This is a genomic window from Niabella sp. (genome assembly GCF_030150205.1).
Classification (GTDB): Bacteria; Bacteroidota; Bacteroidia; order Chitinophagales; family Chitinophagaceae; genus Niabella.
In genome coordinates, this window is record NZ_JASLGT010000026.1 from 57,672 (window position 1) to 113,359 (window position 55,688).

Annotated in this window: 64 protein-coding genes (2 of these 64 cut by a window edge); 46 read left to right on the plus strand and 18 right to left on the minus strand. The window is 46.6% G+C overall.

Features of this window, described 5'->3' with window-relative positions; genetic code table 11:
* The 6 genes from Q1V85_RS19575 to mnmA all read right to left on the minus strand — a co-directional run.
* On the minus strand, positions 1 to 637 hold the 5' portion of the coding sequence (locus Q1V85_RS19575) for a glycosyl hydrolase family 18 protein (protein WP_300602258.1). It extends 437 nt beyond the left edge of the window; 637 of the gene's 1,074 nt are visible here — the first part of the coding sequence; it begins with the start codon at positions 635 to 637; the stop codon falls past the left edge of the window.
* Positions 638 to 656: 19 nt separating this feature from the next.
* Positions 657 to 1,091: an NUDIX domain-containing protein gene (locus Q1V85_RS19580; protein WP_300602259.1), complete on the minus strand. Its 435-nt coding sequence runs from the start codon at positions 1,089 to 1,091 to the stop codon at positions 657 to 659.
* 106 nt (positions 1,092 to 1,197) lie between these two features.
* Positions 1,198 to 2,295 carry an MBL fold metallo-hydrolase gene (locus Q1V85_RS19585; RefSeq protein ID WP_300602260.1) on the minus strand — a complete coding sequence of 366 codons (1,098 nt, stop codon included), beginning with the start codon at positions 2,293 to 2,295 and terminating at the stop codon, positions 1,198 to 1,200.
* A gap of 105 nt (positions 2,296 to 2,400) precedes the next feature.
* A complete protein-coding gene (locus Q1V85_RS19590) occupies positions 2,401 to 2,730 on the minus strand; it encodes a multidrug efflux SMR transporter (RefSeq protein ID WP_300602261.1) in 330 nt (109 codons plus the stop codon).
* 34 nt (positions 2,731 to 2,764) lie between these two features.
* Positions 2,765 to 3,535 carry a hypothetical protein gene (locus Q1V85_RS19595; protein ID WP_300602262.1) on the minus strand — a complete coding sequence of 257 codons (771 nt, stop codon included), beginning with the start codon at positions 3,533 to 3,535 and terminating at the stop codon, positions 2,765 to 2,767.
* A gap of 17 nt (positions 3,536 to 3,552) precedes the next feature.
* Positions 3,553 to 4,671, minus strand: coding sequence for a tRNA 2-thiouridine(34) synthase MnmA (mnmA, locus tag Q1V85_RS19600; protein WP_300602263.1), 1,119 nt, complete (start codon positions 4,669 to 4,671; stop codon positions 3,553 to 3,555).
* A gap of 212 nt (positions 4,672 to 4,883) precedes the next feature.
* Between mnmA and ssb the strand changes: the two genes are divergently transcribed.
* From ssb to Q1V85_RS19625, 5 genes are all read left to right on the plus strand, one after another.
* Entirely contained in the window at positions 4,884 to 5,306 is a 423-nt protein-coding gene (gene ssb, locus Q1V85_RS19605) for a single-stranded DNA-binding protein (protein WP_300602264.1), read from the plus strand.
* Between the two features lie 69 nt (positions 5,307 to 5,375).
* Positions 5,376 to 6,227, plus strand: a complete 852-nt coding sequence (locus Q1V85_RS19610; protein WP_300602265.1) for a hypothetical protein — start codon at positions 5,376 to 5,378, stop codon at positions 6,225 to 6,227.
* Between the two features lie 174 nt (positions 6,228 to 6,401).
* Positions 6,402 to 7,481, plus strand: a complete 1,080-nt coding sequence (locus Q1V85_RS19615) for an Ldh family oxidoreductase (protein ID WP_300602266.1) — start codon at positions 6,402 to 6,404, stop codon at positions 7,479 to 7,481.
* Positions 7,482 to 7,689: 208 nt separating this feature from the next.
* Positions 7,690 to 9,012: an aspartate kinase gene (locus Q1V85_RS19620; protein WP_300602267.1), complete on the plus strand. Its 1,323-nt coding sequence runs from the start codon at positions 7,690 to 7,692 to the stop codon at positions 9,010 to 9,012.
* Positions 9,013 to 9,163: 151 nt separating this feature from the next.
* Complete coding sequence (locus Q1V85_RS19625; RefSeq protein ID WP_300602268.1) at positions 9,164 to 9,811, plus strand: alpha/beta hydrolase; 648 nt, start codon at positions 9,164 to 9,166, stop codon at positions 9,809 to 9,811.
* Positions 9,812 to 9,847: 36 nt separating this feature from the next.
* Here the strand turns inward: Q1V85_RS19625 and Q1V85_RS19630 are convergent, their stop codons facing one another.
* The 3 genes from Q1V85_RS19630 to Q1V85_RS19640 form a co-directional block, all read right to left on the minus strand.
* On the minus strand, positions 9,848 to 10,714 hold the full coding sequence (locus Q1V85_RS19630) for a universal stress protein (RefSeq protein WP_300602269.1): 867 nt from the start codon (positions 10,712 to 10,714) through the stop codon (positions 9,848 to 9,850).
* 342 nt (positions 10,715 to 11,056) lie between these two features.
* Positions 11,057 to 12,619, minus strand: a complete 1,563-nt coding sequence (locus tag Q1V85_RS19635) for a trypsin-like peptidase domain-containing protein (RefSeq protein WP_300602270.1) — start codon at positions 12,617 to 12,619, stop codon at positions 11,057 to 11,059.
* 187 nt (positions 12,620 to 12,806) lie between these two features.
* Complete coding sequence (locus Q1V85_RS19640; protein ID WP_300602271.1) at positions 12,807 to 13,814, minus strand: acyl-CoA reductase; 1,008 nt, start codon at positions 13,812 to 13,814, stop codon at positions 12,807 to 12,809.
* Positions 13,815 to 13,885: 71 nt separating this feature from the next.
* Here Q1V85_RS19640 and Q1V85_RS19645 point away from each other — a divergent pair, with 71 nt between their 5' ends.
* The 4 genes from Q1V85_RS19645 (at position 13,886) to Q1V85_RS19660 (ending at position 16,625) form a co-directional block, all read left to right on the plus strand.
* Entirely contained in the window at positions 13,886 to 14,233 is a 348-nt protein-coding gene (locus tag Q1V85_RS19645) for a 4Fe-4S dicluster domain-containing protein (protein WP_300602272.1), read from the plus strand.
* 62 nt (positions 14,234 to 14,295) lie between these two features.
* Positions 14,296 to 15,279: a D-alanine--D-alanine ligase gene (locus Q1V85_RS19650; RefSeq protein ID WP_300602273.1), complete on the plus strand. Its 984-nt coding sequence runs from the start codon at positions 14,296 to 14,298 to the stop codon at positions 15,277 to 15,279.
* A gap of 174 nt (positions 15,280 to 15,453) precedes the next feature.
* Positions 15,454 to 16,293, plus strand: a complete 840-nt coding sequence (locus tag Q1V85_RS19655; protein WP_300602274.1) for a PASTA domain-containing protein — start codon at positions 15,454 to 15,456, stop codon at positions 16,291 to 16,293.
* A 23-nt stretch (positions 16,294 to 16,316) separates the two neighbouring features.
* Positions 16,317 to 16,625, plus strand: coding sequence for a rhodanese-like domain-containing protein (locus Q1V85_RS19660; protein ID WP_300602275.1), 309 nt, complete (start codon positions 16,317 to 16,319; stop codon positions 16,623 to 16,625).
* Positions 16,626 to 16,686: 61 nt separating this feature from the next.
* Here Q1V85_RS19660 and Q1V85_RS19665 read toward each other — a convergent pair whose 3' ends face one another.
* Complete coding sequence (locus tag Q1V85_RS19665) at positions 16,687 to 17,334, minus strand: hypothetical protein (protein WP_300602276.1); 648 nt, start codon at positions 17,332 to 17,334, stop codon at positions 16,687 to 16,689.
* A 202-nt stretch (positions 17,335 to 17,536) separates the two neighbouring features.
* On the opposite strand from Q1V85_RS19665, the gene Q1V85_RS19670 reads away from it, so the two are divergent.
* The 4 genes from Q1V85_RS19670 (at position 17,537) to Q1V85_RS19685 (ending at position 21,367) form a co-directional block, all read left to right on the plus strand.
* Positions 17,537 to 19,177 carry a pyruvate dehydrogenase complex dihydrolipoamide acetyltransferase gene (locus Q1V85_RS19670; RefSeq protein ID WP_300602277.1) on the plus strand — a complete coding sequence of 547 codons (1,641 nt, stop codon included), beginning with the start codon at positions 17,537 to 17,539 and terminating at the stop codon, positions 19,175 to 19,177.
* Between the two features lie 84 nt (positions 19,178 to 19,261).
* A complete protein-coding gene (locus Q1V85_RS19675) occupies positions 19,262 to 19,624 on the plus strand; it encodes a CoA-binding protein (protein ID WP_300602278.1) in 363 nt (120 codons plus the stop codon).
* Positions 19,625 to 19,642: 18 nt separating this feature from the next.
* A complete protein-coding gene (locus Q1V85_RS19680; protein ID WP_300602279.1) occupies positions 19,643 to 20,182 on the plus strand; it encodes a YceI family protein in 540 nt (179 codons plus the stop codon).
* 9 nt (positions 20,183 to 20,191) lie between these two features.
* Positions 20,192 to 21,367: a DUF4105 domain-containing protein gene (locus Q1V85_RS19685; RefSeq protein WP_300602280.1), complete on the plus strand. Its 1,176-nt coding sequence runs from the start codon at positions 20,192 to 20,194 to the stop codon at positions 21,365 to 21,367.
* Positions 21,368 to 21,517: 150 nt separating this feature from the next.
* Here Q1V85_RS19685 and Q1V85_RS19690 read toward each other — a convergent pair whose 3' ends face one another.
* The gene (locus tag Q1V85_RS19690; RefSeq protein WP_300602281.1) at positions 21,518 to 22,525 is read right to left on the minus strand and encodes a beta-ketoacyl-ACP synthase III; all 1,008 of its coding nucleotides are present in this window, start codon (positions 22,523 to 22,525) and stop codon (positions 21,518 to 21,520) included.
* 100 nt (positions 22,526 to 22,625) lie between these two features.
* Here Q1V85_RS19690 and ruvA point away from each other — a divergent pair, with 100 nt between their 5' ends.
* On the plus strand, positions 22,626 to 23,213 hold the full coding sequence (gene ruvA, locus Q1V85_RS19695; RefSeq protein WP_300602282.1) for a Holliday junction branch migration protein RuvA: 588 nt from the start codon (positions 22,626 to 22,628) through the stop codon (positions 23,211 to 23,213).
* A 593-nt stretch (positions 23,214 to 23,806) separates the two neighbouring features.
* Here the strand turns inward: ruvA and Q1V85_RS19700 are convergent.
* From Q1V85_RS19700 to mutS, 6 genes are all read right to left on the minus strand, one after another.
* Entirely contained in the window at positions 23,807 to 24,277 is a 471-nt protein-coding gene (locus tag Q1V85_RS19700; RefSeq protein WP_300602283.1) for a VOC family protein, read from the minus strand.
* A gap of 197 nt (positions 24,278 to 24,474) precedes the next feature.
* Entirely contained in the window at positions 24,475 to 25,557 is a 1,083-nt protein-coding gene (locus Q1V85_RS19705; RefSeq protein ID WP_300602284.1) for an acyl-CoA desaturase, read from the minus strand.
* A 100-nt stretch (positions 25,558 to 25,657) separates the two neighbouring features.
* A complete protein-coding gene (gene bshB1, locus Q1V85_RS19710) occupies positions 25,658 to 26,401 on the minus strand; it encodes a bacillithiol biosynthesis deacetylase BshB1 (RefSeq protein WP_300602285.1) in 744 nt (247 codons plus the stop codon).
* Positions 26,402 to 26,730: 329 nt separating this feature from the next.
* Complete coding sequence (locus tag Q1V85_RS19715) at positions 26,731 to 27,504, minus strand: hypothetical protein (protein ID WP_300602286.1); 774 nt, start codon at positions 27,502 to 27,504, stop codon at positions 26,731 to 26,733.
* Between the two features lie 11 nt (positions 27,505 to 27,515).
* On the minus strand, positions 27,516 to 28,385 hold the full coding sequence (locus Q1V85_RS19720) for a beta-1,6-N-acetylglucosaminyltransferase (RefSeq protein ID WP_300602287.1): 870 nt from the start codon (positions 28,383 to 28,385) through the stop codon (positions 27,516 to 27,518).
* 95 nt (positions 28,386 to 28,480) lie between these two features.
* Positions 28,481 to 31,105, minus strand: coding sequence for a DNA mismatch repair protein MutS (gene mutS, locus Q1V85_RS19725; protein WP_300602288.1), 2,625 nt, complete (start codon positions 31,103 to 31,105; stop codon positions 28,481 to 28,483).
* 158 nt (positions 31,106 to 31,263) lie between these two features.
* Here mutS and Q1V85_RS19730 point away from each other — a divergent pair, with 158 nt between their 5' ends.
* From Q1V85_RS19730 to Q1V85_RS19875, 30 genes are all read left to right on the plus strand, one after another.
* Positions 31,264 to 31,833, plus strand: coding sequence for a hypothetical protein (locus Q1V85_RS19730; RefSeq protein WP_300602289.1), 570 nt, complete (start codon positions 31,264 to 31,266; stop codon positions 31,831 to 31,833).
* Positions 31,834 to 31,970: 137 nt separating this feature from the next.
* Positions 31,971 to 32,501 (plus strand): RNA methyltransferase, encoded by a 531-nt coding sequence (locus Q1V85_RS19735; protein WP_300602290.1) that lies wholly within the window; start codon positions 31,971 to 31,973, stop codon positions 32,499 to 32,501.
* A gap of 547 nt (positions 32,502 to 33,048) precedes the next feature.
* Positions 33,049 to 33,975, plus strand: a complete 927-nt coding sequence (locus tag Q1V85_RS19740) for a UbiA-like polyprenyltransferase (RefSeq protein ID WP_300602291.1) — start codon at positions 33,049 to 33,051, stop codon at positions 33,973 to 33,975.
* A gap of 78 nt (positions 33,976 to 34,053) precedes the next feature.
* Entirely contained in the window at positions 34,054 to 34,467 is a 414-nt protein-coding gene (gene ruvX / locus Q1V85_RS19745; RefSeq protein WP_300602292.1) for a Holliday junction resolvase RuvX, read from the plus strand.
* A 484-nt stretch (positions 34,468 to 34,951) separates the two neighbouring features.
* Positions 34,952 to 35,566, plus strand: a complete 615-nt coding sequence (gene def, locus Q1V85_RS19750; protein ID WP_366914019.1) for a peptide deformylase — start codon at positions 34,952 to 34,954, stop codon at positions 35,564 to 35,566.
* Between the two features lie 39 nt (positions 35,567 to 35,605).
* Positions 35,606 to 36,367 carry a phosphatidylinositol-specific phospholipase C/glycerophosphodiester phosphodiesterase family protein gene (locus tag Q1V85_RS19755; protein ID WP_300602293.1) on the plus strand — a complete coding sequence of 254 codons (762 nt, stop codon included), beginning with the start codon at positions 35,606 to 35,608 and terminating at the stop codon, positions 36,365 to 36,367.
* Between the two features lie 232 nt (positions 36,368 to 36,599).
* Positions 36,600 to 36,905 carry a 30S ribosomal protein S10 gene (gene rpsJ / locus Q1V85_RS19760; RefSeq protein ID WP_008584585.1) on the plus strand — a complete coding sequence of 102 codons (306 nt, stop codon included), beginning with the start codon at positions 36,600 to 36,602 and terminating at the stop codon, positions 36,903 to 36,905.
* A 289-nt stretch (positions 36,906 to 37,194) separates the two neighbouring features.
* The gene (gene rplC, locus Q1V85_RS19765; RefSeq protein WP_300602294.1) at positions 37,195 to 37,812 is read left to right on the plus strand and encodes a 50S ribosomal protein L3; all 618 of its coding nucleotides are present in this window, start codon (positions 37,195 to 37,197) and stop codon (positions 37,810 to 37,812) included.
* A gap of 36 nt (positions 37,813 to 37,848) precedes the next feature.
* On the plus strand, positions 37,849 to 38,490 hold the full coding sequence (gene rplD / locus Q1V85_RS19770) for a 50S ribosomal protein L4 (RefSeq protein ID WP_300602295.1): 642 nt from the start codon (positions 37,849 to 37,851) through the stop codon (positions 38,488 to 38,490).
* 113 nt (positions 38,491 to 38,603) lie between these two features.
* Positions 38,604 to 38,903: a 50S ribosomal protein L23 gene (rplW, locus tag Q1V85_RS19775; RefSeq protein ID WP_235553355.1), complete on the plus strand. Its 300-nt coding sequence runs from the start codon at positions 38,604 to 38,606 to the stop codon at positions 38,901 to 38,903.
* A gap of 132 nt (positions 38,904 to 39,035) precedes the next feature.
* Complete coding sequence (gene rplB / locus Q1V85_RS19780) at positions 39,036 to 39,875, plus strand: 50S ribosomal protein L2 (protein WP_300602296.1); 840 nt, start codon at positions 39,036 to 39,038, stop codon at positions 39,873 to 39,875.
* Between the two features lie 42 nt (positions 39,876 to 39,917).
* Positions 39,918 to 40,187 carry a 30S ribosomal protein S19 gene (gene rpsS, locus Q1V85_RS19785; protein WP_300602297.1) on the plus strand — a complete coding sequence of 90 codons (270 nt, stop codon included), beginning with the start codon at positions 39,918 to 39,920 and terminating at the stop codon, positions 40,185 to 40,187.
* Between the two features lie 38 nt (positions 40,188 to 40,225).
* Positions 40,226 to 40,702 (plus strand): 50S ribosomal protein L22, encoded by a 477-nt coding sequence (rplV, locus tag Q1V85_RS19790; protein ID WP_300602298.1) that lies wholly within the window; start codon positions 40,226 to 40,228, stop codon positions 40,700 to 40,702.
* A 9-nt stretch (positions 40,703 to 40,711) separates the two neighbouring features.
* Positions 40,712 to 41,470, plus strand: a complete 759-nt coding sequence (gene rpsC, locus Q1V85_RS19795) for a 30S ribosomal protein S3 (protein WP_231004149.1) — start codon at positions 40,712 to 40,714, stop codon at positions 41,468 to 41,470.
* Positions 41,471 to 41,601: 131 nt separating this feature from the next.
* On the plus strand, positions 41,602 to 42,024 hold the full coding sequence (gene rplP, locus Q1V85_RS19800) for a 50S ribosomal protein L16 (RefSeq protein WP_300602299.1): 423 nt from the start codon (positions 41,602 to 41,604) through the stop codon (positions 42,022 to 42,024).
* Between the two features lie 14 nt (positions 42,025 to 42,038).
* A complete protein-coding gene (gene rpmC / locus Q1V85_RS19805) occupies positions 42,039 to 42,260 on the plus strand; it encodes a 50S ribosomal protein L29 (RefSeq protein WP_300602300.1) in 222 nt (73 codons plus the stop codon).
* Positions 42,261 to 42,294: 34 nt separating this feature from the next.
* Positions 42,295 to 42,552, plus strand: a complete 258-nt coding sequence (gene rpsQ, locus Q1V85_RS19810; RefSeq protein WP_231004146.1) for a 30S ribosomal protein S17 — start codon at positions 42,295 to 42,297, stop codon at positions 42,550 to 42,552.
* Between the two features lie 118 nt (positions 42,553 to 42,670).
* A complete protein-coding gene (rplN, locus tag Q1V85_RS19815) occupies positions 42,671 to 43,039 on the plus strand; it encodes a 50S ribosomal protein L14 (RefSeq protein WP_231004145.1) in 369 nt (122 codons plus the stop codon).
* Between the two features lie 100 nt (positions 43,040 to 43,139).
* Positions 43,140 to 43,499, plus strand: a complete 360-nt coding sequence (rplX, locus tag Q1V85_RS19820) for a 50S ribosomal protein L24 (RefSeq protein WP_300602301.1) — start codon at positions 43,140 to 43,142, stop codon at positions 43,497 to 43,499.
* A gap of 51 nt (positions 43,500 to 43,550) precedes the next feature.
* Positions 43,551 to 44,099: a 50S ribosomal protein L5 gene (rplE, locus tag Q1V85_RS19825; protein ID WP_366914022.1), complete on the plus strand. Its 549-nt coding sequence runs from the start codon at positions 43,551 to 43,553 to the stop codon at positions 44,097 to 44,099.
* A gap of 88 nt (positions 44,100 to 44,187) precedes the next feature.
* Positions 44,188 to 44,457, plus strand: a complete 270-nt coding sequence (gene rpsN / locus Q1V85_RS19830) for a 30S ribosomal protein S14 (RefSeq protein ID WP_090388156.1) — start codon at positions 44,188 to 44,190, stop codon at positions 44,455 to 44,457.
* A gap of 88 nt (positions 44,458 to 44,545) precedes the next feature.
* Positions 44,546 to 44,944: a 30S ribosomal protein S8 gene (gene rpsH, locus Q1V85_RS19835; RefSeq protein WP_235553350.1), complete on the plus strand. Its 399-nt coding sequence runs from the start codon at positions 44,546 to 44,548 to the stop codon at positions 44,942 to 44,944.
* A gap of 101 nt (positions 44,945 to 45,045) precedes the next feature.
* Positions 45,046 to 45,600: a 50S ribosomal protein L6 gene (rplF, locus tag Q1V85_RS19840; protein ID WP_300602303.1), complete on the plus strand. Its 555-nt coding sequence runs from the start codon at positions 45,046 to 45,048 to the stop codon at positions 45,598 to 45,600.
* Between the two features lie 121 nt (positions 45,601 to 45,721).
* A complete protein-coding gene (rplR, locus tag Q1V85_RS19845; protein ID WP_300602304.1) occupies positions 45,722 to 46,078 on the plus strand; it encodes a 50S ribosomal protein L18 in 357 nt (118 codons plus the stop codon).
* Between the two features lie 26 nt (positions 46,079 to 46,104).
* Positions 46,105 to 46,623: a 30S ribosomal protein S5 gene (gene rpsE / locus Q1V85_RS19850; RefSeq protein ID WP_300602305.1), complete on the plus strand. Its 519-nt coding sequence runs from the start codon at positions 46,105 to 46,107 to the stop codon at positions 46,621 to 46,623.
* Between the two features lie 81 nt (positions 46,624 to 46,704).
* Positions 46,705 to 46,884, plus strand: coding sequence for a 50S ribosomal protein L30 (gene rpmD, locus Q1V85_RS19855; RefSeq protein WP_067752876.1), 180 nt, complete (start codon positions 46,705 to 46,707; stop codon positions 46,882 to 46,884).
* Positions 46,885 to 47,000: 116 nt separating this feature from the next.
* A complete protein-coding gene (gene rplO / locus Q1V85_RS19860; protein WP_300602306.1) occupies positions 47,001 to 47,450 on the plus strand; it encodes a 50S ribosomal protein L15 in 450 nt (149 codons plus the stop codon).
* Positions 47,451 to 47,527: 77 nt separating this feature from the next.
* Positions 47,528 to 48,868, plus strand: a complete 1,341-nt coding sequence (gene secY / locus Q1V85_RS19865; RefSeq protein ID WP_300602307.1) for a preprotein translocase subunit SecY — start codon at positions 47,528 to 47,530, stop codon at positions 48,866 to 48,868.
* 69 nt (positions 48,869 to 48,937) lie between these two features.
* Complete coding sequence (gene map, locus Q1V85_RS19870; RefSeq protein ID WP_300602308.1) at positions 48,938 to 49,747, plus strand: type I methionyl aminopeptidase; 810 nt, start codon at positions 48,938 to 48,940, stop codon at positions 49,745 to 49,747.
* A 49-nt stretch (positions 49,748 to 49,796) separates the two neighbouring features.
* Positions 49,797 to 51,110 carry a UDP-glucose/GDP-mannose dehydrogenase family protein gene (locus Q1V85_RS19875; protein ID WP_300602309.1) on the plus strand — a complete coding sequence of 438 codons (1,314 nt, stop codon included), beginning with the start codon at positions 49,797 to 49,799 and terminating at the stop codon, positions 51,108 to 51,110.
* 362 nt (positions 51,111 to 51,472) lie between these two features.
* On the opposite strand, the gene Q1V85_RS19880 is transcribed toward Q1V85_RS19875, so the two are convergent.
* Positions 51,473 to 52,678 carry an FAD-dependent oxidoreductase gene (locus Q1V85_RS19880; RefSeq protein ID WP_300602310.1) on the minus strand — a complete coding sequence of 402 codons (1,206 nt, stop codon included), beginning with the start codon at positions 52,676 to 52,678 and terminating at the stop codon, positions 51,473 to 51,475.
* A 164-nt stretch (positions 52,679 to 52,842) separates the two neighbouring features.
* On the opposite strand from Q1V85_RS19880, the gene Q1V85_RS19885 reads away from it, so the two are divergent.
* Together Q1V85_RS19885 and pdeM are read left to right on the plus strand one after the other, a co-directional pair.
* On the plus strand, positions 52,843 to 55,314 hold the full coding sequence (locus Q1V85_RS19885) for a ligase-associated DNA damage response DEXH box helicase (RefSeq protein WP_300602311.1): 2,472 nt from the start codon (positions 52,843 to 52,845) through the stop codon (positions 55,312 to 55,314).
* On the plus strand, positions 55,298 to 55,688 hold the 5' portion of the coding sequence (gene pdeM, locus Q1V85_RS19890) for a ligase-associated DNA damage response endonuclease PdeM (RefSeq protein WP_300602312.1). 269 nt of this gene lie beyond the right edge of the window; the window shows 391 of its 660 coding nt (coding positions 1–391); its start codon is at positions 55,298 to 55,300; its stop codon lies beyond the right edge, outside the window. The genes Q1V85_RS19885 and pdeM overlap by 17 nt, the downstream gene beginning before the upstream one ends.

Sequence of the window (55,688 nt, forward strand, 5' to 3'; positions counted from 1 at the left end):
TTTTTTCGGAATACCCATGCACAAGATCATAGGTCATCAGGTTTACGAAGTCAACGGTTTTTTCAATCTTCGTCCATTCCACCGATTGATCCAGGTATTGCTGAAAGCCCCCGGCGGCAAAAGTGATCAGCTTTTTCGTTCCCAGCTTTTTCCGGAGACTAAGGAGCAGCCGGGTAAAATTAGACCGGTCTGCAGCTGTAAAAGGATGATCCGGAACGCCCGGAAGCGCAGGGTACTCCCAATCCAGATCAATACCATCCAGGCTGAAAGTATGGAGGAATGTTTTTACAGAAGTGGCAAATGCATCGGTGCTATCCGGGTGGCTGAAGGTACCGGAACAAGGCTTACAACCGCCCCAGCCTCCAAGTGCAATGAGGGTACGGAGCTGCGGGTATTGTTTCCGTACAAGGGCAAAGGCTTTAAGCACAGCGGTGTCTTTAGCCCGGAATACGGCCAGGTGCCCCAGGCTGTCTAAATGAGCAAAGCCATAAATGAGGTGGGTAATGTGCTTAAAATCGTATTGCAGCAGGCTGGCACTGTCTCCTGAATAGTAAGCAACAACTTTATAATTGCTTTGCTGGGCATTGGTACGTACAAATGCCAGGATCAGCAGCAGGAAGAGTACCCGATGTTTCAAATTGAATGGATTGTTTTCTCTAAGTTAACGATTCCCCTCCGGAATGAATGAGCGCGTCTTGTTTTAACCGTTCAAACAATTGCAATACACCCGGAACCTGTGCCGGCTGCTGTTTGTATGCAGCTTCATCAAAATAAGCAACAGCACCAATTTCATTGCCCGGACGGATGGGCGCAGCAATTGCATAAAGAAAACATTCCTGTTCCATAAGTACATGCGGGGCTTCGCCATAGGCTGGTGCTGTAATATGCCCGTAGTAGGTAAGCTCGTGGGGTTCAATATCCAGGTTCAGCTCTTCTTTTATTTCCCGTATCAACGAATGAAGCGCGGTTTCGCCGGCCTCTGTTTTACCACCGGGTAGGTACCAGGCATTTTTATTTTTACTATAGGCCAGCAGCAGCTTCCCGTCGTTGATAACGACTAAACCAGCTGTGGGCAATTGCTTTGTATCCATATTGCTTGTTCAGGGTGCGGTCAAAAATACGGTATCGCGCGGAGTGCAGCAGGTATTTTTGCAGCAGCACCTAAGTACATACACCGGTAGTACAGGCTGATGTTGGCTACCGCACTTTTTCCCACCAGGGATTAAAGGAAGAGGAGGGGTGGTTAAGATCAACCAGTTCACCAATAACGGGGGTAATGAGCGGTATGGGATTTTCTTTATTCAGGCGGGTGATCTCTTTCAGCGGTTCATCCCAGGGATGCTGGGCCAGCATAAACTTGGAAGAATGTACCGGAAGTATGCGGCGCGCCTTCAGATCTTTTCCGGCTTGCAGCACTTCGGGTGGCAACATATGAATGGCCTGCCAGGCCTTGTTGTACTGGCCATTTTCAAGGATGGCCAGATCAATGGAATCGAACTTGTTTCCGATCCCGGCAAAATGCGTATCGTACCCGCTGTCTCCGCCCAAATAAATGGTTTGGGAAGGTGTCTGAAGTATATACGACAGCCACAAGGTATTATTGCGCCGGAATCCTCTTCCTGAAAAATGCCGGGTAGAAGCTGTATGTAACCGGAAGCCACTGTCGAGCGGCAGGGTTTCATCCCAATCCATTTCCGTAATAGCGGCAGGATCAAAGCCCCAGTGTTCAAAATGGGCACCCACCCCTAACCCGCAGATCACCGATTTTACCTTGCTGCGCAGCGCGATGATGGTTTCATAATCGAGGTGATCATAATGATCGTGTGTGATCAGCAGGTAATCAACGGGAGGTAGGTCGTTTGCAGTATATACATCACTTCCCTTAAATGCGGTATTGGTACCCGGGATGGGAGAGGCATTGCCACTAAAAACAGGGTCAATGAGCAGCCGCTTTCCGTCGATCTGGATCCAGTAAGAAGAATGTCCAAACCAAACCAGTACATTGCTGTCGGCCGGCAATTGCAGCAGGTTGGTCTTTACCGAGGGGATCGGATCCACGGGTCTTCTACGGGGTAATTTCTTAAAGAACTGGTCTTTGAGAATGCCTGGCATACTGTATCCTTCAGTAAGGGTGGGGGTGAAATGACGGTTCTGGAATTGGCCGTCTTTATAATGGGGCGATTTCCGGAGGCGCTCCAGGCGGGCCCCCGAAGGCGCTTTCCCGAATTTAGGGAGCCGCATATAAAAATAGATGCTAACAATCAGCAGCAGCAAAAAGCTCAGGAAGAAGATCATAATCCGTTTAATTATTTTGAAGAAAGACCGCATCACGTTGAAATGGACTTTGTAGTGTATGGTGATGAACGCGTTCTGGAATACAGGGGGGCGGCATTGGCGCTGTTACGCAGCTGTTTTTGAAAAAACATTGATGATCACCACCCCGGCAATGATCAGCAGGATACCGATGATGGCCGGAAGATCGGGTACCTGTTTAAATACCAGGATGCCCACCAGTGTAATTAATACAATGCCCACGGCCGACCAGAGGGCATAGGCAATGCCTACCGGTATGGTTTTTAAAGTGAGACTAAGAAAATAAAATGCACCGGCATAACAGGCAATGGTAATGATGCTGGGCACCGGCCTGGTAAATTGCTGCGAGGTCTTAAGCATCGATGTGGCAACGGTTTCGAAGATAATGGCCAGGAACAGGAATATATAATTTTTCATTGCGAACAGTTTGCTGAACAAACCCCGGCATTTTCTAATTATGATCGATCATCCACATGGTAATGCCAAAGCCGGCATAGGTGGGCTGATAGCCATTATCAACGTACCCGGGTTGAAAATCGTAGATCTGGTAATTGCGGTAAACCAGGCCGATCCCTTTTGAATATTTTTCGGAAGATACTTCCATGGAGCCGTAGCCGGGATTGGTTGCCGGCGGTGGAAGGTTGCGGATATTATTAGCCTGCTCAATGGTCCACACATTTGTATATTGCTGCCCCTGGATGGTTTCATTGCCCAGGCCCTTGTGCGTAAATACCCAGGTATTCATTTCCTTACCGGCCTGCGTTCCAAATGCCGCATCATAAGGCGATAACGGCAGGTAGGTATTCCCTTTCCAGGTATCGCCTGCCAGCATTGGATTGGCAATGGTTATTACGCGAAGATTGTTTTCCACCACTTCCACGCTGTTTTCCAGGGGCGTAATATAATACCGGCCATTGTCGGTCCAGTTTCCGCTGCCATCCGCATTGCGCATACTGCGCTGTACGACATAGGTCAATCGCTGCTGATTATCCCGCACGGTATCTGTAATGCTGTGCTTTACCTGGTACGGGTGTATTTCCATAACAGTTCCGCTCTTGGTAAATACGGTTGAATCGATACGGTATGTAATAAACTTACCTGTTTGCACCGGAAAATAATCTTTTACCTGGGCTGCCGGCGTAAAATCAGCTTCTCTTCTGCCACAGGAAAACAGCAGCAGCAAGGCCAGGAGCAAGGTGCATTGATTAAACAGTTTGTTCATGGAATGGTTGCGTTATATTAGGTAAGGGATAAGGGATGCTTTCTTCCAGACCGGATGATGCCGCCTCCGATCACATCATCTCCTTCGTAAAATACGGCACTCTGTCCGGGGGCAATCCCCTTGGCATCCTGGTAAAAGGATACTTTTACATCATTGCCCTCCATGTAAAGATTCGACAGGGTTCCACTGTCCTTATAGCGGATTTTTGTAACGGCTTCCATGCCGGGAGTGATGGTATCGTATTTTATATAATTGATCCGGCTTACCAGCATTTCATTTTTTTCCAGGTCTTCTTCATCACCCAGCACCACGGTATTATTGTCCGGATTGATCTCCGTTACAAATACCGGCCGCCCCAGGGCAATGTCAAGCCCTTTCCGTTGTCCGATCGTATAAAATGGATAGCCTTTATGTTTGCCCAGCACGGTTCCGTTTTTGTCGATGAAGTTACCACCGTCTACGCGTGCTTCCAAACCATCAACCCTTCTTTTTAAAAAGCCGCGGTAATCATTGTCCGGAACGAAGCAGATCTCATAGCTTTCGCTCTTTTTGGCCAGTTCGGGGTACCCGTAATCCATGGCCATTTGCCGGATCTCTGTTTTATGATAGCCGCCCAATGGTAAAATGGTACGGGCCAGCAATGCCTGGTCTACCCCCCAAAGTACATAGCTTTGGTCCTTGGTATGGTCCACCGCTTTACTGATCACAAACCGGTCGTTATCATGACGGCGCACTTTGGCATAATGCCCGGTAGCAATAAAATCACAACCCAGGGCATCGGCCCGCTTTAGTAATGCCTTCCATTTTATATGAGTATTGCAAAGCACACAGGGATTGGGCGTACGTCCGGCCAGGTATTCTTCCACAAAATCATTCACCACAAAGTCACCGAATTCCTCCCGTATATCCAGGATAAAATGCGGAAAGCCATGCTGAACCGCTGCCATGCGGGCATCGTTAAAACTGTCTACATTACAACAGCCGGTTTCTTTTTTGCCACCGCCGCTGCCGGTATAATCCCATGTCTTCATGGTAATGCCAATCACTTCATAGCCCTGGTCGTTCAGCATCAGTGCTGCTACCGTACTGTCGATGCCGCCACTCATCGCCACTAAAACTTTTCCTTTCTTGCTCATAATAATAAGCTGCAAAGATAAACTAAGATTCCAGAATTGGGGAGCCTGGCAGAAGGCCGGCTGCCTGGCGGCTCTTTTTACAGCTATAGGCCTGGATAAAGCGTTGTAAATCAGCAGCTGGGGCGATTATCACCGTTTGGTAAAATTTTAGGTGATTCTGCCCGAAAACATTATCTTGCTAAATTATTTTTATAAATCAAAATTTGAGCACTATGTTAAAGATGCAGATTATTGGGAACCTGGGCAGGGATTGTGTGGTAAACAACGTGAATGGAAAAAGCGTGATCAATTTTACGGTGGCGCATACAGAGCGGTTCCGGGATGCCCAGGGCAATAACCAGGAAAAAACAACCTGGGTGGATTGTGCCTGGTGGACAGACCGCACTGCGATATCGCAATACTTAACAAAAGGAAAACAGGTATACGCAGAGGGGAACCCGGAGGTAAGAAGCTTTACCCGTACAGATGGAACCAATGGCGCTGTTTTATCCTTAAGGGTAAGGGAAGTGCAATTGCTGGGAGGACGTGGAGAAGGTGGAGTGCCTGTGGCGGGCGGTGGTTATAATGCCGGAACAACGGGTGCTGCACCATCCGGAGGTGGTAATGATGATACGGCAGATGATCTTCCGTTTTAAAATGCAACCTTATTTTAAGAAAGGCCCCAGCACTGGGGCTTTTTTTTAACAGGTCAAAAACCAAAACCGATGCGCCTGATTTGCTGTTTACTCTTTCTATGTTTGATGAGCCGCTGTGGCCCCGTTGTTAATGCGCCGGGTGGCGTTAAAGGACTGTCTTCCCAACAGATCGAAAAGAAATTACAGGGAAGTTGGCTGATTTACAAAGTTGGTACCAGGGAAGCTTCCGAAAAACAACTGGAGCCCCTGCAGGACACGCTTAACCGGCTGAGATGCCGTTTCGAATTAACGGCGCTTACTATTTTGCCGCATACGCTGATGCTGGAAGACAGTTTGGGCCGGCTGCAAAAACGGACCTGGCAATTACTTCCGCCGGATATGATTGGAATGCGGGAAGAGGAGCCGGTATGGGAGATCGTAAGCTTATCCGACAGTATCCTGACCCTGTCGCAAAGGGTTGATCAAAAGAAAACGCATGCGGATGTATTGCTGGCCTGTTACCGGGTAAATGCAGACCGTTATGAAGGAGTAGATCTTGGCCACGTATCGCTGAACCGGTGGCGGCAGCAGCCGGCACAGCCCGAAACCCCGGTGCAGATAGCAGCACGGGTGGCCAGCCTGCTGCGGTATGACGGCATCTACCTTCAGGCATTGAATAGCTCTAACAGTGATTATTTTGATACCCGTAAATTTCACCTGCCTTTTTCGTATTACAACGGGGGCGTTAGCTTAAAAGCTTTTGATTCCACTTCTGCGTTTGCGGGTTTATTTTATAATGCCGGAGATGCATCAATCGCCCATGGCCTGCTGAAAACCTATTTGGATACCCGCCCGTATCCCCGTGAAAGAAATTATATGCTGGCCTATGCCGGCTTCATGAAGAATCTTGCCGAGGTTATTGAGCTCAATGTGCACGAATGATTGCGAAACTACAGGTGGTTAAAAGCAAATGATGAAAAGCTTGGACTGTGATGTTCCCGGGTTTATCGAACCTCTCTGATTGTGCATGGAATGCAACCGGATCATCGGCTTAAAATGATGCATCCCTAGAAACATTTATAAAATAATTTAAGGCTTTATTGTTATTTTGTGCGTATGCAGGATACAAATTATGCTTATCAGCAATTACTTGATTTTACCATTCAGATTTTTGAAAAAATAGGTTGCCCGCAGGCCGATGCAGTTACCGCTGCGGAAGTATTACTGTCGGCCGATCTGCGGGGCGTAGATTCGCATGGGGTGGCCCGGTTGGCGGGTTATGTGCGGCTTTGGGAAGCAAAACGTGTAAATGCAACGCCACAGATAAAGATCATTCATGAAACGCCGTCTACCGCGGTTGTGGATGGAGATAGTGGACTGGGACTTGTGGTGGCGCCCTTTGCCATGAAACTGGCTATTGAAAAGGCGCGCCAGGCTGGTACCGGCTGGGTAAGTGTGCAGCACAGCAATCATTATGGCATTGCTGCTGCACATGCCATGAAGGCGCTGGAACATGATATGATCGGTATTTCAATGACCAATGCCAGTCCGCTGGTGGCCCCCACTTTTTCCACCTCAAAAATGCTGGGCACCAATCCCATTTGTGTGGCAGCTCCTGCAGGTAACGAACCGGCATTTGTAGCAGACCTTGCTACCACCACAGCGGCAAACGGAAAGCTGGAAATATTACAACGGAAAAACGAAGCGGCTCCGCAGGGTTGGGTACAGGATGCTGAAGGGAATAGTACGACCGATGCCAACATTCTTAAAAAAGGAGGCGCCCTGTTACCGCTGGGTGGCGACCGGGAGCATGGCAGTCATAAGGGCTATGCACTTGGAGCCATTGTAGATCTTTTTTCGGCATTATTAAGTGGTGCCAATTATGCGCCCTGGGTTCCGCCGTTTCCTGCATATGTACCCATGCCCGAACGGCAGCCGGGTAAAGGGATCGGACATTTTTTTGGGGCGATGCGGGTAGATGCGTTCCGTACGGTGGAGGCGTACAAACGGGATATGGATGACTGGATCGGAGGGTTTCGGAACGCAACTCCCATAAAAGGACAGGAGCGGGTGCTGATACCCGGGGATCCGGAACGGGAAATAGAAGCCGAAAGAAGGGAGAGCGGCATTCCACTGTTACCAGCTGTTGTGTCGGACCTGGAAGCCCTGGGCGCAAAGCTGGGTGTGGTATTTTAAAAAGGATGCTGTTTACTGGTATTTTTTTGCGAAATTCGCGGCCGGGCCAAATCCTGCCATGGAACCGATACCGTAAACAGGAGCTGGGCGGAACCGCCGGCGTGCATAGCAATGATGAAATGCACAGGGGCCTTTGGGAGAGAAGGCGGCCGGCAAACGATTGCAGAACGATAAACTAAATAGTAAAAAGAAATAAATAAGAAGAGCCATGAAGGTAATGAAATTTGGAGGTACCAGTGTTGGTAAACCAGAACGGATGAAACATATTGCTTCGCTTTTACAAAAAGAACAGGAAACATCCGTAGTGGTGCTTTCCGCGCTTTCCGGTACGACCAATGCCCTGGTAGAAATAGGTAATGCCATTGCAAGGGGCGACCGGCATACAGCACAGCAGTCTATCAACAATCTGCAGGAACATTACAATGCATTCCTTAAAGAACTTTTTACAAAAGAAACGGCCCTGGCAAAAGCGCAGGCCATTGTGGACGAACATTTCGAATTCTTAAATATCATTTTAAAGATATCCTTCAGTGAGGCGCTGAGCAAGGACATCCTTGCACAGGGTGAACTGCTGTCTACTAAAATATTCTCCGTTTACCTGGAAGAACAAGGCGAATCTTATGCCCTGTTGCCGGCACTGGAGTTTATGAGCATCGACGAAAATGAAGAACCGCAGATCGGAAGCATCCGTATCAAATTAACACAACTGCTGGCACAGCATGCCGATAAAAAGATCCTGGTTACACAGGGCTATATCTGCCGAAACGCCAGGGGAGAGGTAGATAACCTGAAGCGCGGCGGTAGTGATTATTCTGCATCGCTGATCGCTGCAGCAATCAGTGCTTCCGTTTGTGAAATATGGACGGATATTGACGGCATGCATAATAACGACCCAAGAGTGGTGGGTACCACCCGGCCCGTAGAACAGCTCAGCTTTGAGGAAGCTGCGGAGCTGGCCTATTTCGGAGCAAAGATCCTGCACCCGGCTTCTATCTGGCCGGCACAACAATACAAGATCCCGGTGAAGCTGCTGAATACCATGGATCCGGAAGCCCGGGGCACCTTGATTACCCAGGAACCTTCCGGTGCCGGCGTAAAGGCCGTAGCTGCCAAGGATCATATTTATGCCATCCGTATTAAGAGCAGCCGTATGTTGCTGGCTTACGGATTCCTCCGGAAAGTATTTGAGGTATTTGAAAAGTATAAGACCTCCATTGATATGATCACCACATCGGAAGTGGCGGTGTCCTTAACCATCGACAATGCAGATCACCTGGAGCAGATCGTAAAGGAACTGGAAGTACTGGGAACAGTAACCGTAGACACCGATCAAACTATCGTTTCGGTTGTGGGATACCGGATCAATGAAACCGAAGAGATCATCAAGAAGTTGTTTGGATCTATCCGCAACGTGCCCATCCGGATGGTATCTTACGGTGGAAGCCAGCACAATATATCACTGCTCGTAGGAGCCGACGAAAAAGTGCACTTGCTGAAACAGCTGAATAAGGGGATGTTTGGGTTGGATTAGTGAGGAGTGAGTAGTGAATAGTGAATAGGCAATGGTGAATAGTAAATAGTAAATAGGAGGAGACATGTACTTTCTTGTGGCTTGTTATTTGCTGTTTGTTCTTTGTTATTTGTTATTTGTGATTTTGTACTTAGTGCTTAGAATTTAATCATTGAACCTTTATTGCATACCGGGCTTTGGGGTGGATGAACGCATCTATGGTAACCTGGCTATTGATCAGGCCCGTCTTTGTTTTTTAAACTGGCTCGATCCTGACCCCCGTGAATCGTTCAACGCCTATGCACAACGTATGGCCGCGGGGATTGAAGACGAAGCGGCCACGATCGTGGGCATTTCTTTTGGAGGAATGGTGGCCCTTGAAATTGCAGGATTCCGGAATGTTAAACAGGTCATTCTGATCTCCAGCATAAAAAAAAGAGCGGAGATGCCATTGACAATGCGGCTGGCCGGGGCACTTCATTTAAACCGGATTTTTCCTGTAAAAAAGATCCAGCAAAGTGATCTGGCATACCGGATCGCCAACCAGCGGCTGGGCGCCTATACGCCCGAAGAGCAGGAGTTTGCAAACACCTATCGTAAAACGGCCTCACTCAATTACGTAAACTGGTCTTTCGATAAGATCCTCCATTGGAAGGTCACCAACGGGTTCAAAAATATCATTCATATACACGGGGATCATGACCGGATCTTTCCTATAAAGTATATTAACGCAGATTATGCGATTAAAGGGGGTACGCATATGATGGTTTGGAACCGGGCTGAGGAGATCAGTGCCATTATCAACAAGGTATTACTATAATGCATCGCTCCAACATTGTTACCCGGCTGCATACGGTTACCCTTTTAACCGCAACACCGGTATAGCGGTATTCCAGGCGATCTGCTTGCTTACACTCTTATGAAACAGCTGTCCGAAAAAGCTGCGTTCGTGATGAATGAATGCAAGCAGGGAAATATGATGTTGTGTTACAAATTCCTCTAATCCCGCTTCTACATTTTGAGCCTGCAAAAAATGCATCACCGGATTTAACCGGTGCAGTTGCGCTTTAACGGCACTGATCCGTTCCTGGTTAACAGTGTCGGCAGGATCCATATTCACATTAATGATCTGCAGCTCCGTTGCCGGTAATTTCATTACAAATTGCTCAAGCTGCCGGATGGTGGCATCGCTCAGGATCTCGAGGTCGGAAGCCAGTGCGATCTTTGCCGGCATTGCATCCGCTGGTGGCTCCGGCACAATCAGCAACGGGCCATGAATACCTTCAATGGCCTTGATGGCATTGCTTCCGACAAGCATTTTTTCCAGGCCCGATTTTCCCCGGATGCCCATTACCACCAGGTCTGAAGGGAGGGTGTTTAACTGCTCGTTTACCACATCACCTAAAAATCCCTCCACCGCCCGGGCTGTAATGGCAATGGCCGGATATGCGGCGGCAAGCTGTTCCTTTACGGCGTTGATACGCTGCCGGCTGTTTTCGGCAAGTACCTCAGATTGCTCTGCCATCAATGTATAGTTGATCAGGCCCGGTGCGCCTTCGGGGTTAATACCGCCGGAAGGATCTGCCTGGAAAAGAACAGGCGACTCATACACATGTAGCAAGGCCAGCTCTTCTGTTTGCCAAAGCGGTGCCAGGCTCAGTGCGTACCGGATGGCATGTTCTGCGTTTTTTGAAAAATCGGTAAGCGCCAGAATTTTTTTCATGTGTTTGTTTTTAGATGCCATCACCGGCAGCGCCCTGTTCAAATAATAAGCGGCGGAATGCGGGATAAAAACGGCCGGTTAAGATGACGATAGTATACTATAAAAGTACAAAAAAAAGACGGCTTTAAAAAGAGGATATTGATTTGTGACAAACACCCCGATGCCTGGTAAATTGGTTTGATGCAAGGAACTGATTTCCTTTTTGTGCCGGAAAGCAGTTCTGTTTAACACTTCTTTTCTGTAAGGTTGGTTCAGCGGATGGGCATTTCAATTGCGGCAGCTACAAAAAAAAGCGGTGGTCTCTGATACAGAAACCACCGCTTAGGTTTAATTATTTACCGGTTAAAATGCTCCGGAATCATCATCTCCGTCCAGGTTAACCTGGTAAGAATACAAACCGCTGTACCCGGGATAAATACCCTCCAGTTCCAGTTTGCTGCTCCGGCTGCTGCCTAAAACCTTCGACAGTTCATCGATCGATTTTACGCGCTGGCCATTGGCTGCAGTGATGATAAAGCCCTTGTCAATCCTGCTTTTGCTTAACAGGCCATTCGGCTTAATATTTTTGATCTCTACACCACCGCCATTGATACGGAGTTGCTCCGCACGCTTTGCCTCCACATTTGCCAGTTCCACACCCAGCTGATCGGCAATTTGATCAGTACTGCTCATTTTACTTTCACTGGGTTTGTCGGCAAGGGTAACATCTGCAGTGGCCTCTTTTCCACCTCTCAGGTAGGTTAATTTTACTTTTTCGCCCGGTTGTGAGCTGGCGATAATGCCCGCCATCTGTATACCGGAAGCAACCGGGGTACCATTTACCTTAGTAATGATATCCCCTTTCTTAATGCCCACTTTTGAGGCGCCACCACCAGCAGGGGCTTCCAGCACATATACACCGTCTCCATTTTGCAACCCGGCCTGTTTCAGGCGGCGCTCATTTTCACCCGGAGTTTTTTGCTCATCAAAATAGCTGATGCCGAGATAGCCGCGTTTTACATCGCCATATTTGATGATATCGTTTACCACTTTCTTTACAATATTAACGGGGATGGCAAAGGAATAACCGGCATAAGTACCACTGGGTGCCAGTATGGCGGAATTGATACCAATCAGCTGACCATTGGTATTGATCAGCGCACCGCCGCTGTTACCCTGGTTTACCGCTGCATCTGTTTGGATAAAGGATTCAACCGGCGACATGCTCTGCTGTCCGTTGATACCAATGCTACGTCCCTTGGCACTGATGATACCGGCGGTAACGGTTGCTTCCAGGTTGAACGGATAACCCACTGCCAGTACCCACTGGCCTACTTTTACGTCATCCACATTTCCGTAGATCATGTAAGGAAGGTTGTTGGCTTCCACTTTAAGAACAGCGATATCGCTGCTGGGGTCGCGCCCCACCACTTTTGCTGTATAGGTTTTACGTCCTTCATTAAGCGTTACTTTTATTTCGGAAGCCACACCATCGGCACCATCGGAAACCACGTGGTTGTTGGTAACAATATAGCCATCCTGGCTGATGATCACCCCGCTGCCCGATGCCCGTTGCTCCGGACGCATCTGTGGCCCCAGGCCAAACATATCACCAAAAAAATCTTCAAAGGGATCACCGGTCCGGCCTCTGTTGGGCAGGCCGTTATCCAGCTTTTTTGCAGGTATCTTTGTTTTGATATGCACTACAGTAGGAATGGCCGACTCTGCGGCTTTGGTAAAATCCGAAGGTTCGGCAGCATTGCCTTTGCTGTCAAAGAAACTGGCATAGTTGGCCGGCAATTTTCCATCTACGGGCAATCCAACAGTGTTGGTGCCGCTACGCGCAAATTTTCCATAAAGGAAAAGGCCTGCAAAGGCCGAGAGCACGCTTATCACAATCACCAAAAGAATTTGTTTCAATTTCATGTTACGGTTCATTTAAAAATTTGGTTTTCAAAAATTATGCCTTGCTTATACAAAGTAACAAACTGTACTGCATATTCGGAAGTTCTGTCAGTCAGTTTAACAAACTTTTACTAAAGTCTTCGTACTTTGATGATTCCTGTCTGTTCATGCTGTGTTACAGTGTAGTTGGGTGTATAGTTGCAGCAGCTCATCCGTTCAATGAAAGCAGGAATGCAAGCGTGTCTTCACCATCCGCATACTGATCAATAGCCGGGGACTGTGCCTGTCCGAAGGGGATACAATCATGGCCTACGATGCACTGTACGGAAGGATTGTTCACCAGCTCTCCAACCAGGTTGGCCTTATTGCTGTAAAATGCATAATTGAGCTGGCTTACGGGCGAAAATACCCCCGCATCTTCTACCAGTAACAGGGCCGGTGTGCTCATATAAAAACGCTTATTGAGCAGGTATAATGCAAGGTTATAATCATAGTTGTTCTTGTATTTGTGCACTTCTGACAGGTAGTCATATTTTTTAAAAACCTGTAGCAAGGGCTCAAAGTCATATTGCTCCGGTACAAAGATCTTGGTTACATTGCGGCAACCCATACCAAAATACAGGAACACATCATCTGCAAGCGCATCCAGTTCTTCCTGTGTTTCCCTTCCTGTAAGCAGCGCAACGGAAGTACGGTTGCGGCGGATAAGATGCGGGTACCGGGCAAAGTAATAATCAAAATAACCGGCTGTGTTATCACTGCCTGTTGCAATATAGGCATCGCATCCTTTCAGTAAGGTTTCGAACCGGATCCAGGAGGCCAGCTCCGGTTCCCAGGCGATCATTTTTGCAACCAGGTGCTGAATCAGTATTTCATCTTTTGATGAGGCTTTGATCAGGCATTTGTGCCCGGAGATGAAAACACATAACAGGTCGTGAAAGCCTACCAGCGGTATATTGCCGGCCATTACCAGTCCTACAAGCTGTGGCGTACGCTGCTCTGTTTCCAGTTGCGGGTAGCTGCCTGTCCATTTCTTTAATACCGGTTCCTGTAAAAAAGCACGGGCAATGTTTTGTACAGACCGGTCTATAAACTCCGGCAGAAACCAGCCATTGTTCCGGGATGCCCGCTCTTTTACTGCCTGCCATTCCCCGCTGTCTTCCTGCATATAAGCACCCAAATTGGTCAATAAACGGATGCGTTGCGATAATGTCATCTTCAATGATTAATTTTGTACAAAATAAAGCGTTTACAGCTTACGTTTATTCAAATTATAATTATTCGAATATGGCTATAAAAATAACAGAAGAGTGTATTAATTGCGGAGCCTGCGAGCCGGAGTGTCCGAACAATGCTATTTATGAGGGTGGGGTGGAATGGACCATCTCCGATGGGAATACGGTAACCGGCGAATTTAAACTGTTTAGTGGAAATGTGGTGGACGCCCACTTTAAAAATGCGCCCATCAGTGACGATACCTATTATATTGTTCCCGATAAATGCACCGAATGCCAGGGCTTTCATGAAGAGCCGCAGTGTGCTTCGGTTTGCCCGGTAGATTGCTGTGTTCCGGACGAAATGTACCAGGAAACAGTAGAAGAATTGCTGGCAAAAAAAGAAAAACTACACTTATAATCATCAATAGAATGCAGTAGCAGGAGCGCGGGTTCCGCGTTTCTTGTTTTTTTAAAGGTAATATGAAGAAAACGATCGCGTTGGTAACAGGAGGGCTTTCCGGGGAATCGGTGATTTCCTATAAAAGTGCCGCTACTATTGAAAAGAACCTCGACCGTAATAAGTACGAGGTATATGTAATAGACATCAATCCGGAAGGATGGTTTTATACGGACCGTGCGGGGCAGAAAACCCCGGTTGTAAAAGACGATTTTTCAATTGTTGAAAACGGGCAAAAGATCCGGTTTGATGCCGTGCTGATCGGGATGCATGGCACACCCGGGGAAGACGGGAAGCTGCAGGGATATTTTGATATGCTGGGTATTCCCTACACCGGTTGCGATGCGGCCAGTTCCGCCATTACGTTTAATAAACGGTATGCCGTGGCGGTAGCCAAAATGGCAGGCATCGGCGTGGCCAACTCGTTGCACCTGTTTGCGCATACACCGGTACCTGCGAAAACGATACTGGAACAGATAAAGCTTCCGGTATTTGTAAAACCCAATAACGGGGGATCCAGCATCGGGATGAGCAAAGTAGCGGAGGCTGCGGACCTGGAAGCTGCTATAGCAAAAGCATTTCAGGAAGACCGGCAGGTACTGGTAGAGGAAATGATTACCGGCCGCGAATTTACGGTGGGCGTATACAAGGCAAAGGGTGCCATCCATGTGCTTCCGCTTACCGAGGTGAAGGCGCACGACGGTCAGTCGTTTTTTGATTTTGAAGCCAAGTATGAAGGGAAATCTACCGAGGTAACCCCCGCTGTGGTGGAGGAAGCGATCGCCGAAAAAATACGGACCGCAGCGCGGAAAGTATACGAGGTGTTTAATTGCGGAGGCGTGATCCGGATCGATTTTATTTATAACGAAGCGGAAGGCCGGCCCTATATGCTGGAGGTAAATACCATTCCCGGGCAAAGTGCTGCCAGTATTGTGCCACAGCAGGTGGCCGCTGCAGGAGGCAGCCTGACCGATTTTTACAGTCTTCTTGTTGAGGAGTGCTTTTAAAGTTCAGCATTATGTAAAAATCCGGTTTTACGCTCAATTCATTTCCATATTCTCATATTTCCACATTTTTCACATTTTCACATTTCCACATTTCCACATTTTCACATTTTCAAATTCCCCAATTGCCTGAGCTGATAGCTGAATTATCCTATATTTACCAAGAATAATCAATACATGTTTCAGTTTTTAACAAGAAGACCACTTTGGGTAAACATACTGGCAGGGATTGTGCTGGCGCTGGTGATTTTTTCGATCGTAATTCTTTCACTGGGCTGGCTTACGCATCACAATGATGCGAAGACCGTACCGCCATTGCTGGGTAAAACCCTGGCCCAGGCGGAAAAAATACTGGCGGATGCCGGCTTTGACCTGGTGGTGCAGGACAGCATCTTTAATGATACACTGAAACCCCTGCAGATCGTGCGCCAGGTGCCGGACGAATATGAAGTGGTGAAATCCAACAGGACCGTATACCTTACGATTAACCGGGCAGAACCTCCGCTGGTGGAAATGCCCAATATTGTGGGATACAGTTTGAGAAGCGCCGAATTTACCCTGAACAATATGGGGCTGAAGCTGGGCGATACGACCTTTAAACCCGATTTTGCAAAAAATACGGTGTTGCAGCAACTCTTCAACGGGGTTTCTATTCAGCCGGGAGCCAAAATAAGACAGGGTTCCCGGGTAGACCTGGTGATCGGTAGTGGACTGGGCACCTCATTCCTGGTACCCAACCTGGTCGGACTTACCTATGCAGAAGCAAAAGCCCTGCTGGATGGGAAAGGGCTTGGGATTGGATCGGTGATTCCTGCTGCCGGTGTAACGGATACCGCTGCTGCGTTTATATATCGTCAGAACCCCGAACGTTTTGATGTGGATGGCAATGCACGGTCGATCCGTCCGGGACAGATCGTAGATGTATGGCTGAGCCTGGAACGTCCTGTGGTAGATTCTACCGGTGGGGGAAGCAGGGGCGATTCCTTACAAAAAGATACACCTGCCACGCAGGAATAAGATTACGTTTAAAATACAAAAATATGAATACGATTACTGTTCAGGAGCTTAAAAAAAGAATCGACAATGGTGAAAAAATCAACCTGATCGATGTAAGAGAGCCGGCAGAGTACGAAGAATACAATATTGGGGGAAAGCTGATTCCGCTGGGAAATATCCAGAATATGGAAATAGATGAGCTGGAGCCGTTGAAAGAAGAGGAAGTGATCATTCACTGCCGCAGCGGAAAGCGCAGTGCAGCCGCCTGCCTGTTACTGGATTCTGTGGGCTTTAAAAATACGGTAAATGTAGAAGGGGGCGTGCTGGCCTGGCAGGATGCATTTGGGCAATAGGCCATGTGCTTTTACCAAATTAAAAATAAAAAAGTGCCCGGAGGCACTTTTTTTTATAGGATCACTTTTTGCTTTTATCGTAAGGGATCAGCCGGTATCCCGATTCGGGAAGATCGAATTTTGACATGGGCACGGCCCCAAAATCGATATTCGACACGGTATTGGTTACTGTTGTTTTGCCGTCTGTGGCTTCATATTCCATTACCAGACCGGGAAGGTTTTTATTCATGAACAGGAATTCTGTATTTACCGGAACCAGTTCCTTTGTAAAATAAACAGTAAAAGTAGTTCCATCGCCCAGTTTGCCCACGGCCTTCTGGCAGTTATAGTTGGCAATGGTCTTAAATTCGTTTTCGATGGAATAGGTAATGCTCTCGTACTTTTTGTTATGGTCTTTCCAGTCCGCAGGAGTCAGCTGCTTCATAAACTTTTGTTCACCATAACTGGTCAATATGGTAGCGCTGCCGGTTTTCCCTTCAAAAATAACGGATTGTGTACCCAGGGAGCTGATCATATCAGATCGCCCGGCATTTCCTTTCAGGTAAGTAACGCTGGTGGCCCCGTCCATCATATCTGCCTTGCCGGGCTTACTGCTGTTGGTATTGATCACAATATCGTAATAAATCGTAGCCTCAGTCAGTTTCTTCTGCCCCCAAATTGCGGTACTAAACAAGATTCCCGTCAATATTGTTAAAGCTGTTTTTTTCATTTCCATTCAATGCATTGTACAGACGAGCCAAATTAAGGAAATGGTTGCGTACGAAAAAATAGAATATCTGTTGATCCTCCAGGAGGAAATGGGGCGGGGTAGCGTACCGGAATTTCCGGGAATCAAAAGTGATGCTATTTGAAGCACTCTTTTCCCGCAAATTCATCATTTTATCTTAATTTCGGCGAAAATAAAATAGGTAATGGCCGAGAAGATATTAATGCCCCGTTTGAGTGATACCATGACTGAAGGAGTTATCGCAGATTGGCATAAAAAAGTAGGAGATCCCGTTAAAAAAGGCGATTTGCTGGCGGAGATTGAAACGGATAAAGCCACTATGGAGCTGGAAAGCTATAAAGATGGAGTGATCCTCCACCTGGGTGGCCCCAAAGGAAGTAAGCTACAGGTAGATGATCTGTTAGCAATAGTGGGTGAGGCTGGTGAAGATATTTCCGGTCTGGTAGGCGGAAACGGCAGCAGTGCCGCTCCGGCTGCAAAAAGCGCTGCCCCTGCAGCTGAGGCGCCCAAAGAGGCTCCGAAGGAACCGCAGGCAGCTGCAGCACCGGCCCTGGACGTATCAAAAATGGAAGAAGTAGTGTTGATGCCCCGTTTGAGCGATACCATGACCGAAGGCGTGATCGCCAGCTGGGCAAAAAACATAGGAGATCCTGTTAAAAAAGGAGATCTGCTGGCAGAGATCGAAACGGATAAAGCCACCATGGAGCTGGAAAGCTATAAGAATGGCACTTTGCTTTACCAGGGTGCTGCAAAAGGAGAAAAGATCCAGGTGAACGACCTGCTTTGTATTATTGGAGATGCCGGTAAAGTGGATGTAAATGCGATCGTGGCTGCTGTAAAAGGCGGTGGTGCAGCCCCTGCGGCAGCTGGCGGAAACGAAGCGGCAACAGCAACGGCTGAAGCCCCGGCCGCTCCGGAAGTGGAAGCGGCTCCGGTGGCATCGGGCGATGGCCGTATAAAAGCCTCTCCCCTCGCAAAAAAACTGGCGGCTGAAAAAGGTGTGGATCTCAATCGTGTAAAAGGAAGCGGCGACAACGGAAGGATCATTAAATCCGATATAGATAATTACCAGCCTGCAGCGGCCCAACCGGCGGCTTCATCACCGGCAACTGCCCCCGCTGTGGCAGCAGCTCCGGCAGGTCAGGAAAGCTTTGAAGATGTACCGGTTTCCCAGATGCGTAAAACCATCAGCCGCCGTCTTTCTGAAGTAAAATTCTCCGCACCGGAGTTTTACCTCACTATGGAGATCAATATGGACAAGGCGGTAGCCAGCCGTGCCCAGCTGAATGAAATTTCGGCGAATAAAATTTCTTTTAACGACATGGTACTGAAAGCCTGTGCCGTGGCGCTGAAAAAACATCCGGCCATCAACAGCAGCTGGATGGGCGAATCTATCCGGGTAAACCATCATGTAAGCATCGGGGTAGCCGTGGCAGTAGAAGATGGCTTACTTGTTCCGGTGGTACGTTTCGCCGATACCAAATCACTTTCGCAGATCGCAGGAGAAGTAAAAGACTTTGCGCAACGGGCAAAGAACAAAAAACTGCAGCCCTCAGACTGGGAAGGCAATACCTTTACCATCTCCAACCTGGGGATGTTTGGTATTGAAGAATTTACCGCCATCATTAATCCTCCGGCCTCCTGTATCCTGGCTGTGGGCGCCATCAATGAAGTGCCGGTTGTGAAAAACGGACAGATCGGGATTGGCAATATTATGAAGGTAACCCTCACCTGTGATCACCGGGTAGTAGACGGTGCCACCGGTGCCGCCTTCCTGCAAACCCTGAAGCAGCTATTGGAAGAGCCGCTCCGGATGCTGGTTTAAGTAAAAAATGACCATCAAATAAATAAAACAGGCTGCAACCTTTGAAGGGGCAGCCTGTTCTATTATCTGGAGGAGGAAAAACGTATGAGCAAGAAAACAGTTGTACTTGGAGCATCCGAAAACCCGGCACGTTACAGCAATATGGCTGTTAAACGCCTGCGGGCGCACGGGCATGAAGTAGTGGCCATTGGCAAACAGGCAGGACAGATCGGCGATGTAACCATTCAGAAAGAGCAGACCGGTGAAGCCGGTGTGGATACCGTAACGGTTTACCTGAATCCTGCGCACCAGCAGCAATATGAAGACTATATCCTGAAATTGCATCCCCGGAGGATCATTTTTAACCCGGGTGCTGAAAATGAAGCGCTGGCACAAAAGGTAAAGGCGCAGGGAATTGAGCCGGTAGAAGCCTGTACCCTGGTTTTGTTGACAACCAATCAATTTTAACTATAAAATCTGAAAGCGATGAGAAAAATGATGGTATTGCTGATTACGGCGGCTGTTTTCCATAGCGTGCTGCTGGCACAGCCACTGAAACCGGTGGAAGCGGAAAGTAAAGTTGGGTTTGTGATCAAGAATATGGGCGTTGATGTGGACGGAACCTTTCAGGGATTAAAAGGGTTGGTACATGTTAATGCTGCAGATTGGAGCAAGAGCTCCTTTGATGTAACGGTGGATGTGAATACGATCAATACCAATATTCAGCGGCGTGACAATCACCTGAAGCAGGCCGATTTTTTTGATGCGGCACAATACCCGGAGATCCGTATTCAATCGACCCGGATCCTTCCCAAGCAGGGAAATGTTTACTATGCGGAGGCAACGCTGACCATGCATGGTATTTCCAAAAGCATCAAATTTGACTTTATAGCCAAACCCGTTGATGGGGGATATTTGCTGACCTCAAATTTTTCCTTGAACCGGCTCGATTATAAGATTGGCCGAAGCAGCATTACCATGGCGGATAAAGTAACGGTTATGCTTTCTGTTCTTGCAAAAAAGTAGCAGGCTTTCATGCTTATGATAAAGGTATTCCTGCCCTGGCTGTTGCTGCTTTCAACAGCTTCGGGTTTGTGGGCGCAGCAGGATGCGGCGACTGATGTAAATGAAAAATACCGGATCAGTGTGCTCACCTGTGGAACCGGAGACGAACTGTACGCCTCATTTGGTCATACAGCTGTAAGGATTATCGATAGCGTTGGAGGTACCGATATCGTATACAACTACGGCACCTTTGATTTTAACGATCCTGACTTCTATACCAAATTTACATTGGGAAAGCTGTTGTATTTTCTGGATGCGGAAGACTATGACCGTTTTTTATACAGTTATGCCCGGGAGGGCAGGCGGGTTACCGAACAGGTGCTGCACCTGGATGCGGCCGGCAATCAAAAGATCCGGATGTTTTTACAAACAAATCTGCAGCCGGCAAACAGGGCCTACCGGTATGATTTTCTTTTTGACAACTGTGCTACAAGAGTACGCGATATTTTTCCGGCTACCCTGGATACCGCTTTTCATTTTGGGCCGGTGCTTGGGAAAAAGCGCCTGCGTTACCGTGAGGTGATTGATCAATACCTGGCGGAAAAACCCTGGCAGCGGTTGGGTATTGATATAATATTGGGAAGCCCGGTGGACGCGCTGATGGATGATCTTCATTCGATGTTTTTGCCGGATTATCTTTATAACGGATTGCAACATGCGCGGTACCGGGGGCAGCCGTTTGTTACCAGCCAGGTATTGCTGCAGGAGAAAGCAGCTGCGCCGGCAGCCGCCATCAATGCGCCATTCCTGGTTTTTTTACTGTTATGCCTGCTGGTACTGGCTGTTCACTTTATACCTGTGTTGAGCCCGTACCGGAAGGCGCTGAATGCTGTAATCCTTTTTATTACCGGGCTCATTGGTGTGCAATTGCTGTTTATGTGGTTTTTTACCAATCACCAGTCCTGTGCCTACAACTGGAACATTTTATGGGCGATGCCACTGAATGCTTTTATCGTTTTTACGAAGGGTAAGCGGTTGCGGAAGTACTATTTTCTTTATGCGATGGGAGGGCTTATAGCAGCACTCCTGGTGCATTTTTTGGGTGTTCAGCAATTGCCATTAAAAGAAATAGGACCGCTGTTTGCTGCGTTGCTCGTCATTTACGGGTATGATATAAAAGATAGCATTATTGCCAATGAAACCTAGTGATGGCTATTTACGAAAGTTTCAGTTATACCGTTTGATACCGGATACCAGATCCCATGACAGATCAGCTGAAGACTGATAACTGATAACTGATTGCTGATAACTGATTGCTGATGGCTAAGGCTCTATTGACTATTGCCTGCTGCCCATTCACTTTCCCGCAGGATCATAGGCCCACTCCACCAGGGTTGCGCCCCAGGTAAAGCCGCCGCCAAAGGCTGCCAGAACGATCTTATCTCCGGTTTTTAACTGGTTTTCCCACTCCCAAAGACAAAGCGGAATAGTGGCAGCTGTTGTATTGCCAAATTTCTGGATATTGATCATTACTTTTTCGTGGGGCAAACCGATGCGTTGAGCTGTGGCATCAATAATGCGGAGATTGGCCTGATGGGGGGCTAACCAGGCAATGTCATCGCCGGTTAACTGGTTGCGCTCCAGGAGCTGGGCACTTACCTCGGCCATACCGGTAACGGCAAATTTGAAAACGGTTTTTCCTTCCTGGTAGGCATAGTGCTCGCGCGCGGCAACGGTTTCAGCGCTTGCAGGGTACATGGATCCGCCGGCTTTCATGCGCAGGTACTGGGCGCCGCTTCCATCGCTTTTCAGGATGCTGTCTTTGATGCCATGACCATTCTGGCTGGGTTCCAGCAAAACAGCCCCGGCACCATCGCCAAAAATGATACAGGTAGCACGGTCGGTATAGTCGATGATGGAGCTCATCTTATCGGCCCCAACCACTACTACTTTTTTATAACGGCCGCTTTCGATAAGCGAAGTTCCCAGGGTTAACGTATATAAGAACCCGGAGCAGGCGGCAGATACATCAAAGCCCCAGGCGTTCTTTGCGCCAATTTTATCGCAAACAAGATTCGCTGTAGCGGGGAATACCATATCCGGAGTAACGGTTGCTACAATGAGGCAATCGATCTCCATGGGGTCGATCCCTCTTTTTTCACAAAGTTGTTTTACAGCAGGCACGATCATTTCTGAGGTCCCTTTTCCTTCTCCTTTCAGGATCCGGCGTTCTGTAATGCCCGTGCGTGTGCGGATCCATTCATCAGTGGTATCTACGATCTTCTCCAGGTCAAAATTCGTTAATTTGTCTTCAGGAACATATCCGCCCACTGCCGTGATGGCTGCTGTAACTTTGTTGCTCATCTGGTAAAAAAAATTTAGCGCCAAAGTTAGGGTGAATGTGCGGGAATTGGAAATCATAAATTAGAAATGAAAAATTTGGAATTAAATTTAAATTCGCGCCATGTATGCATATCTGAAAGGAAAATTCACATATAAAACACCTTCGTCTGTAATCGTAGATGTAAACGGTGTAGGCTACGAGGTCAATATCAGTTTAAACACGTATTCAACAATTGAAGCCCTGGAAGAAGGACTGCTTTTTACGCATCTGATCATACGGGAAGATGCACAGTTACTCTATGGTTTTGCAGACGGAAAGGAAAAAGACATCTTTCTGGGCCTGATTAGTGTATCCGGAATTGGTGCGGGTACCGCCCGGCTGATCCTGTCTTATATGAAGCCGGACGAAGTGGTAAAGGCCATTACGTACGGGGATGCAAAGAGTTTGGAGCGGATCAAAGGTATTGGGAAAAAAACTGCCGAACGCGCAGTGCTGGAGTTAAAGGATAAATTGGGCAAGCTGCACACTGACCTGCCGGTAGACCTGCCATCAACCGTAGTGCCTTCTGTAAGAAGGGATGCCGTGGAAGCGTTGCTGGCCCTGGGTATTCAACGGGCCCAGGCCGAACAGGCAGTGCAAAAAGTGCTGGCGCAGGAACCGGAAACCGGCCTGGAGCAATTGGTTAAAAAAGCGCTGAAAGGGATTTAGGCGGGGCTGCTTTCTACATTTAAAGTGGCGTTTTCAGTTGCGGATTTGTAAAGCAGATAGTTAACACCGAAAACAAATTCCAAATTCAAAAAAACAAATTTCAAAAATCAAACCTCAAAGTATAACGATGCCTGCTGGTAGCTAAAGGCTGAAAACTGCCGGCAAAAAATTCTAAATATTAAACTCTAAATTCTAAAAGGAGCCAATTTTCTAAAAAAACAAAAAACAAATTTCAAAAGTCAGGAGCCAAACGTCAAGACATGGCGCTGTCTTCCGGTAGCTTGATCTCAAAACTGACGGCTGATGACTGAAAACTGATGGCTGATAGTGATGCAAAAAACAAAAGTCAAATTTCAAAAATCAAGAACCAAGATATAATGCTATTTGCTGATCGCTAAAGACTGATAACTACCGGTTAAAATTCTAAATATTAAATCCTAAATTCTAAAAAGGGACAATCCCCCAAAAAACAAAAATCAAGTTTCAAAAGCCAGGAACCCAAGGTCAAGACATTATGCTGTCTACCGGTAGTTCAATCTGATAACTGATGGCTGATAACTGATGGCTGATAACTGATGGCTGATGGCTGAAGCCTACTTAAACATCGACGGATCATTATTGATCTCAATCCAGTAATTGTCGGGATCACGGAGCCAGATCTGTTTTACACCGTCTACACGGGTTGTAACAGCAGACACTTTACCGCTTACATCTTCATAGGGCACTTTATACTGGTTGAGCTTCCGGATAAAATCATCCAGGGAGGCTACGGAAAAGCACATGTGGTTGTTTTTGAAATACTCTTTGGGTTTATCGGCACCCAGGATGATGTGCAGGGTGGTTTTTGGACCGGTTTTAAACCATGCATGTTTGCCGATCTTAAACGGTTCATCTACCTGCTCCAGCCCGATAATGTCTGCATAAAAAGCTGCGGCTTTTTTAAGATCAGTCACATAAATAGCCTGGTGATTGGATAACACCACAGGGCGGTTATTTTTTTGCTGGGCATGTAATTGCATAACGGTAACAACGATAAAAACAAGAACAAACTGAATTCTTTTCATGACAGGAAATATACGGTTTATAAGATCAAATGTATTGATTTTATAAATGTAAAGCCTGCAGGATTTGGTTGTATTTTAAATTTTGCTACAGTAACTGTTCTGAAAAAGGCTATCCTGTAGTTGCCGGCAAATAACAGGCAACATGGTTGCAGCGGTGGCTACAAAACATGCTTTAATACAGAAATAAATGCTATGGGTTAGTGGGCCATAGCGGGCCGGCTCAGCTCCTTCAGGTAAGAAACGTGCGAAATGAAGGCATTGTGTACCCGCGGGTATTCGATGTATTGTACATTAAATTCCGCACAGGTGCTTTTGATGATCTTATTGATCCTTGGGTAGTGGATATGCGATATCTTGGGGAACAAATGATGTTCTACCTGGAAATTCAACCCGCCCATAAACCAGCAGGCCAGGCGGTTGCGGGTAGCAAAATTGGCGGTGGTTTTTAACTGGTGAATGGCCCACTCATCGTCTACCTTGTTGTTTTGCGCATTCACTACAGGGAAATGAGTATCTTCCACGGTATGCGCTAACTGAAATACAACGCTCAGCACAAAACCGGCAAAAAGCGTATATACCAGGAAGCCGATCCCCCAGGTTTCAAATCCCAGCATATAGATGGGCAATACCACAAATAAAAAGATATGCAGGAGCTTAAATCCCCAGAAAGTGATATGATCTTTTGGCTTCATCTTTTTCAGTGGAATATCGCCCACTTTACCGCTGAAGTATTTTTTATAATCGGAGAAAAAGATCCAGAACAGGTATAAAAGGGAATAAGCAAGCCAGAAATACAGGTGCTGGTACCGGTGCATTTTGTAGTATTTCTGGGTTTCACACAATCTTAAAAACGGTTTGGCATCCAGGTCGTCATCAATGCCATCAATATTTGTATAGGCATGGTGAATAACATTGTGCTTCATTTTCCACATAAAGGTGTTGGCACCTAAAAAGTTCAGCGAGGAGGCCGCAAGTGTATTTACCCAGGGCTTGCTGCTAAAGCTTCCGTGTGCGCCATCGTGCATGATATTAAAACCGATGGCGGAAGTAAATAATCCCAGCAACAGGCACTCGATAATGGCCCATGTGGTAGGCGGTGTAAAAAAGACCAGGTGGATATAAACTGCCAGGAACCCGGCTACGAGGAACAAAGCTTTTGAGTACAGGCGGAAATTGCCGGTGCTGCGTACGCCTTTCGACTCAAAATAATCGTGTATACGATTTTTAAGAACCGTATGAAACGAAGGAGGAGGGGGCGTTGCAAACTTGGGAAAAGCCATTGTTAGAATTTATATTTTATTGGGGTGCAAAGGTAACAAAAATGCGCCAGCCCTGCGTATCAAATTCTGGTAAAATATTTGCCTTTGTTTTAACATTTACCTATGTCTCGTTAAGGAGCACCGATGAGAGGTTCTCCATTCCGATTATTTTGGTGGTTATCAGTCCCTCTGCATATTTTACGCCGATACGTTTGCCCAACATCCGGCTCCGTGCCAGGATGCTTTCCCGGAAATCCGGGGTGGAAATATAGGTTTGGGGTTCTGTATCGCCGGGATTCGGACTTCCGGTATAAAACTGTGTGGCATAAGCTTCTATGGCCTTCATTTTGGTTTCAATCACCGATGAAATGTCGATCAATACGCTCGGTTCATGGTACCAATCCTGCATGTACTGGAAAAAATAGGAGGGCCGCCATTTTTGCTGGGATTTACCGTCGTCGCCGGTGGTTTCTATTTTAGACAGGCCCGATAAAAAGCAGGCGTCGCTGATCAGGTGCCCGGCACGGCCATGGTCCGGATGACGGTCTTCCAGCACATTGCCCAAAATGATATCGGGCTGGTATTTCCGGATCACTTTTATCAGCTGCAGCTGGTGTTCTTCATCGTTGCGAAAAAAGCCATCCCGCATTTTCAGGTTCTCCCGTACAGAAACGCCCATGATCCGGGCCGCTTCGGCAGCCTCCGTGTAACGGGTTTCCTTGGTGCCCCGGGTGCCCAGTTCGCCCTGGGTAAGATCGACAATACCGGCTTTTTTGCCGGTTTGTATCTCTTTCAGCAGCGTTCCGGCACAGCAGAGTTCCACGTCGTCCGGGTGTACGCCAATTGCAAGTATGTCTAATTTCATGAACGATTGTTTGTTTTTGAACAGGCTCCATGCCTGTTTATAATCTGTTGGCAAAGAAACAAAAGAAAAAGCAAGAAAGTTCAGAAGGAGGGGGAATGCCTTGTTGATGCTTTGTGAAACGTTGGCATTCGCTGCGGTTAAAATTGAACCGCGATGTGCGCAAGGAATCCGCAAGGGGCCAATATTGCAATTACTGGTCTGTTTGTTTAGCTGGCAAAAAAATAAGAGCAGCAGGAAAGCTCAGGAAGTGCGCGCGTTGACACCTGCTTTGCGAAATCTTAGCATTTGTTGCAATTAAATTAAACCCCAATGGGCGCAAGGAGATCTGTCTATGGCATTGCCTGTACCAGGGTTCTGATTTCCTGCAGGGAGCCGTTCCTGAATAGCAGGGTGTTTCTGGTTACAATCTTTTTATCGGGCTGCCGGTAATTCAGATACCATTCGCCGGAGGCCGTCATCCTGCTATCATAAGGTTTGTTGATGAATTTGGCAAAGGTTGAAATGGCGGAGAAATAATCTTTATACCGGGGCATGGACTGCAGTTGCAATAACTTCGGGTAAAGTGCATTAACAGCATCTCCCGTATTGACGGTGTAGCGATATTGCCGGCCCTCCGGCCATTTGGAAAGCTGCCGGCCTTCGGAGGTGTAAATACCTGTTACCAGGTCGTTTTCGATCTGTAAAAATACATATTGAGAAGGCTGGTCTCTGCTGCTCAGCCGCAGATCTGAATAATATCCCAGTTTTCCTTTTAACACTTCAATACCCGAAAATTGCGGGTTGGTTACCCAAAGCAGGTTGATATCTTTCTCTTGTCCGATGCTTTTGATCTTTTCATAAACCACTTCATGTGGGTCTCCGATCTGCATACCCAGAAAACCACCGGATCGCAGGGTGTCTGCAGCAAGGATACGCCCTTCTACCGGATCGATCACCGGGCGGGGTTGCAGGTCTTCTTTCTGGCAGGAGGTAAGGATAACACCGCACAACAGGAGCAGGACTCCCAACATGCAGGTTTGTTTGTATTGTAGCTTCATATGGTTGATCCCGTTCATCGGTGTGGTTGATATATTGGTAAAACGCGGGGAAGCATCCTTTCGCAACAGTCCGGCTGTTATCCGGCTTCCGGATGCAGGTATTGGATCAGTAATTGCTTCAGGTTGCCCGATTTGGAGTCATTGATCTTCCTGGCAAATAGTTTTCCTGAGGCAATGAGCTGTGGGAAATCTGTTTCATCCAGGAATGCCGGGTATCCGCGTTTACCGCTCCAGTCGATATACCGGAGGTCATCATTCACAACGGTATGGGCAAAGGGTGAGTTCAGGATCAGGGTTTGAAAATAGATCTCTTCCGAACACCAGGTATGGTTAAACCGCCTTAAAAAGGCGCTGTTTTGATCGGTATAATCGATTACATATCGCAGCGCATCCCGGTTAAGGCTCCAGTAGGTAGCACCGCCATATAATTTGGGGAAATTTGCCGGGTAGGCTCTTTTGAATCCCAAAATCTTCTGAAATTTTAAAAGCCGGTAGATGATGGCTCTGCGGTAGGGCTTTTTGACATCCATCCAGTTGTAAAACTGGTAGTAACGGATCCGGTCCATACCACCATCCGGTCCCCAGAAGGGGGCGGGCATTTCTGAGAAAGAGAGATAATTCCTGGTCAAATCCAGCTCATAAAATGCGTTCATGGGTTTTACCGGAAAATCCTCGGCCGTAATCAGATGAAAAAAGGCGTTATCAGGGTCCTGCAATGCGGTTTTAGCCAGTAGCAGGATGGCTTTCAGATGGTTTTCTCCACCCCAGGTAACCGCATAACGGGTAGATATAAAAACATTCCGGTACGCCTGCAGGGGTGTGGTATCTAACGGGCTGCGTTTATCAATATGCAGGTAAAAAGAAAAACGCTCCTTATCAAAGCAATTGATAATATCAATAAAGGAATGGATGTTCTTGTATCCGGTGATTAATATGGCTTGTTTCATGCGTTTTTGTTCGTAATGGTAACGCAAACTTAAGCCTGTTTTTTGAAGGATCTATCCACATCCAGCTTGAATATTTTATTCCGGATACCGGCCTGTTATTTGATCTTTGCTTTGATCTCCTGTAATTTCAGCAACGCTTCCACGGGTGTCAGCCGGTTGATATCAATATCGGTAAGCGCTTTACGGATCTGGTCAAAGGTTTCACTGTGCGCATCAAAAATCGATAGCTGGAACTGGGGGGCATTTACATCCCTGATTTTTTCCTGTATGGTTTTGTCTGTGCCATCCCCGTCCATATGCTTATTCTCCAGCTGCGCCAGGATCTCGTTTGCCCGCTGGATCAACGCCGGAGGCATGCCCGCCATCTTTGCCACATGGATCCCGAAGCTGTGGGTGCTGCCTCCCCGGGCCAATTTGCGAAGAAAAATGATCTTATTCCCGATTTCTTTATTGGTAACATGATAATTCTTTACCCGCTCCAGCTTTTCTTCGAGTTCATTCAGCTCGTGGTAATGGGTTGCAAAAAGGGTCTTGGGCTGGTGGGGCGACTGGTGCAGGTATTCCGCTATGCTCCAGGCGATGGAGATACCGTCATAGGTAGATGTACCCCGGCCGATCTCATCCAGTAATACGAGGCTTCTGTCGGTGATATTGTTAATGATAGAGGCGGTTTCATTCATCTCGACCATGAATGTACTCTCCCCGCCGCTGAGGTTGTCGGAGGCACCCACCCGCGTAAAAATTTTATCGGTCAGCGAAATATGCGCTTCCGTGGCCGGAACAAAACTGCCCATATGCGCCATCAGGGTAATGAGCGCAGTTTGGCGCAGCAGCGCCGATTTACCACTCATATTGGGCCCGGTAAGGATGATGATCTGCTGATCGGCCTTGTTCAGTTCCAGGTCGTTGTGTATATAACTTTCCCCAACGGCCAGGTTCCGTTCAATAACGGGATGCCGGCCCTCTTTAACGCTCCAGACCGTTTCTTCATATACCACGGGCTTTTTATACTGGTAATGAATGGCATTGTGTGCAAAGCAGCTCAAACAATCCAGAATCGCTACCAGGTTACCGTTGGCCTGCACCGGCGCCAGGTATTCGAACAATTCGTTGAGCAACTGGTCATATAACCGCTGTTCCAGTTGTAATATTTTTTCTTCGGCCCCGGTGATCTTTTCTTCGTATTCTTTTAATTCAGGAGTGATGTACCGTTCGGCATTGGCCAGGGTTTGTTTCCGGATCCAGTTTTCGGGTACCTTATTTTTGTGCACATTGGTTACTTCCAGGTAGTAGCCAAATACGTTATTGAATCCAACTTTAAGTGAACTGATGCCTGTAGCCTCTGCTTCCTTTACCTGCAATTTGGTCAGATAGGCCTTTCCATCACTTGAGATGGTGCGCAGTTCATCCAGCTCCTCCAGTATCCCGGCCTGGATCACGCCACCTTTGGCAATGGTTGCAGGCGGTTGTTCAACGATCTCCCGGGCGATCTTTTCTGTAATAACCGGGCAGGGATTCAACGCATCGCCTACCCGTGTGAGGTAAGGGTTTGTTTGCGCCAGGCAGGTTTGTTTGATGATGGCCACCTGCTGCAGGCCGCGGGCCAGCTGCAGTACTTCCCTTGGGTTGATCTTTTTTGTGGGGATCTTTGCCACCAGCCGTTCAATATCCCCGCAAAGTTTGATTGATTGGGTCAGCAGCTGCCGGAGTTCGGGATCCTTGATCATGGTTTCCACCACATCCAGCCGCTCGTTGATCTTATGCAGGTCAATCAGCGGAAAAATGATCCATCGCTTTAGCAGGCGTGCGCCCATGGGCGATACGGTATTGTCCAGTACTTTTAGCAGGGTATGTGCTTCTGCCGGTCCGCCCGCCAGTTCCAGGTTGCGGATGGTAAATTTATCCATCCACAGGAATTCGTTCTTATGAATGCTACCAATGGAGGTAATATGCTGCAGGTTGGGATGCTCGGTATCTTTCAGATAATGAATAACGGCACCGGCGGCCGTAATGCCTTTTTCCATTTCCGCAATTCCAAATCCTTTGAGCGAATGGGTTTGAAAATGTTTTAACAGCACATCCTGGGCATAGTTGCTGTCAAAGATCCACTCATCCAGGGTATAGATATAGGTCTTGCTGCCAAAATACTCTTTGTACTTTTTTTGCTGATGACGCTGGAATACGACTTCTGCCGGGCGAAAGCTCTGCAATAGTTTATCGGCATATTCCCGGTCGCCCTCGGCTACGAAAAATTCACCGGTAGAGAGATCCAGAAAGGCCAGACCAAACTGGTCATCGTCTGCAAAATGAATGCCCGCCAGGAAATTGTTACTGTTATGTTCCAGCAGTTTGTCGTTGATGGCGGTTCCCGGGGTCAGCATTTCGGTGACGCCACGCTTTACGATCCCCTTGGCCTGTTTGGGATCTTCCAGCTGGTCGCAGATGGCTACCCGGTAACCGGCCTTAACCAGCTTATGCAGGTAGGTATCCAGCGAGTGATGCGGAAAGCCGGCAAGATCCAGTGAAGCGGCGGCTCCGTTGTTTCGTTTGGTAAGGGTAATGCCCAGCACCTGGGAGGCAATTACGGCATCCTGGCCAAAGGTTTCATAAAAATCACCCACGCGAAACAGCAATACCGCATCCGGGTATTTTTGTTTAATAGCCTTGTGCTGCTGCATTAGCGGGGTATCTTGCGGGTTGTTGGTTTTTGCCTTTGCCATGGAGCGCAAAAATAGGGTAAAACGGTATTTCCCGGGGGGATGATTGTATCAAAAAAGGGATTATATATGGCTTCGCTTATCAAGAAACAGCTTGATTTACAAGATGATTGCCGCTTGTGGCATAATTGTTGAGTTTTGTATCATTAAAATTGTAATTTATGAAGAAAATCATGCTTTCCGCCCTGATTTTAGCGGCTACAGCTTATGGGGCCAGTGCGCAAACACAGAAGGGATATTATCTGATTGGTGGTAATCTTGCTTTGTTATCTGGAAGTACCAATGAAAAAAGCTTTCAGATGAATATTACACCAAAGGTTGCCTGGTTTGTACAGGAAGATTTAGCCATCGGAGGTAAGGTAGACCTGGGTTTTAAAGCCGGACGCGCACAAAAACCATCCATCAATTATTTTGTAGGTCCTATGGCCCGGTATTATTTTGGGGAACAGCAGGTGAATACGCCCAAGCAAACCCGCGTTTTTGCTGAAGCAGATGCAGGGATCAGCGGGAATAATGCCGGAGGTAAATCCACCAACGGTTTTGGCGCCGGTATAGGACCCGGGCTGGCGTTTTTTGTGAACGAGAACATTGCTCTGGAAGCACTCGCCAAAGCGAACATCATTACCGGTGCAGGAAGCAATGGGGTATCTTTCCGTCCGGAACTGGGATTGGGATTCCAGATTTATCTGCCCGGATCCAAACTCAAACAAATGCGTAACAGTATGAAATAACTCCTGATATAGCAAAAAGCCAGGGCTGTATCAAAGTGTAGGATCGTTATCCGGCAGGCAACTGCCGGAGTAAACAGATCCTCTTTGATACGGCCTTTTTTATTGCATATTCCCCGGTATCCGTTTATTTTTGCGCCATGCGTAAGTTAAGCATGGAAGAGTTAGGACGGATGTCGGTAGACGAATTCAAAGAGTCGGAAAAAATGCCGATCGTAGTGGTGCTGGAAAACATCCGCAGTGCCTATAATGTGGGCAGTGTGTTCCGGACCAGCGACGCGTTCCTGGTTGAAGCGATCTATGTTACCGGTTATTCGGCAAAGCCTCCTCATAAAGAAATAAAGAAAACCGCTCTCGGAGCGGAGGAAACCGTGCATTGGGCTCATTTTGCAAACGCCGGAGCAGCAATCGCCGCATTGCGGGAGGCGGGTTATACGATACTGGCGGTAGAGCAGGTGGCGCAAAGTACCAAACTGCACGAGCTGAATTGGGATGGCCAAACAAAAATTGCCGTGGTATTTGGAAACGAGGTAAGCGGTGTTGAGCAGTCGACTATTGCGTTATGCGATGGCTGCCTGGAAATTCCACAGCTGGGCATGAAGCATTCCCTGAATATTGCCACGGCAGCAGGAGTGGTGTTGTGGGAGCTGGTGCGAAAAACGATTTCCTGAGAAAATTTGAGAATGAGATGATTTGAAAATTTGAAAATGGGGAGGATTATATTCCTGTAACGATTGTACCCGTAACAGTTCTTATTCTGTGGTTTAGTGTTTCAGTGGCCTGCCAAAGCTGTGGGTGTAGTATTCTGATAATTGCTGCGAAAAACGATTTCCTGAGAAAATTTGAGAGTGAGGTGATTTGAAAATTTGAAAATGGGGTGAATCACACCCATGAAAATGATTGTGCCTGTAGCAGCGACTAATCTGTGGTTTATATTTCATCAGGATACCGGGTACCGAACAGGAACGGAATCTTCATTTCCACATTTCCATATTTCCACATTTTCAAATCACCCGATTTTCCGAAGGAAGAAAGAGTGTGAGGTTTGCAGGTTCAGGTTTTTATTTTTAATGGTATTCCTTCAGGATACCTCGCACCGAACAGGAACGGGAACTTCATTTTCACATTTCCACATTTCCACATTTTCAAATTTTCAAATTCCCCATCCAGGTTTAAAAAGGGCATTTCAATAAATGGAAAGAGCCCTACATTTGCCGAATGTCTGTTACAAAGAATTACCTGAGCCTCGTAAAGTTTTCGCACACCATTTTTGCAATGCCCTTTGCACTTATCGGCTTCTTCCTGGGGATCCGCAATACGGATATCAGTGATCAGTCGCCCAATGCCACTGGTATTTTGCCAACAATGTGGAATAAGACCGTTTATCTTTTCCGTGAAAAGGGCTGGTTGTTCCTGCTGGTACTTTTATGTATGATTTTTGCCCGCAATGCCGCCATGTCGTTTAACCGGTACCTGGACCGGCGATACGACGCACTCAATCCCCGCACTGCGGTACGGGAAATACCGGCCGGCATCTTATCTGCCAAAAGCGTATTGTGGTTTACCGTGCTAAACAGCGCACTGTTTATTGTGGCCACTTATTTTATCAATTCCATTTGTTTTTATTTATCGCCGGTGGCCTTGCTGGTCGTGCTGGGGTACAGCTATACCAAGCGGTTTACCGCGCTTTGTCACCTGGTACTGGGCCTGGGGTTATCGCTGGCTCCCATCGGCGCCTATCTTGCAGTAACCGGTGTATTTGATACCCTGCCCATTCTTTTTTCCTTTGCCGTTCTTTTCTGGGTAAGCGGGTTCGATATTATTTATGCGCTGCAGGATGAAGGTTTCGACCGGTCGAACCAGCTGTATTCCATTCCTTCGGTACTGGGCGGTAAACGGGCGCTGCGGGTATCGGAATTGCTGCACCTGCTGAGCGCTACGGCCGTGATTGCGGCAGCCTTTAAGGGCGGTTTTGGCGGATGGTACTGGGCAGGTGTAGCCGTTTTTGTAGGGATGCTGGTATACCAGCACAGCATCGTAAAACCAACTGATCTTCGCCGGGTAAATCTGGCCTTTATGACGGCTAATGGTATTGCGTCCGTGGTTTTTGCGGTGTTTGTTATTACGGATATATTTATGAAGTAGCACGACCCGGGTTCAGATATCAAATCCCAAATCCCAAATATCAAATCTCAGGTTCCAAATCTCAAATTTCAGCTTTCAATGCCCAGAATCATCGCCATCGACTATGGTCTAAAACGTACGGGAATTGCCGTAACGGACCCCCTGCAGATCATTGCAACGGGATTAACCACTATTGATTCACGGGAACTGATCCCGTTTTTGAAAACCTATTGTGCACAGGAGGCGGTAGAAAAGATCATTATCGGCGAGCCCAAAAACTGGGACGATTCCGATACGCATGCCACTCCGCTGGTGAAAAAGGCCATCAGCGAAATAAAAAAGCACTTCCCTCAATTGCCGCTGGAAACGGTAGATGAGCGTTATACCTCAAAAATGGCGAAGGATGCCATGCTGGAGATGGGCCTGAAGAAAATGCAGCGCCGCAATAAGGCCCTGGTAGATGAAATTGCCGCTACGATCATGCTGCAGGAGTATTTGGGGAGGAGCCATTAGTTATCAGCGGTCAGCTATTAGTTATCAGTTTTCAGTTATCAGCCATCAGCCATTAGCTATCAGCTGAGACCTCCGGTGATCGGTGATCTGTTTTAAATGCGGAGACCAGGAGTACCAGAACGGATTCTCTGATAACTGATAACTGAAGACTGAAAGCTGCCAGCGGTCAGCCGTTAGCTATCAGCTGAGACCTCCGGTGATCGATGATCTGTATTAAATGCGGAAACCGGGAGTACCAGAACGGATTCTCTGATAACTGATAACTGAAGACTGAAAGCTGCCAGCGGTCAGCCGTTAGCCATCAGCTGTGACCACCGGTGTCGATGATCTGTTTTAAATGCGGAGACCGGGAGTAGCAGAACGGATTCTCTGATAACTGATAACTGATAACTGAAGACTGAAAGCTGCCAGCGGTCAGCCTGAAAGCCGAGTGTAAAATTCCCCTGCCCCGCTCAACCTCACCGGCTCCCAAAAACAAAGTAAGATGCTTTGCGTCAATCCTATTTTTGGTACCTTTGCAGCTATGATATTACCAATCGTTGCCTACGGCAACCCTGTTTTAAGAAAAGTAGCAGAAGACATTGATCCACAGTATCCCGGGCTGGAATCCCTGATCGCATCCATGTGGGAAACCATGTATGCCAGTAATGGGGTAGGGTTGGCCGCTCCGCAGGTAAACCGCCCGATCCGGCTTTTTGTAGTAGACAGTAAACAGATCATCGAAAACCTGGAAGATGACGAAAAGGACCTGTACCCGGGTGATGAGGGCATTCAGCAAACATTTATCAATGCGCATGTGCAAAGCCTTGAAGGTGAGTTGTGGAGTTATAATGAAGGCTGTCTGAGCATTCCAAAGATCCGGGAAGATGTGTCGCGGAACCAAACTGTAACGCTCACTTACCAGGATGAAAATTTTCAACCGCACACCCGCACTTTCAGCGGTATTACGGCCCGTGTTATCTTACATGAATACGATCATATTGAGGGGAAACTATTCATTGATTACCTGCCACCATTGCGGAAAAAGCTGATCAAGGGCAAACTGAATGATATTTCCAACGGGAAGATCCGGGTAGATTATAAAATGTCCTTTAATTAAGAATCCGCCCATCATCAACCTTTTTTTATACCTGAAGTTATGAGAATCTGTACGTTCATTCTTTGTTGCCTGATGGTACTGGGAGCCGGTGCCCAGCAGGGCGCTTATACCGTTCAACAGGCGCATTCCCACAATGATTATGAGCAGCAACGGCCGTTCTGGCTGGCTTATGAACAGGGGTTTGGTTCTATAGAGGCTGATGTTTTCCTGAGGGAAAACGGACTTCCGGTAGCGCATAATGCCCGGGATATTGCGCCTGGGAGGGATCTAAAAACCTTGTATTTAAATCCTTTAAAAGAATGTATCCGGAAACATAAGGGGTCGGTATATCCAGATCGGGGTAAAAAGCTTACCCTTCTTATTGATTGTAAAACGGAGGGCGTTGCCACCCTGAATGCCATTATCAATACATTAAAGCAGTATCCTGAAATTACGGGCAATAAAACCGTCCGGATTGTAATCACCGGTAACCGGCCCAATAAGGACTCCCTGCATTATTATCCGGCCTATATCTGGTTTGACGGGGAGTTAACGAATACCTATACCCGGAAGAACCTGGCCCGGGTGGCGCTGTTTTCTGCCAATTTCAGCAATTATTCGGCATGGAAAGGAGTGGGTGAGGTGGACAATGACTCAAAAACAGCTCTTGAAAAAGCTATTTTGGTAGCTCGTGAGGCTGGTAAGCCCATTCGTTTCTGGGGAGCTCCGGACAATAAAAAAGCCTGGACAACGCTCCAGGAACTGGGGGTTGGGTATATCAATACCGATAAGATCGCTGAGTTGGCTGCATTTCTAAAGTAAATGGAGTGAACTATTTGTTAACATGCTGATTTATTGCATTTTGTGAAACCTGACCAATCCGGGCCAGAAGCCAAAAAAAGCCTTTTGGAGCCGGCGATCCGGAAGAACGGGAGGGAAGGATGCCCATACTATTGATTATTTTTCAGATTTCGTCCAAATAAAGTTCTAAAAATTAGTTTATTTAAAAAAATCGCTCTACATTTGCACTCCCAAATAAAATTGGGTTTATCCAATGTCACAGAGAATCAGAATTAAATTACAGTCTTACGATCACAACCTGGTTGATAAATCAGCAGAGAAAATCGTAAAAACAGTGCGCAGCACTGGTGCAGTTGTTACAGGGCCTATTCCTTTGCCCACTCACCGTAAAATTTTTACTGTGTTGCGTTCTCCACACGTAAATAAAAAGAGCCGTGAGCAGTTCCAGTTAGCTACTCATAAAAGATTATTGGATATCTATACTTCTTCTTCCCGTACTGTAGATGCGCTGTCGAAGCTGGATCTGCCCAGTGGTGTGGAAGTTGAGATCAAGGCCTAAGTATCCCGATCCGGTCGGGAGACGTAAAAGCCTGTGGCGTTAGTTCTTTTTAAAATATTTTTATCTCTCAATTCCGCTAAAACGGAAGAAAAGAGCTCTGAAATTCAACTTCTTAAGTATCAAACGAAGTAAAACATAAAAACAAGCCATTCAGGGTTTGTTTACTATCGGTACTTCCTAATTCCGCAACAGGCGGAAAACAACGGAAAAGGTCGGTAGCAAACGGGGATCGATTCCGGCGTATTGCCGGAAGTCCCAATAATCCTGCAAGGCGTAAAACTACATAACAATGAAAGGTATTATTGGGAAAAAATTGGGAATGACCAGCATCTATGATCCCTCAGGTAAACAAACTGCCTGCACGATCATTGAGGCAGGTCCTTGTGTTGTAACGCAGGTAAAGACATCAGAATCAGACGGTTACAACGCCTTGCAAATCTCTTTCGGCGATAAGAAAGAAAGCCGCACTACACAACCAGAGAAAAACCACTTCGCTAAAGCTAACACTTCCGCAAAAAAATTCTCCAAAGAGTTCAGAGATTATTCCTTAGAAAAAAATCTTGGTGATACCATTACTGTAGACATCTTCGAAGAAGGTGAAAAAGTTGATGTTGTAGGTACAACAAAGGGTAAAGGTTTCCAGGGTGTTGTAAAACGTCATGGTTTCCACGGGGTAGGTGAGCAGTCACACGGTCAGCACGATCGTCAGCGCGCTCCCGGTTCTCTGGGTAACTCTTCCGATGCCAGCCGTGTAATGAAAGGTATGCGCATGGCAGGCCGCATGGGTGGCGACCGCGTAAAACTGAAAGGTTTGAAAGTGGTGAAAATCTTCGCTGAAAAAAATTACATCCTGGTGAGCGGTTCCGTACCGGGCCATATCGGTTCCATTGTTTTCGTTCAAAAATAAGATCCGGTATCCTGTAACACATAAAATTTTTTGAAAATGCAAATTGAAGTTTTAAATATAGAAGGTAAAAGCACCGGTCGTTCAGTTGAACTGCCTGATGATATTTTTGGAGCGGAGCCTAATGACCATGTAATTTATCTGGCTGTAAAACAGTATTTAGCTGCACAGCGTCAGGGAACCCACAAAGTAAAAACCCGTGCGGAAGTACAGGGTGCCAGCCGGAAGCTGCACAAACAAAAAGGAACCGGTGGTAGCCGTAAAGGTAATATCCGGAACCCTTTATACAAAGGTGGGGGTACCATTTTTGGACCCAAACCCCGCGACTACAGCTTTAAACTGAACAAGAAAGTAAAAGATCTGGCAAAGATCTCTGCCCTTTCTTATAAAGCAAAAGCAAACGCGATCCTGGTGGTAGAAGATATCAGCCTGGAAGCGCCTAAAACAAAAACATTGGCCACTGCTTTAAGCAAATGGAATGTAGGTGAGAAGAAATCAATGTTCGTTTTGGCAGAGCCCAATGAAAATATTGAATTGTCATTGCGTAATGTTCCTTCTGTACTGGCCCTGCCCCTGAGCGATATCAATACATATGATATTGTAAACTCAGAAGTGCTGGTACTTTCTGAAGGTGCTGCAAAAATATTTTCTGAAGATTTAGAAGAGGCTGTAGAAGCTTAAATAAATGGGATAATGTGCTGATGTGAAAATGTGTAGATAAATCAGTACAAAAAAAGGAGAGTGGTTTTTAATTTTCACATTTCCACATTTTCAAACTTTCAAATTATTTAAAGATGAAACCATCTGAAATTTTAATAAAACCGATTTTAACCGAAAAAGCAAATGCTCAGCAGGAAAAACTGCGCCGGTATGCTTTTAAGGTAGCAAAAAAATCAAACAAGCTGGAAATTAAAAAAGCAATTGAAACTTTTTACGGTGTTACCGTTACCAGCGTAAATACAGTTGTGGCTCCTGCAAAAAATAAAACCCGCTATACAAAAGCAGGATTTATCCAGGGACGTAAGGCTGGTTACAAGAAAGCATATGTAACCGTTGCCGAAGGTGAAGAGATCGACCTGTATGCAAATATCTAATTTCTGAATAGAAGGGCAATCAACCGCCGCGAAGTGTTGAATTTATAAAAATAACAAGAGCCAAATACAAAAAGCAAATAGTAAGCGATCCAAGTTGATATTTGACTTTTGAAATTTGAAATTTTTAACAAGATGTCAGTAAGAAAGTTTAAGCCGGTAACCGCCGGTACGCGTTGGAGAATCGGGAATTCATTTTCCGAGGTGACTACGAACAAACCCGAAAAAAGCCTGCTGGAAACCAAAAAGAGCACCGGTGGACGGAACTCTTCAGGTCATTTAACTATGCGTTACAGAGGGGGTGGTCATAAGAAGAAATATCGTATTGTTGATTTTAAAAGAGATAAGCATGATGTGGCCGCTAAGGTGGTAAGCATCGAATACGATCCGAACCGTACAGCGTTCATCGCGCTTTTGGAATATGCTGATGGCGAAAAACGTTACATCATTGCACCGCAGGGATTGGTTGTGGGTACAGAAGTGATCAGCGGTAACGCCGTTGCTCCTGAAATCGGAAATGCGCTGCAATTGAAAAATATGCCACTGGGTACCAATGTACACAACATTGAGCTGAACCCGGGCCAGGGTGGAAAGATCTCCCGCAGTGCCGGTGCATCTGCACAGTTGACCAACAAGGAAGAAAAATACGCTGTATTGAAAATGCCTTCCGGTGAGCTGAGAAAAGTACTGATCAATTGCTTTGCAACCGTTGGAGTGGTAAGCAACAGCGATCACAGCCTTCAGAGCATGGGTAAAGCTGGTAGAAATCGTTGGAAAGGTATCCGCCCAAGAAACCGTGGTGTGGCGATGAACCCTGTAGATCACCCGATGGGTGGTGGTGAAGGACGTGCGTCCGGAGGTCATCCGCGCAGCCGTACTGGTAAATACGCAAAAGGAGAGAAGACAAGAACAGTGGGTAAATCTAGTGATAAACTCATCCTTCAGCGTAAAAACGGTAGCAAACTGGCTAAGTAATTTGACATTTAGTATTTGAACTTTAGAATTTAAAAAATAAATATGGCTCGTTCGATAAAAAAAGGTCCTTATGTAGCAACTCACTTGGAAAAGAAAGTGTTGACTATTAACGAAGGAAAAGGAAAAAAGGCTGTAATTAAAACGTGGAGCCGTCGCTCTACAATTACACCCGATTTTGTAGGCCACACATTTGCCGTGCATAATGGAAATAAATTCATCCCCGTATATGTTACGGAGTTTATGGTAGGTCATAAACTGGGTGAATTTGCACCTACCCGCAACTTTAAAGGACACGCGGGCGATAAAAAATAAATCATCAACAGAACGCATACGTTAAGAAATTAATTATAATGGAAGCAGTAGCAAAACTTAGAAATTATCCGACTTCTCCTCGTAAAATGAGGCTGTTGGCTGATTTGATTCGTGGCCAAAAGGTGGATTTGGTGTTGGCCGAACTGGAGCACAACCCCAAACACCCCGCAGTACCTTTGCGCAAGCTGGTATTAAGCGCCATTGTAAACTGGAAGCAGGCCAATGAAGGGGTAGATGAATCCGGTTTGGTGGTAAAAACCATTTATGTAGATGGTGGCCGTACATTGAAACGCATGCGCCCCGCTCCGCAAGGCCGTGGCTACCGTGTTCGCAAACGCAGCAATCACGTAACCCTGGTGGTAGATGTGGCTGGTGAAGATAAGAAAGCAGCTAAAAAAGCAAAGGCCGCTGTAAAAGCAGCACCTGCAGAAGAAGTGAAAGAAGTAAGCGCAAAAGCTCCGGCTAAGAAAAAGGCTGCTGCAAAAAAGTCAACTAAAGAATCTAAAAAAGCATAACCAATAAATATGGGTCAAAAAGCAAATCCAATTGGTAACAGGTTAGGCATCATCCGTGGATGGGAATCTAACTGGTATGGAAGCAAAAAAGATTTTGCTTCTAAGTTAATCGAAGACAATAAAATCAGAACATACCTGAATGCCCGTATCAACAAGGGAGGTATTTCTAAAATTGTGATCGAAAGAACCTTAGGTAAATTAATTATCACCATTCATACTTCCAAACCAGGCATTATCATCGGTAAAGGTGGTGGTGAGGTAGATCGCATCAAGGAGGAATTGAAGAAGCTGACTCAGAACGATGATGTACAGATCAACATCCTGGAGATCCGTCGTCCTGAAACCGATGCGATGATCGTTGGTGATACCATTGCCCGCCAGATCGAGAACCGCATCAACTTTAAACGCGCTACTAAAATGGCCATCGCTTCTGCACTGCGTATGGGTGCTGAAGGAATTAAAGTTAAATTAAGCGGTCGTTTGGGTGGTGCTGAAATTGCCCGTAGCGAAGAGTTCAAGCAAGGCCGTGTGCCCCTGCATACATTCCGGATGGATATCGACTACGCCAATGTATTTGCACAAACTGTTTACGGAAAAATCGGTATCAAAGTTTGGATCTGTAAAGGTGAGGTACTGGCAAAACGCGATTTGAACCCCAACTTTATCTCCGGAAACGACAAGAATGTAGGCGGTGGTGAAAGAAGAGATCATCGCAGAGATGACCGCAGAGGAGATCGCCGTGGCGGAGGAAGAGATAAAAGAAATTAATTAATGTGTAGATGTGGAAATTAGGAAATGTGAAAATTTGTGTTTCCTGTTATCCATCTTATAAAATAGTAGTTTGGTTGTGAGGGTTCATTTTCACATTCTCACATTTTCAAATTTTCAAATTAAGAAAGATGTTACAACCGAAGAGAACAAAGCACAGGAAAATGCAAAAGGGTCGCATGAAAGGCGACGCGAAAAGAGGGACTACCATTTCGTTTGGTTCTTATGCTTTAAAAGCCCAGGATTCTCACTGGATTACGGACCGCCAGATTGAGGCTGCCCGTCAGGCACTTACCCGTAGCATGAAAAGGGAAGGGAACGTATGGATCCGCATTTTCCCTGATAAGCCCATCACCAAGAAGCCTGCAGAGGTTCGTATGGGTAAAGGTAAAGGTAACCTTGAATATTGGGCTGCTGTTGTACAACCCGGCCGTATCATTTTTGAAGTGGACGGTGTAAGCGAAGAAGTTGCACGCAGAGCACTGGAATTAGCATCTGGTAAACTGCCGATCAAGACTAAGTTCACCATGCGTAGGGATTTAGTTACTAATTAATAAATCAAATTAAGATGTCAAAGAAACAAGAATTTATAGGCAGCATAAAAGGATTAGGCGCAGAAGATTTAAAGGTTCAGCTGGAGCAATCCAAGCAGCGCCTGAAGAAACTGGAGTTCGCACACGCGATCTCTCCGCTGGAAAATCCGATGTCTATCCGTGCACTGCGCAAAGATATCGCCCGGATTGAAACGTTTTTAAAACAAAGTCAAGGCAGCGAAGCTGCAAAAGCGTAACAGCAATTTTGTACAAGCCAAAAGGTAAAATAAAATGTCTGAAAGAAATTTAAGAAAAACAAGAATAGGCGTGGTTACCAGCAACAAGATGACAAAAACCATCACTGTAGCTGTGGAAAGAAAAGTAAAACACCCTATTTACGGTAAGTTCCTTAAAAAAACGACCAAGTTCCACGCTCATGATGAAAAGAATGAGTGCAGCATTGGGGATACCGTTAAAATTATGGAAACCCGCCCCTTGAGCAAATTGAAGCGCTGGAGACTGGTTGAGGTTATCGAAAAAGTAAAATAAGAATTGGGTATTGAGATATCAGTATTCAGAATTTAGAAAACAGATAATATTTTTTAAAATAGATTTTGGGGAATGAGTATCTCAACTCTCAACTCTCAAATCTCAAATCTTTAAGAAAATGATTCAGCAAGAAAGCCGGTTGAACGTGGCGGATAATAGTGGCGCAAAAGAAGTTCTTTGTATCCGTGTACTGGGTAACAGCGGACAACGCTATGCAAAAATTGGCGATAAAATCGTTGTAACAGTAAAAGACGCAGCTCCGGCAGGGGGTATTAAAAAAGGTACGGTAGCTAAAGCAGTAATCGTACGTACTACCAACAAATTGCGCCGTAAAGATGGTTCTTATATCCGTTTTGATGACAACGCCGTTGTTATTCTGAACGCATCTGATGAGCCAAGAGGTACCCGTATCTTCGGGCCGGTAGCCCGGGAGCTTCGTGATAAAGGATATATGAGGATCGTTTCGTTAGCTCCGGAGGTGTTATAAATGAGCTAAATGCCTAATGCAAAATGCTGAAGGCATTCCATCCATAAAAAATAGCGTTAGCCTTGAGCCCGCGCATTAAGCATAAAGAAAGCATAAAAAAATGAGCAAAAGATTTAAACCCAAGTACAATATTAAAAAAGGCGATTTGGTTATTGTTATCAGCGGTGCTGCAAAACCCCGTAAAGATGATAGCGGTAAGTTTGACTACAAACCACGGTTGGTGAAAGAGGTATTGGTTGAGGAAGGAAAAGTGCTGGTTGAAGGAGTGAACATCAAAACCAAACATACCAAACCCTCCGCCCAAAATACAAAGGGTGGTATTGTAAAAGTAGAAGCTCCGATTCATATCAGCAATGTAATGCTGTGGGATGCGAAAGCAAAAGCGCCTTCTAAAGTGAAGCGCCAGCGCGAAGAGGGTAAAACACTGCGCATCTTTAAAAAATCAGGAGAAAAAATCTAATCTTTTGTTGTATCGCAAATAAAGTAATAGACCATGAGTACTAAAACATATATCCCCAGGCTGGCCACAAAATATAAAAATGAAGTGGTTCCGGCATTAGTGAAGAAGTTTGCTTACAGCTCTGTAATGCAGGCTCCTAAACTGGAAAAGATCTGCATCAACCGTGGTGTAAACGGTGCCGTAACCGACAAAAAGCTGGTTGACGTAGCCGTAGATGAGCTGAGCACGATCACCGGTCAGAAAGCGGTGGTAACCAACTCCAAAAAAGACATTTCGAACTTTAAGCTGCGTAAGGCCATGCCCATTGGTGCGCGTGTAACCCTGCGTGGTGAAAAAATGTACGAGTTCCTGGATCGCCTGATTGCGGTTGCATTACCTCGTGTACGTGATTTTAAAGGAATCAATGAGAAGTCTTTTGATGGCCGCGGAAACTATACCATGGGTGTTACCGAGCAGATCATCTTCCCTGAGATCGATATCGATAAAGTGAATAAGATCACCGGTATGGATATCACTTTTGTGACCACTGCCCAAACAGATGAAGAGGCATACGAACTGTTGAAGGAACTGGGAATGCCTTTTAAAAACGCTAAAAAGTAATTTTATAAAATCACAAATCACAAGTTCTTAAGCTTACAGCGGTCATCGCCCGGAGACTTAGAATTTGGAATTTAGAATTTAATGCAACATGGCAAAAACTTCAATTAAAGCCCGTCAGGTAAAAAGAGAGAAAATGGTGGAGCAATACGCCGCTAAAAGAGAGGAGCTGAAAAAAGCCGGTGACTATGCCGCTTTGGACAAGCTGCCTAAGAACTCTTCTAAAGTGCGTTTGAAAAACCGTTGCCAATTAACTGGTCGCCCCAAAGGTTACGTACGTTATTTTGGAATCTCCCGGGTTGCCTTAAGGGATATGGCTTTGAATGGTAAAATTCCGGGCTTAAAGAAAGCGAGCTGGTAATAATAACAGCACAAAGCCGTAAGACAGGGTATGGGCTTTTAAAATAAACCACCCACTAAATTTTGAACTGATATAATTCATATATAAAATGGTAACAGATCCAATTGCAGATTTTTTAACAAGAATACGTAACGCTCAGATGGCAGGTCACCGTATTGTAGACATTCCTGCATCTAACCTTAAAAAACGTATGACGGAGATCTTATATAATCAGGGATATATCCTGAAGTATAAGTTTGAGGAAGATAATAAGCAAGGGGTAATTAAAATCGCTTTGAAATACGACGCTACTACCAAGCAGCCTGCTATTCAGAGCCTGGAAAGAGTAAGCCGTCCGGGACTGCGTCAATACGCTAAACCCGCGGATATCCGCCGTGTAAAGAACGGTTTGGGAATTGCGATCCTGTCTACTTCTAAAGGAGTAATGACAGATAAAGATGCCCGTTCCCAGAATGTAGGTGGTGAGGTGCTTTGCCACATCTATTAATCGAATGTCATTAAAACCGGCGATACATTAAGCCGATACCTAACAGGCTGACCGGTTGCCGGATGTATCAACAATAAATAAGAAATAATAAACTAATTTTTATGTCTCGTATAGGTAAACAATTAATCACCATTCCGGAAGGAGTTACCGTAGCAGTAGGAAGCGATAACGTTGTTACTGTTAAAGGTAAAAAAGGAGAACTGAAACAAGCCGTTAATGCTGATATCAAAGTAGAAGTAAAAGACGGCCAGGTTACCATCACCCGTCCTTCTGATCAGATCCAGCACCGCGCACTGCATGGTTTAACCCGTGCATTGGTAGCCAACCTGGTTGAAGGTGTTACCAACGGATTTGAGAAAAAGATGGAACTGGTGGGTGTAGGTTATAAAGCTACCAACCAGGGCAACCAGCTGGATCTTTCCCTGGGATATTCGCACAACATCATTTTTGATATTCCTAAAGAGTTAACTGTTGCTACAGAAACTGTAAAAGGACAGAACCCAACCATCACCATCAGCGGTAGCGACAAGCAGCTGGTAGGTGCGGTATGCGCTAAAATCCGCAGCCTGCGTAAGCCTGAGCCTTACAAAGGAAAAGGTGTTCGCTTTGTAGGTGAAATCGTACGCAAGAAAGCAGGTAAATCTGCAGGTAAATAAATAATTTGAAGATTTGAAAATGAATTAATTTGAGAATTTATTCATTAATCATTTTCAAATTTTCAAATCTTCAAATTTTCAAATGATCCCTGGCAGTATCAGGGAAATAAATAAAGAAACAATGTCAAACGCAAAAGTTCAAAGAAGAACCAGCATTCGCCGCATCATCCGTCAGAAAGTGAGCGGTACATCACAAAAGCCAAGACTGGCGGTGTTCCGGAGCAATACGGATATTTACGCACAATTGATCGATGACGTGCAGGGACTTACGATTGCAGCTGCGTCTACAAAAGACAAGGATATTAAAGCCCAATCTGGTACCAAATCTGAATTGAGCAAACTGGTTGGTGCTGCAATTGCCCGTAAAGCGGCTGATCTGAAAGTAACAACCGTTGTTTTTGACAGAGGTGGTTATTTGTACCACGGACGTGTGAAAGCAGTTGCTGAAGGTGCTAGAGAAGGTGGTTTGCAATTTTAAAAAGTTATTCAATCTAAAACGAAATAATGTCAACAGTTAATTTCAACAATGTTAAGGCCGGCGATCTTGAATTAAAAGACAAGGTTGTAGCTATTAATCGTGTAGTAAAAACAACTAAAGGCGGCCGTGCATTCAGCTTTTCCGCATTAGTTGTTGTAGGAGATGGCAACGGTGTTGTAGGACATGGTTTAGGAAAGGCGAAAGAGGTTCAGGAAGCTATTACAAAAGGAATCGAGGATGCAAAGAAAAACCTCATTAAAGTTCCCATCATGAAAGGAACCATCCCTCATGATCAGTGGGCAAAAGAGGGCGCAGCAAAAGTAATGGTTAAACCGGCTTCTGCGGGTACTGGTGTAATTGCCGGGGGCTCTATGCGCGCGGTATTGGAAGCAGCAGGTCTTACAGACGTGTTGGCGAAAAACCTGGGATCAGCAAACCCACATAACGTGGTAAAAGCTACCTTCAAGGCCCTGGCAATGATGCGGGAGCCTGTGCACATTGCAAAGACGCGCTCTTTAGGTTTAAAGAAAGTATTTAACGGATAAGAAATATTTATGGTTTGAGGTTTATGATTTGAGGTTTCTAAAAATCTCAAATCTCAAATCTCAAATCTCAAATCTGAGATTATGAAAAAGATAAAAGTTACTTTAGTAAAAAGCCCGATCGACCGCCCGGAAAGGCAGAAACTCACGTTGAAGGCTTTAGGATTGAATAAAACCAACAGTAGCAAAGAAGTAGAAGCCACTCCGCAAATTCTGGGCATGATCCGTAAGGTGGAGCATATGGTTAAAGTAGAAGAATTATAAATTTTCGCTCCGGAGATTTATATTTGCACTTTCTCTGCTATTCGACCCTGTTTTAAACAGGTATATTATTAACAAGCGAGCTCCCGCTTTTGGAGCGTAAGTAAAAAAATAAAGCGATGAAATTACATGAATTAAGACCTGCGAAAGGCGCTGTACACAAAGAAAAAAGAATTGGTCGTGGTGAAGGTTCCGGTTTTGGTGGTACCTCTACAAAGGGTAACAAGGGTGGACAAAGCCGCGCTGGTTATAAGCGGAAATTAGGACATGAAGGTGGTCAGATGCCGATTCAGCGTCGTACACCTAAAAGAGGCTTCAAAAATCCGGATAAGATCGTTTACAAGATCATCAATATCGGTCAGGTAGATCAGTGGGCCGAAACACATAACATCTCTGATTTTTCTGCTGAAAATCTTTACGCAATGGGCTTCATTGGTAAAACAGATAAAGTAAAGGTTTTAGGTAATGGAGAAATTAAAGGCAAATTCACTTTTAAAGTTCACGCCATCAGCGAAAAAGCAAAAGCAGCTATTGAAGCCGCCGGTGGGTCTGTTGAGGTTTTAAAATAAAAATTTCTCAAAAATAAATTTTGACGCACGTAGTGCGTCTTTTAATTTTGGAGAATTGACTAATTAAGAAGAATCAGGTGAAAAAACTAATTACTACACTTAAGAACATATGGAGCATCGAAGAGCTAAGGAGTAAAATTCTTTTCACTTTATTGCTTGTCTTTATCTACCGGATCGGTAAGTACATACCGCTACCCGGTATTAACCCGGTTACTTTAGAAGCCCTGCAGAAGAACAATGCACAAAACGGCATCCTGGATCTGATCAATACTTTTGCGGGAGGTGCGTTTGAACAGGCTTCTATCTTTGCATTGGGTGTGATGCCGTACATTACAGCATCTATCTTTATGCAGCTGATGACCGTTCTGGTTCCTTCTTTCCAGAAAATGCAGAAAGAGGGTGAGAGCGGCCGTAAAAAGATCAACCAGATCACACGGTACCTTACCGTTGTGGTAACCTTTGTTCAGGCATTTGCTTACCTGGCTTACCTGCAGCAAACTTCCGGACCGGCCATCATGCCCGGATACGGCAGCTTCTATTTCTCATTAACAACCATCGTACTGTTGACTACAGGAACCTTGTTTGTAATGTGGCTGGGTGAGAAGATCACCGACAAAGGACTGGGTAACGGTACCTCCCTCATCATCATGGTGGGGATCCTGGGACGTTTGCCACAGTCGGTTGCACAGGAACTTACCTTCCGTTCTACCCGTACCGGTGATATCCTGATCTTCATCATCGAGATCGCGTTGTTTATCGGTATCATTATGGGCTCCATCCTGTTGGTACAGGGGGTGCGTAAAGTGCCTGTAAACTATGCAAAGCAGATCGTGGGCAACCGTCAGTTTGGTGGTGCGCGCCAGTTTCTGCCGCTGAAAGTGAACAGTGCCGGTGTAATGCCCATCATCTTTGCCCAGGCGATTATGTTTGTGCCCACCCTGTTTACTATGGGAAGCAAGAACGCAGATCTGGGAAGAATGTTTACCGATCATACGAATGGCTGGTATATGCTGATTTATGCAACAGTGGTGATTGGCTTTACCTTCCTGTACACCGCATTGATCTTTAATCCCAAGCAGATCTCTGATAACCTGAAGCAGAATAATGGTTTCATTCCCGGAGTAAAACCTGGTCAGCCAACAACCGATTATATTGGTACGATCATGGACCGGATCACCTTCCCGGGTGCAGTATTACTGGCCTTCGTGGGTATCCTGCCCGGTTTGATCCAGAAATTGTTTGGTATGACACAAGGATTCTCCATGTTCTTTGGAGGTACTTCATTGCTGATCATGGTAGGGGTAGTGCTGGATACTTTACAGCAGATCGAAACCCAGCTGATGATGCGTCAGTACGACGGACTGATGAAAAGCGGCCGGATCCAGGGACGTCAGAGTTCCTCTGCCATTCAGATTTAATTCGTTATAAGAAATTCAATAACTTTGCAGTCCCGCAGCGAAAGTTGCGGGACTTTTTTAATGAATCATATGGTAAAAATTAAAACGGACGACCAGGTAGCATTGATGCGCCGGAGCGCATTGCTGGTCAGTAAAACGCTAACGGAGATCGCGAAGATCCTGAGACCCGGAATTACAACATTGAGCCTGGATAAGAAGATCGCCGAGTTTATTGCAGATCATAACGCCGTTCCCTCTTTCCTTAATTATAGCGGATATCCGTTCAATTCCTGTATATCGGTAAATGACGTAGTGGTGCATGGTTTCCCTAATAAGAAGGAGCTGAAGCAAGGGGATATCGTTTCTATTGATGTGGGAGTGATCCTGGATAAATGGCATGGTGATCACGCATACACTTTTGCCATCGGGGAGCCTACGCCGGAAGCGCAGCAGCTGATCGCTGTTACAAAGGAGTCGTTATATAAGGGTATTGAAAAGGCAACCACCGGGCACCGGATCGGGGATATTGGTTTTGCCATTCAGAATTATACGGAGAAAGACCATGGGTATGGTGTGGTAAGAGAACTGGTTGGACATGGACTGGGGCAGAAGATGCACGAAGATCCGCAGGTGCCCAATTACGGAAAAAGGGGCACGGGCATGAAGCTGCAAAGCGGCATGGTGCTGGCCATTGAGCCGATGATTAACCTGGGAAAAAAGGAGGTCTTTACAGAAAGCGATGGCTGGACGGTTCGTACAAAAGACGGAAGTCCTTCCGTGCATTTTGAGCATGATGTGTGCGTACGGCAGGGGAAGGCGGATGTGCTTTCTAACTATGCTACCATTGAAGAAGCGGAAAAACAGAACCCGGAGTTGTTTGTTTGCACATTGAAAGCCTGACCTGCAGCGGAACTGGTACCGGCTTTTATCTTTAATTTTAAGAAGATATATGAAAATAGCGGTTATTGGAACAGGATATGTTGGCTTGGTAACAGGTACCTGCTTTGCAGAAACCGGTAACCAGGTAACCTGCGTGGATATCAACCAGGAAAAGATTGCCGCATTGCGAAGCGGTAAAACACCCATTTACGAGCCGGGCCTGGATGTATTGCTGGCCCGCAATATTAAGGAAGAGCGGATCAGCTTTACCAATGATCTTGCAAAAGCCGTAGAAGAGGCCCTGGTGGTGTTCCTGGCGCTTCCAACGCCCTCCGGCGCCGATGGAGCGGCCGATCTGAAGTATGTATTAAAGGTTGCGGAGAAGCTCGGAAGCCTGATCACTACCTATAAAATTATTGTAAACAAGAGCACCGTACCGGTTGGTACCGCTGAAAAGGTAGCTGCTATTTTAGCAGAGAAGCTGCCCGCTTCCTTGTTTGACGTGGTTTCGAACCCCGAATTTTTGCGGGAAGGCGTTGCGGTAGATGATTTCCTGAAGCCGGAGCGGGTAGTGGTAGGAACGGAATCGGAGCGGGCCATAAAAATTATGGGCGATTTATACGGGCCTTTTATACGCCAGGGGAATCCCATCTATTTTATGGATGCGCGCAGTGCTGAAATGACCAAGTATGCAGCCAATTCATTCCTGGCGATGAAGATCTCCTTTATGAACGAGATTGCCAATCTTTGCGAACGTACCGGGGCCAATGTAGACTGGGTGCGTATCGGGATCGGTAGTGATCAGCGGATCGGCAAACGGTTCCTGTTTCCTGGTATCGGTTACGGAGGCAGCTGTTTCCCCAAAGATGTACTGGCATTGAATCTTACGGCCCAGGAACACGATTACGAGTTTAAATTGCTGCAGTCTGTGCTCACCGTAAATGCCTTACAAAAGAAACGGCTGGTTCAAAAGCTAAGCCAGCATTTTAACCATAACCTCCAGGGCAAACAATTTGCTATCTGGGGACTGGCCTTTAAGCCGGAAACCGATGATATCCGGGATGCTCCCTCCGTAGAGATTATCAGGGAGCTGCTGGCTGCAGGAGCTACGGTAAAAGCCTACGATCCCGTGGCTACGGAAAACATCCGCCAGGTATTTGGAGATCAGCTTATATATTCAGCAAGTCAGTACGATGCCTTGCGGGATGCGGATGCCCTGCTCATATTAACGGAATGGAGTGAGTTCCGGAACCCCGATTTTGATAAAATCAAACAGAACCTGAAAGCACCGGTTATTTTCGATGGCCGGAATGTATATGCACTGGAAAAAATGAGGGAACTGGGTTTTCACTATGAAAGCATCGGGCGGAGTGCGGTAAATTGAATGTGAAAAATTTGAGCATTTGAAAATGAAGATTCCGGTACTGCCTGGTGATCCTGCTCCGGTCGGTGTTAAAGGGAATAGAAAACGATAAATCAATGCCGTTTTCTTAAAGCCGCAGCTGCGCAGATTTGGTATCGGCTTTAGCTATAATAATGTCGCAGAAAGGCGCTGCAGGTGCAATCAGCGTATCTGCGGCCACCATAAAAATTGCTTGGGAAACCGCATCGAATGATCAATAGCGGGCTGGGAAAAGTTAAGTACGTCATCAGGCAAAACGAAGCCGACCCGGAACGTTAAACCTTCCCCGGAGGGTAAATATTGAAACCATAAATGAGCTGCCGTTGCTGTTATAAATATCCTGCTCAGGACCTTCCAAAACGGTAAAGCGGTAGCAGGGGATCTGCTTCATTGCGCAGCAGCTTCAGGATCAGTTTCATACCCTGCACCGAAAAGGTAATGCCATTGCCGCCGAAACCCAGTACAAAATAAGCATTCGGAAATTTTTCGTGCTGACCAATATACGGCAGACCGTCCCGGGTAGAGCCAAAGCTACCGGCCCAGGAAAAATCATCGATAAAGGTGGTACCCGGCATAAACCCCTCCAGTTTTTCCATCAGTTTTTTTGTTTTCTTCTCTTTGATACGCTCCCTGAATGCGCCCGAATTAAACGGACTGTCAACGCCTCCGATCAGCAACCGGTCATCGTCGGTAGTACGCATATAGGTATATGGCTTTTCGGTATTCCATATCAATAATTTCTTCAGTTCCGGCGAAAGCCGGACGCCTGCTTCGCTGATACAGGCAAAGGTGCTGAATAGCCGGGCTGTTTTTTCGGGGAGCATGGCCACGGTTTCATATCCCGAGCAAAATACCAGTTTTTTGGCCTGCACCGTAAACCCATTGGCCAGCTGCAATTGAACACCATTACGCTGGTAATTGATGGTATCTATTTCCGTTTGATCATAGATCCGTAATCCCCGTTGCCGGTTTTTATGAAACAATTCGTGTGTAAACCGGTAGGCGTCCATACTGGCGGCTGTTGCGGAAAGAATGCCGCCAAAGGTTTGCAGCTGATACTGTTGGGCAATCGTTGTTGCCGGCAGCCAGCTTACGCCCAGCTGGTATTGATCGCGGATCTCGTATTCCTGCCGGAGCGTTTTTGCGGCTTTTTCATCATGGGCAAAATAAAGCGATTGTTTTTCTGAAAATCCGCAATCGATCTTTTCACGGGAAACAAGTGCCGCCAGGTCTTTAATGGCCGTGATCCCCGCCTGGTAGCAATGCACGGCGTTGATGGTTCCGATACGGTCTGCCAGCTGGTACAACGGTACGTCAATTTCGTATTGTAACATCGATGTGGTAGCGGCCGTGCTGCCCTGGGCGATATCCCGTTTATCCAGCACCGTTACCTCGTAACCGGCATGCAACAGAGCATGACTGATCAATGCACCGGTGATGCCGCCGCCGATAACGATGATTTCAGTACTCAGGTTTTCCTGGAGGGAGGGATAGCTGTAAAGCAACCCGTTTTTAACCAGCCAAAAGGATTCCAATGTTCTTAAACGCATTTTTCAGTGATTTTTATTGGTCATTAGCCATAAACATAATCATCATTTTGTGTATACATTGCCTGCCCGTTTTTATGGCTCATTTCATGTAATTTTACCTGTTTCCTCCTCAATTTAAGATGAATTGAAAACACTTGGAAATGATCCTGTAAAAAGATTGTATAGTGGCGCGTTTTGAAAGCTCCGACGGTTACCAGATTATCAGCGAATGGATGCAGCAGGCCTCCCGGAGCCCCTTTCATTTTCAGAAACAAACCTGGAAAAAATTTGATGAGGGGTATTCCGGGTTGGTTATTGCACCTACGGGTTTTGGCAAAACCTTCTCCGTATTCCTGGCCCTGGTGATCCATTATTTAAACCATCCTGAAAATTACGGAAGCGGACTAAAATTGCTATGGGTGACACCTTTGCGCTCACTGGCAAAGGACCTGGGACGGGCCATGAAAACGGCCCTGGAAGAGATCGGGCTTGATTGGGAGGTTGGTGTGCGCAACGGCGATACCCCGGTGGCAGAGCGTCAGCGGCAGAAAAAGAAAATGCCGGAAGTGCTGATCATCACACCGGAAAGCATGCACCTGCTATTTGCGCAAAAGAACAATACCGTACTGTTTAAATCGCTGCAATGCATTGCTGTGGATGAGTGGCATGAGCTGCTGGGCAGCAAAAGAGGGGTATTAACGGAGCTGGCGATTGCCCGGCTAAAGCGGATCGCACCGGGTGTTCGGATTTGGGGAATATCGGCTACGATTGGTAATATAGATGAGGCGCTGGAGGTACTGCTTCCGGATAAGACGGCCCGCCGGACAATGATCCGGGCGAAAGAAGAGAAAAAGACCGCGATCATTTCGATTATACCAGACCAGATCGAAGAATTGCCCTGGGCCGGCCACCTGGGAACGCGGCTGGCTGCCCGTTTGATACCGGTCATTGAAGAAAGCAATACCACCCTGATCTTTACCAATACCCGGGGCCAATCGGAATTATGGTACCAGGTATTGCTGAGTGCGGCGCCCGACCTGGCCGGACAACTGGCGCTGCACCATGGTTCGGTAGATGCGGAGCTGCGTGCCTGGATCGAAGACCGCCTGCATACCGGCCAGCTGAAAGTGGTGATCTGCACTTCATCGCTGGACCTGGGAGTGGATTTTAAGCCGGTAGATACGGTCATCCAGATCGGTTCGCCAAAAGGCGTGGCCCGCTTTCTGCAAAGAGCCGGCCGCAGCGGCCATTCGCCCTTCGAAACTTCAAAGATCTATTTTTTACCCACCCATTCGCTGGAGTTGGTAGAGGCGGCTGCCCTGAAGGAAGCGGCAAAGGAAAAGATCATTGAAAGCCGGGTACCGCTGGTGCTTACATTTGACGTACTGGTGCAGTACCTCGTTACCCTGGCCGTGGGAGAAGGCTTCAGGGAAAAGGAATTGTTTGAGGAAGTACGGCAAACCTATTGTTTTGCCGGCCTGGAGCCGGATGAATGGCAATGGTTACTGCAATTTGTAACCCGGGGCGGTGAAGTGCTGCATGCATATGACGAGTTTCAGAAAGTGGTAGTAGAGGAGGGCCTGTACGTGGTGAAGAGCCGTAAGATCGCGATGATGCACCGGATGAACCTGGGGGTGATCGTTAGCGACCCGATGCTGAAGGTAAAATATATGTCGGGCGGATACATCGGCATGGTGGAAGAGTATTTTGTGGCCCGTATGCTGCCGGGCGATACCTTTGGTTTGGCCGGGAAGGTGCTGGAATTTGTGATGATCCGTGATCTGACGGTGCTGGTGCGCCACAGCAAAGCCAAACGGGCCATTACACCCAGCTGGATGGGGGGGCGGCTGCCGCTTTCTTCCAACCTGAGTGCCTTATTGCGGCATAAATACAGCAGTGCGTTACATCCGGCTGCTGGTGATAAAGAGCTCCGGACCCTGCACCCGCTGTTTGTACAGCAACAGGCGGTTTCGCATGTGCCAAGGGAAGACGAATTCCTGGTGGAGCAGATCGAAACAAAGGATGGCCATCATATTTACATGTACCCGTTTGAAGGGCGGCTGGTACATGAGGTAATGGCGGCATTGGTGGCGTATCGCCTGAGCCGGATACAGCCCATTACTTTCTCCATGGCCATGAATGATTATGGTTTTGAACTGCTGAGCGATCAATACCTGGAACTTACCGGTGAACAGCTAAACGTCGTTTTTTCTACAGAGAACCTTACAGCGGATATCAGCAAAAGCATCAACGCGGCAGAGATGGCAGGGCGTAAATTCCGGGATATTTCCGTAATTGCGGGCCTGGTGATGCGCAATTATGCCGGTCAGCTAAAAAACAATAAAAATCTTCAGTCATCTTCCGGGCTGATCTTCCGGATCTTTGAACAATACGATCCTAAAAACCTTTTATTAAGACAGGCCTTCGACGAGGTATTTTATCAGCAGCTGGAGGAGCCGCGGCTGATGGCCGCCCTGCAGCGGATTTTAAAGAGCCGGATCGTGATCGTAAAAGCCGGTGCTTTTACACCCCTGAGCTTTCCGATTAAGGTAGATAGCCTGCGTCAGAACCTGAGCAGTGAAGAGCTGGATGCAAAGATCCGGCGCATGCAGGAAGAGGCGCTTAAAACAAAGAAAAAAGATGCCGGGAACGAATAACACTGAGATCCATTATAAAGACGAAACCCTTATTTTATCGGCAGCAAGGGCGGCGTACTGGCCTGCCCGGAAAATGCTGATGCTGGCCGATCTGCATCTTGGTAAAACCGGCTATTTCCGCGCACATGGCATCCCGGTTTCAAGGGAGGTAATGGAAGATGACCTGAGGCGCTTAACGGGGTTGATTGAACAATTTAAACCGGAACAGGTGCTGGTAGCAGGCGATATGTTTCACCACCGGTTTAATAATGATGTACTTGTTTTTAAAAACTGGCGGCAGGCATATCAGGAATTACAGTTTGTGCTGGTTCCGGGCAACCACGACCGGCATATGGAGGTTGATTATGCCGATCTGTCCATACAGGTTACTGGTC

Bases quoted from the DNA above. Each gene is read 5' to 3' on its own strand.
- Q1V85_RS19580 (WP_300602259.1), bottom strand. From the start codon at position 1,091: ATGGATACAAAGCAATTGCCCACAGCTGGTTTAGTCGTTATCAACGAC.
- Q1V85_RS19585 (WP_300602260.1), bottom strand. From the start codon at position 2,295: ATGATCTTCTTCCTGAGCTTTTTGCTGCTGCTGATTGTTAGCATCTAT.
- Q1V85_RS19590 (WP_300602261.1), bottom strand. From the start codon at position 2,730: ATGAAAAATTATATATTCCTGTTCCTGGCCATTATCTTCGAAACCGTT.
- Q1V85_RS19595 (WP_300602262.1), bottom strand. From the start codon at position 3,535: ATGAACAAACTGTTTAATCAATGCACCTTGCTCCTGGCCTTGCTGCTG.
- mnmA (WP_300602263.1), bottom strand. From the start codon at position 4,671: ATGAGCAAGAAAGGAAAAGTTTTAGTGGCGATGAGTGGCGGCATCGAC.
- ssb (WP_300602264.1), top strand. From the start codon at position 4,884: ATGTTAAAGATGCAGATTATTGGGAACCTGGGCAGGGATTGTGTGGTA.
- Q1V85_RS19610 (WP_300602265.1), top strand. From the start codon at position 5,376: ATGCGCCTGATTTGCTGTTTACTCTTTCTATGTTTGATGAGCCGCTGT.
- Q1V85_RS19615 (WP_300602266.1), top strand. From the start codon at position 6,402: ATGCAGGATACAAATTATGCTTATCAGCAATTACTTGATTTTACCATT.
- Q1V85_RS19620 (WP_300602267.1), top strand. From the start codon at position 7,690: ATGAAGGTAATGAAATTTGGAGGTACCAGTGTTGGTAAACCAGAACGG.
- Q1V85_RS19630 (WP_300602269.1), bottom strand. From the start codon at position 10,714: ATGAAAAAAATTCTGGCGCTTACCGATTTTTCAAAAAACGCAGAACAT.
- Q1V85_RS19635 (WP_300602270.1), bottom strand. From the start codon at position 12,619: ATGAAATTGAAACAAATTCTTTTGGTGATTGTGATAAGCGTGCTCTCG.
- Q1V85_RS19640 (WP_300602271.1), bottom strand. From the start codon at position 13,814: ATGACATTATCGCAACGCATCCGTTTATTGACCAATTTGGGTGCTTAT.
- Q1V85_RS19645 (WP_300602272.1), top strand. From the start codon at position 13,886: ATGGCTATAAAAATAACAGAAGAGTGTATTAATTGCGGAGCCTGCGAG.
- Q1V85_RS19650 (WP_300602273.1), top strand. From the start codon at position 14,296: ATGAAGAAAACGATCGCGTTGGTAACAGGAGGGCTTTCCGGGGAATCG.
- Q1V85_RS19655 (WP_300602274.1), top strand. From the start codon at position 15,454: ATGTTTCAGTTTTTAACAAGAAGACCACTTTGGGTAAACATACTGGCA.
- Q1V85_RS19660 (WP_300602275.1), top strand. From the start codon at position 16,317: ATGAATACGATTACTGTTCAGGAGCTTAAAAAAAGAATCGACAATGGT.
- Q1V85_RS19665 (WP_300602276.1), bottom strand. From the start codon at position 17,334: ATGAAAAAAACAGCTTTAACAATATTGACGGGAATCTTGTTTAGTACC.
- Q1V85_RS19670 (WP_300602277.1), top strand. From the start codon at position 17,537: ATGGCCGAGAAGATATTAATGCCCCGTTTGAGTGATACCATGACTGAA.
- Q1V85_RS19675 (WP_300602278.1), top strand. From the start codon at position 19,262: ATGAGCAAGAAAACAGTTGTACTTGGAGCATCCGAAAACCCGGCACGT.
- Q1V85_RS19680 (WP_300602279.1), top strand. From the start codon at position 19,643: ATGAGAAAAATGATGGTATTGCTGATTACGGCGGCTGTTTTCCATAGC.
- Q1V85_RS19685 (WP_300602280.1), top strand. From the start codon at position 20,192: ATGCTTATGATAAAGGTATTCCTGCCCTGGCTGTTGCTGCTTTCAACA.
- Q1V85_RS19690 (WP_300602281.1), bottom strand. From the start codon at position 22,525: ATGAGCAACAAAGTTACAGCAGCCATCACGGCAGTGGGCGGATATGTT.
- ruvA (WP_300602282.1), top strand. From the start codon at position 22,626: ATGTATGCATATCTGAAAGGAAAATTCACATATAAAACACCTTCGTCT.
- Q1V85_RS19700 (WP_300602283.1), bottom strand. From the start codon at position 24,277: ATGAAAAGAATTCAGTTTGTTCTTGTTTTTATCGTTGTTACCGTTATG.
- Q1V85_RS19705 (WP_300602284.1), bottom strand. From the start codon at position 25,557: ATGGCTTTTCCCAAGTTTGCAACGCCCCCTCCTCCTTCGTTTCATACG.
- bshB1 (WP_300602285.1), bottom strand. From the start codon at position 26,401: ATGAAATTAGACATACTTGCAATTGGCGTACACCCGGACGACGTGGAA.
- Q1V85_RS19720 (WP_300602287.1), bottom strand. From the start codon at position 28,385: ATGAAACAAGCCATATTAATCACCGGATACAAGAACATCCATTCCTTT.
- mutS (WP_300602288.1), bottom strand. From the start codon at position 31,105: ATGGCAAAGGCAAAAACCAACAACCCGCAAGATACCCCGCTAATGCAG.
- Q1V85_RS19730 (WP_300602289.1), top strand. From the start codon at position 31,264: ATGAAGAAAATCATGCTTTCCGCCCTGATTTTAGCGGCTACAGCTTAT.
- Q1V85_RS19735 (WP_300602290.1), top strand. From the start codon at position 31,971: ATGCGTAAGTTAAGCATGGAAGAGTTAGGACGGATGTCGGTAGACGAA.
- Q1V85_RS19740 (WP_300602291.1), top strand. From the start codon at position 33,049: ATGTCTGTTACAAAGAATTACCTGAGCCTCGTAAAGTTTTCGCACACC.
- ruvX (WP_300602292.1), top strand. From the start codon at position 34,054: ATGCCCAGAATCATCGCCATCGACTATGGTCTAAAACGTACGGGAATT.
- def (WP_366914019.1), top strand. From the start codon at position 34,952: ATGCTTTGCGTCAATCCTATTTTTGGTACCTTTGCAGCTATGATATTA.
- Q1V85_RS19755 (WP_300602293.1), top strand. From the start codon at position 35,606: ATGAGAATCTGTACGTTCATTCTTTGTTGCCTGATGGTACTGGGAGCC.
- rpsJ (WP_008584585.1), top strand. From the start codon at position 36,600: ATGTCACAGAGAATCAGAATTAAATTACAGTCTTACGATCACAACCTG.
- rplC (WP_300602294.1), top strand. From the start codon at position 37,195: ATGAAAGGTATTATTGGGAAAAAATTGGGAATGACCAGCATCTATGAT.
- rplD (WP_300602295.1), top strand. From the start codon at position 37,849: ATGCAAATTGAAGTTTTAAATATAGAAGGTAAAAGCACCGGTCGTTCA.
- rplW (WP_235553355.1), top strand. From the start codon at position 38,604: ATGAAACCATCTGAAATTTTAATAAAACCGATTTTAACCGAAAAAGCA.
- rplB (WP_300602296.1), top strand. From the start codon at position 39,036: ATGTCAGTAAGAAAGTTTAAGCCGGTAACCGCCGGTACGCGTTGGAGA.
- rpsS (WP_300602297.1), top strand. From the start codon at position 39,918: ATGGCTCGTTCGATAAAAAAAGGTCCTTATGTAGCAACTCACTTGGAA.
- rplV (WP_300602298.1), top strand. From the start codon at position 40,226: ATGGAAGCAGTAGCAAAACTTAGAAATTATCCGACTTCTCCTCGTAAA.
- rpsC (WP_231004149.1), top strand. From the start codon at position 40,712: ATGGGTCAAAAAGCAAATCCAATTGGTAACAGGTTAGGCATCATCCGT.
- rplP (WP_300602299.1), top strand. From the start codon at position 41,602: ATGTTACAACCGAAGAGAACAAAGCACAGGAAAATGCAAAAGGGTCGC.
- rpmC (WP_300602300.1), top strand. From the start codon at position 42,039: ATGTCAAAGAAACAAGAATTTATAGGCAGCATAAAAGGATTAGGCGCA.
- rpsQ (WP_231004146.1), top strand. From the start codon at position 42,295: ATGTCTGAAAGAAATTTAAGAAAAACAAGAATAGGCGTGGTTACCAGC.
- rplN (WP_231004145.1), top strand. From the start codon at position 42,671: ATGATTCAGCAAGAAAGCCGGTTGAACGTGGCGGATAATAGTGGCGCA.
- rplX (WP_300602301.1), top strand. From the start codon at position 43,140: ATGAGCAAAAGATTTAAACCCAAGTACAATATTAAAAAAGGCGATTTG.
- rpsN (WP_090388156.1), top strand. From the start codon at position 44,188: ATGGCAAAAACTTCAATTAAAGCCCGTCAGGTAAAAAGAGAGAAAATG.
- rpsH (WP_235553350.1), top strand. From the start codon at position 44,546: ATGGTAACAGATCCAATTGCAGATTTTTTAACAAGAATACGTAACGCT.
- rplF (WP_300602303.1), top strand. From the start codon at position 45,046: ATGTCTCGTATAGGTAAACAATTAATCACCATTCCGGAAGGAGTTACC.
- rplR (WP_300602304.1), top strand. From the start codon at position 45,722: ATGTCAAACGCAAAAGTTCAAAGAAGAACCAGCATTCGCCGCATCATC.
- rpsE (WP_300602305.1), top strand. From the start codon at position 46,105: ATGTCAACAGTTAATTTCAACAATGTTAAGGCCGGCGATCTTGAATTA.
- rpmD (WP_067752876.1), top strand. From the start codon at position 46,705: ATGAAAAAGATAAAAGTTACTTTAGTAAAAAGCCCGATCGACCGCCCG.
- rplO (WP_300602306.1), top strand. From the start codon at position 47,001: ATGAAATTACATGAATTAAGACCTGCGAAAGGCGCTGTACACAAAGAA.
- map (WP_300602308.1), top strand. From the start codon at position 48,938: ATGGTAAAAATTAAAACGGACGACCAGGTAGCATTGATGCGCCGGAGC.
- Q1V85_RS19875 (WP_300602309.1), top strand. From the start codon at position 49,797: ATGAAAATAGCGGTTATTGGAACAGGATATGTTGGCTTGGTAACAGGT.
- Q1V85_RS19880 (WP_300602310.1), bottom strand. From the start codon at position 52,678: ATGCGTTTAAGAACATTGGAATCCTTTTGGCTGGTTAAAAACGGGTTG.